Annotated in this window: 56 protein-coding genes and 3 tRNA genes; 5 read left to right on the top strand and 54 right to left on the bottom strand. The window is 37.3% G+C overall.

Going from position 1 to position 55,063, the window contains the following annotated elements; genetic code table 11:
- Positions 1 to 673: 673 nt before the first annotated feature.
- From C7B89_RS15600 to C7B89_RS15515, 18 genes are all read right to left on the bottom strand, one after another.
- Positions 674 to 955, bottom strand: a complete 282-nt coding sequence (locus C7B89_RS15600; protein ID WP_048395308.1) for a hypothetical protein — start codon at positions 953 to 955, stop codon at positions 674 to 676.
- A gap of 212 nt (positions 956 to 1,167) precedes the next feature.
- Positions 1,168 to 2,670, bottom strand: a complete 1,503-nt coding sequence (gene lysS, locus C7B89_RS15595) for a lysine--tRNA ligase (protein ID WP_175400778.1) — start codon at positions 2,668 to 2,670, stop codon at positions 1,168 to 1,170.
- Between the two features lie 179 nt (positions 2,671 to 2,849).
- Positions 2,850 to 3,890 carry a tRNA dihydrouridine synthase DusB gene (gene dusB, locus C7B89_RS15590; RefSeq protein WP_112116972.1) on the bottom strand — a complete coding sequence of 347 codons (1,041 nt, stop codon included), beginning with the start codon at positions 3,888 to 3,890 and terminating at the stop codon, positions 2,850 to 2,852.
- Positions 3,891 to 3,977: 87 nt separating this feature from the next.
- Complete coding sequence (gene folK / locus C7B89_RS15585) at positions 3,978 to 4,490, bottom strand: 2-amino-4-hydroxy-6-hydroxymethyldihydropteridine diphosphokinase (RefSeq protein ID WP_054548584.1); 513 nt, start codon at positions 4,488 to 4,490, stop codon at positions 3,978 to 3,980.
- Positions 4,490 to 4,855: a dihydroneopterin aldolase gene (folB, locus tag C7B89_RS15580; protein WP_004229125.1), complete on the bottom strand. Its 366-nt coding sequence runs from the start codon at positions 4,853 to 4,855 to the stop codon at positions 4,490 to 4,492. The genes folK and folB overlap by 1 nt, the downstream gene beginning before the upstream one ends.
- Positions 4,855 to 5,709 (bottom strand): dihydropteroate synthase, encoded by an 855-nt coding sequence (folP, locus tag C7B89_RS15575; RefSeq protein WP_004229126.1) that lies wholly within the window; start codon positions 5,707 to 5,709, stop codon positions 4,855 to 4,857. The genes folB and folP overlap by 1 nt, the downstream gene beginning before the upstream one ends.
- A 13-nt stretch (positions 5,710 to 5,722) precedes the next feature.
- Complete coding sequence (gene pabC / locus C7B89_RS15570; RefSeq protein WP_054548587.1) at positions 5,723 to 6,562, bottom strand: aminodeoxychorismate lyase; 840 nt, start codon at positions 6,560 to 6,562, stop codon at positions 5,723 to 5,725.
- A complete protein-coding gene (gene pabA, locus C7B89_RS15565; protein WP_048395320.1) occupies positions 6,563 to 7,144 on the bottom strand; it encodes an aminodeoxychorismate/anthranilate synthase component II in 582 nt (193 codons plus the stop codon).
- A complete protein-coding gene (gene pabB, locus C7B89_RS15560) occupies positions 7,141 to 8,550 on the bottom strand; it encodes an aminodeoxychorismate synthase, component I (RefSeq protein ID WP_066038167.1) in 1,410 nt (469 codons plus the stop codon). Before pabB ends, pabA begins: the two co-directional genes overlap by 4 nt.
- Positions 8,551 to 8,699: 149 nt before the next feature.
- Positions 8,700 to 9,629, bottom strand: coding sequence for a cysteine synthase A (gene cysK, locus C7B89_RS15555; RefSeq protein ID WP_004229133.1), 930 nt, complete (start codon positions 9,627 to 9,629; stop codon positions 8,700 to 8,702).
- A 248-nt stretch (positions 9,630 to 9,877) separates the two neighbouring features.
- Complete coding sequence (locus C7B89_RS15550; RefSeq protein ID WP_048395323.1) at positions 9,878 to 10,849, bottom strand: peptidyl-prolyl cis-trans isomerase; 972 nt, start codon at positions 10,847 to 10,849, stop codon at positions 9,878 to 9,880.
- Complete coding sequence (gene hslO / locus C7B89_RS15545) at positions 10,833 to 11,714, bottom strand: Hsp33 family molecular chaperone HslO (RefSeq protein ID WP_009373570.1); 882 nt, start codon at positions 11,712 to 11,714, stop codon at positions 10,833 to 10,835. The genes C7B89_RS15550 and hslO overlap by 17 nt, the downstream gene beginning before the upstream one ends.
- Before the next feature lie 21 nt (positions 11,715 to 11,735).
- Positions 11,736 to 12,503 (bottom strand): type III pantothenate kinase, encoded by a 768-nt coding sequence (locus tag C7B89_RS15540; RefSeq protein ID WP_054548590.1) that lies wholly within the window; start codon positions 12,501 to 12,503, stop codon positions 11,736 to 11,738.
- A 251-nt stretch (positions 12,504 to 12,754) separates the two neighbouring features.
- Positions 12,755 to 13,588: an aldo/keto reductase gene (locus C7B89_RS15535; RefSeq protein ID WP_115674073.1), complete on the bottom strand. Its 834-nt coding sequence runs from the start codon at positions 13,586 to 13,588 to the stop codon at positions 12,755 to 12,757.
- Between the two features lie 153 nt (positions 13,589 to 13,741).
- Positions 13,742 to 15,769, bottom strand: coding sequence for an ATP-dependent zinc metalloprotease FtsH (gene ftsH / locus C7B89_RS15530; RefSeq protein ID WP_048395325.1), 2,028 nt, complete (start codon positions 15,767 to 15,769; stop codon positions 13,742 to 13,744).
- A gap of 281 nt (positions 15,770 to 16,050) precedes the next feature.
- On the bottom strand, positions 16,051 to 16,593 hold the full coding sequence (gene hpt, locus C7B89_RS15525; protein ID WP_004229145.1) for a hypoxanthine phosphoribosyltransferase: 543 nt from the start codon (positions 16,591 to 16,593) through the stop codon (positions 16,051 to 16,053).
- A gap of 67 nt (positions 16,594 to 16,660) precedes the next feature.
- Positions 16,661 to 18,067, bottom strand: coding sequence for a tRNA lysidine(34) synthetase TilS (tilS, locus tag C7B89_RS15520; RefSeq protein ID WP_066038166.1), 1,407 nt, complete (start codon positions 18,065 to 18,067; stop codon positions 16,661 to 16,663).
- Positions 18,068 to 18,096: 29 nt separating this feature from the next.
- Positions 18,097 to 20,490 carry a SpoIIE family protein phosphatase gene (locus tag C7B89_RS15515; protein WP_048395327.1) on the bottom strand — a complete coding sequence of 798 codons (2,394 nt, stop codon included), beginning with the start codon at positions 20,488 to 20,490 and terminating at the stop codon, positions 18,097 to 18,099.
- A 418-nt stretch (positions 20,491 to 20,908) separates the two neighbouring features.
- Here C7B89_RS15515 and C7B89_RS15510 point away from each other — a divergent pair.
- The 4 genes from C7B89_RS15510 (at position 20,909) to C7B89_RS15495 (ending at position 21,564) form a co-directional block, all read left to right on the top strand.
- Positions 20,909 to 20,983 (top strand) — tRNA-Gly (locus C7B89_RS15510).
- A gap of 11 nt (positions 20,984 to 20,994) precedes the next feature.
- Positions 20,995 to 21,071, top strand: a tRNA-Met gene (locus C7B89_RS15505).
- 4 nt (positions 21,072 to 21,075) lie between these two features.
- Positions 21,076 to 21,147 (top strand) — tRNA-Glu (locus C7B89_RS15500).
- A gap of 165 nt (positions 21,148 to 21,312) precedes the next feature.
- Positions 21,313 to 21,564 carry a hypothetical protein gene (locus tag C7B89_RS15495; RefSeq protein ID WP_048395329.1) on the top strand — a complete coding sequence of 84 codons (252 nt, stop codon included), beginning with the start codon at positions 21,313 to 21,315 and terminating at the stop codon, positions 21,562 to 21,564.
- 86 nt (positions 21,565 to 21,650) lie between these two features.
- Here C7B89_RS15495 and C7B89_RS15490 read toward each other — a convergent pair whose 3' ends face one another.
- The 25 genes from C7B89_RS15490 to metG form a co-directional block, all read right to left on the bottom strand.
- Positions 21,651 to 22,088 (bottom strand): S1 domain-containing RNA-binding protein, encoded by a 438-nt coding sequence (locus C7B89_RS15490; RefSeq protein WP_048395331.1) that lies wholly within the window; start codon positions 22,086 to 22,088, stop codon positions 21,651 to 21,653.
- A gap of 134 nt (positions 22,089 to 22,222) precedes the next feature.
- On the bottom strand, positions 22,223 to 22,627 hold the full coding sequence (locus C7B89_RS15485) for an FtsB family cell division protein (protein WP_115674072.1): 405 nt from the start codon (positions 22,625 to 22,627) through the stop codon (positions 22,223 to 22,225).
- A 17-nt stretch (positions 22,628 to 22,644) separates the two neighbouring features.
- The gene (yabQ, locus tag C7B89_RS15480; RefSeq protein ID WP_048395335.1) at positions 22,645 to 23,136 is read right to left on the bottom strand and encodes a spore cortex biosynthesis protein YabQ; all 492 of its coding nucleotides are present in this window, start codon (positions 23,134 to 23,136) and stop codon (positions 22,645 to 22,647) included.
- Positions 23,133 to 23,432: a sporulation protein YabP gene (yabP, locus tag C7B89_RS15475; RefSeq protein WP_004229167.1), complete on the bottom strand. Its 300-nt coding sequence runs from the start codon at positions 23,430 to 23,432 to the stop codon at positions 23,133 to 23,135. Before yabP ends, yabQ begins: the two co-directional genes overlap by 4 nt.
- A 147-nt stretch (positions 23,433 to 23,579) precedes the next feature.
- On the bottom strand, positions 23,580 to 23,870 hold the full coding sequence (locus C7B89_RS15470) for an RNA-binding S4 domain-containing protein (RefSeq protein ID WP_048395337.1): 291 nt from the start codon (positions 23,868 to 23,870) through the stop codon (positions 23,580 to 23,582).
- 4 nt (positions 23,871 to 23,874) lie between these two features.
- The gene (gene yabN / locus C7B89_RS15465) at positions 23,875 to 25,335 is read right to left on the bottom strand and encodes a bifunctional methyltransferase/pyrophosphohydrolase YabN (protein ID WP_115674071.1); all 1,461 of its coding nucleotides are present in this window, start codon (positions 25,333 to 25,335) and stop codon (positions 23,875 to 23,877) included.
- Between the two features lie 8 nt (positions 25,336 to 25,343).
- Positions 25,344 to 26,966 carry a putative polysaccharide biosynthesis protein gene (locus C7B89_RS15460; RefSeq protein ID WP_115674070.1) on the bottom strand — a complete coding sequence of 541 codons (1,623 nt, stop codon included), beginning with the start codon at positions 26,964 to 26,966 and terminating at the stop codon, positions 25,344 to 25,346.
- Positions 26,967 to 27,124: 158 nt separating this feature from the next.
- Positions 27,125 to 27,661 (bottom strand): stage V sporulation protein T, encoded by a 537-nt coding sequence (gene spoVT / locus C7B89_RS15455; RefSeq protein WP_004229174.1) that lies wholly within the window; start codon positions 27,659 to 27,661, stop codon positions 27,125 to 27,127.
- A 315-nt stretch (positions 27,662 to 27,976) separates the two neighbouring features.
- A complete protein-coding gene (gene mfd / locus C7B89_RS15450) occupies positions 27,977 to 31,489 on the bottom strand; it encodes a transcription-repair coupling factor (protein ID WP_115674069.1) in 3,513 nt (1,170 codons plus the stop codon).
- A 140-nt stretch (positions 31,490 to 31,629) separates the two neighbouring features.
- Complete coding sequence (locus C7B89_RS15445) at positions 31,630 to 31,857, bottom strand: anti-sigma-F factor Fin (RefSeq protein WP_016993788.1); 228 nt, start codon at positions 31,855 to 31,857, stop codon at positions 31,630 to 31,632.
- Between the two features lie 241 nt (positions 31,858 to 32,098).
- Positions 32,099 to 32,665, bottom strand: coding sequence for an aminoacyl-tRNA hydrolase (gene pth, locus C7B89_RS15440; protein WP_016993791.1), 567 nt, complete (start codon positions 32,663 to 32,665; stop codon positions 32,099 to 32,101).
- Between the two features lie 146 nt (positions 32,666 to 32,811).
- Positions 32,812 to 33,408, bottom strand: a complete 597-nt coding sequence (locus tag C7B89_RS15435) for a 50S ribosomal protein L25/general stress protein Ctc (protein ID WP_115674068.1) — start codon at positions 33,406 to 33,408, stop codon at positions 32,812 to 32,814.
- 253 nt (positions 33,409 to 33,661) lie between these two features.
- Entirely contained in the window at positions 33,662 to 34,621 is a 960-nt protein-coding gene (locus tag C7B89_RS15430; protein ID WP_004229183.1) for a ribose-phosphate diphosphokinase, read from the bottom strand.
- Between the two features lie 24 nt (positions 34,622 to 34,645).
- Complete coding sequence (gene glmU / locus C7B89_RS15425) at positions 34,646 to 36,016, bottom strand: bifunctional UDP-N-acetylglucosamine diphosphorylase/glucosamine-1-phosphate N-acetyltransferase GlmU (RefSeq protein WP_103117249.1); 1,371 nt, start codon at positions 36,014 to 36,016, stop codon at positions 34,646 to 34,648.
- A 261-nt stretch (positions 36,017 to 36,277) separates the two neighbouring features.
- The gene (spoVG, locus tag C7B89_RS15420; protein ID WP_048395448.1) at positions 36,278 to 36,580 is read right to left on the bottom strand and encodes a septation regulator SpoVG; all 303 of its coding nucleotides are present in this window, start codon (positions 36,578 to 36,580) and stop codon (positions 36,278 to 36,280) included.
- 222 nt (positions 36,581 to 36,802) lie between these two features.
- The gene (locus C7B89_RS15415) at positions 36,803 to 37,177 is read right to left on the bottom strand and encodes a RidA family protein (protein ID WP_004229189.1); all 375 of its coding nucleotides are present in this window, start codon (positions 37,175 to 37,177) and stop codon (positions 36,803 to 36,805) included.
- A complete protein-coding gene (gene purR / locus C7B89_RS15410; RefSeq protein WP_004229190.1) occupies positions 37,174 to 38,007 on the bottom strand; it encodes a pur operon repressor in 834 nt (277 codons plus the stop codon). The genes C7B89_RS15415 and purR overlap by 4 nt, the downstream gene beginning before the upstream one ends.
- Before the next feature lie 56 nt (positions 38,008 to 38,063).
- A complete protein-coding gene (gene ispE, locus C7B89_RS15405) occupies positions 38,064 to 38,930 on the bottom strand; it encodes a 4-(cytidine 5'-diphospho)-2-C-methyl-D-erythritol kinase (protein WP_048395447.1) in 867 nt (288 codons plus the stop codon).
- Positions 38,931 to 39,150: 220 nt separating this feature from the next.
- Positions 39,151 to 39,330, bottom strand: a complete 180-nt coding sequence (locus C7B89_RS15400) for a small, acid-soluble spore protein, alpha/beta type (protein WP_004229193.1) — start codon at positions 39,328 to 39,330, stop codon at positions 39,151 to 39,153.
- Positions 39,331 to 39,443: 113 nt separating this feature from the next.
- A complete protein-coding gene (gene veg, locus C7B89_RS15395; protein ID WP_004229199.1) occupies positions 39,444 to 39,704 on the bottom strand; it encodes a biofilm formation stimulator Veg in 261 nt (86 codons plus the stop codon).
- 155 nt (positions 39,705 to 39,859) lie between these two features.
- The gene (rsmA, locus tag C7B89_RS15390; protein WP_048395444.1) at positions 39,860 to 40,741 is read right to left on the bottom strand and encodes a 16S rRNA (adenine(1518)-N(6)/adenine(1519)-N(6))-dimethyltransferase RsmA; all 882 of its coding nucleotides are present in this window, start codon (positions 40,739 to 40,741) and stop codon (positions 39,860 to 39,862) included.
- A complete protein-coding gene (gene rnmV, locus C7B89_RS15385) occupies positions 40,734 to 41,300 on the bottom strand; it encodes a ribonuclease M5 (protein WP_048395443.1) in 567 nt (188 codons plus the stop codon). Before rnmV ends, rsmA begins: the two co-directional genes overlap by 8 nt.
- 220 nt (positions 41,301 to 41,520) lie before the next feature.
- Positions 41,521 to 42,732, bottom strand: a complete 1,212-nt coding sequence (locus C7B89_RS15380; protein WP_048395441.1) for a G5 and 3D domain-containing protein — start codon at positions 42,730 to 42,732, stop codon at positions 41,521 to 41,523.
- A 135-nt stretch (positions 42,733 to 42,867) separates the two neighbouring features.
- The gene (locus tag C7B89_RS15375) at positions 42,868 to 43,638 is read right to left on the bottom strand and encodes a TatD family hydrolase (protein ID WP_048395439.1); all 771 of its coding nucleotides are present in this window, start codon (positions 43,636 to 43,638) and stop codon (positions 42,868 to 42,870) included.
- A 253-nt stretch (positions 43,639 to 43,891) separates the two neighbouring features.
- Positions 43,892 to 45,883 carry a methionine--tRNA ligase gene (gene metG / locus C7B89_RS15370; RefSeq protein ID WP_369700629.1) on the bottom strand — a complete coding sequence of 664 codons (1,992 nt, stop codon included), beginning with the start codon at positions 45,881 to 45,883 and terminating at the stop codon, positions 43,892 to 43,894.
- 334 nt (positions 45,884 to 46,217) lie between these two features.
- On the opposite strand from metG, the gene C7B89_RS15365 reads away from it, so the two are divergent.
- The gene (locus C7B89_RS15365) at positions 46,218 to 46,496 is read left to right on the top strand and encodes an AbrB/MazE/SpoVT family DNA-binding domain-containing protein (protein ID WP_004229214.1); all 279 of its coding nucleotides are present in this window, start codon (positions 46,218 to 46,220) and stop codon (positions 46,494 to 46,496) included.
- Between the two features lie 230 nt (positions 46,497 to 46,726).
- On the opposite strand, the gene rsmI is transcribed toward C7B89_RS15365, so the two are convergent.
- From rsmI to C7B89_RS15310, 11 genes are all read right to left on the bottom strand, one after another.
- Positions 46,727 to 47,602 carry a 16S rRNA (cytidine(1402)-2'-O)-methyltransferase gene (rsmI, locus tag C7B89_RS15360; RefSeq protein WP_054548596.1) on the bottom strand — a complete coding sequence of 292 codons (876 nt, stop codon included), beginning with the start codon at positions 47,600 to 47,602 and terminating at the stop codon, positions 46,727 to 46,729.
- Positions 47,599 to 47,862: a GIY-YIG nuclease family protein gene (locus C7B89_RS15355; RefSeq protein WP_004229219.1), complete on the bottom strand. Its 264-nt coding sequence runs from the start codon at positions 47,860 to 47,862 to the stop codon at positions 47,599 to 47,601. The genes rsmI and C7B89_RS15355 overlap by 4 nt, the downstream gene beginning before the upstream one ends.
- Positions 47,846 to 48,595 (bottom strand): tRNA1(Val) (adenine(37)-N6)-methyltransferase, encoded by a 750-nt coding sequence (locus tag C7B89_RS15350; RefSeq protein WP_054548597.1) that lies wholly within the window; start codon positions 48,593 to 48,595, stop codon positions 47,846 to 47,848. The genes C7B89_RS15355 and C7B89_RS15350 overlap by 17 nt, the downstream gene beginning before the upstream one ends.
- A 63-nt stretch (positions 48,596 to 48,658) precedes the next feature.
- On the bottom strand, positions 48,659 to 49,015 hold the full coding sequence (gene yabA / locus C7B89_RS15345) for a DNA replication initiation control protein YabA (protein WP_004229222.1): 357 nt from the start codon (positions 49,013 to 49,015) through the stop codon (positions 48,659 to 48,661).
- 27 nt (positions 49,016 to 49,042) lie between these two features.
- Positions 49,043 to 49,858, bottom strand: a complete 816-nt coding sequence (locus C7B89_RS15340; protein WP_048395431.1) for a PSP1 domain-containing protein — start codon at positions 49,856 to 49,858, stop codon at positions 49,043 to 49,045.
- A complete protein-coding gene (gene holB / locus C7B89_RS15335; RefSeq protein ID WP_054548598.1) occupies positions 49,851 to 50,855 on the bottom strand; it encodes a DNA polymerase III subunit delta' in 1,005 nt (334 codons plus the stop codon). The genes C7B89_RS15340 and holB overlap by 8 nt, the downstream gene beginning before the upstream one ends.
- A 143-nt stretch (positions 50,856 to 50,998) precedes the next feature.
- The gene (locus C7B89_RS15330) at positions 50,999 to 51,439 is read right to left on the bottom strand and encodes a YaaR family protein (RefSeq protein ID WP_004229228.1); all 441 of its coding nucleotides are present in this window, start codon (positions 51,437 to 51,439) and stop codon (positions 50,999 to 51,001) included.
- Positions 51,440 to 51,548: 109 nt separating this feature from the next.
- The gene (locus tag C7B89_RS15325) at positions 51,549 to 51,878 is read right to left on the bottom strand and encodes a cyclic-di-AMP receptor (protein ID WP_004229230.1); all 330 of its coding nucleotides are present in this window, start codon (positions 51,876 to 51,878) and stop codon (positions 51,549 to 51,551) included.
- 277 nt (positions 51,879 to 52,155) lie between these two features.
- Complete coding sequence (gene tmk, locus C7B89_RS15320; RefSeq protein ID WP_115674067.1) at positions 52,156 to 52,785, bottom strand: dTMP kinase; 630 nt, start codon at positions 52,783 to 52,785, stop codon at positions 52,156 to 52,158.
- Between the two features lie 17 nt (positions 52,786 to 52,802).
- The gene (locus C7B89_RS15315) at positions 52,803 to 54,227 is read right to left on the bottom strand and encodes an aminotransferase class I/II-fold pyridoxal phosphate-dependent enzyme (protein WP_463518852.1); all 1,425 of its coding nucleotides are present in this window, start codon (positions 54,225 to 54,227) and stop codon (positions 52,803 to 52,805) included.
- Between the two features lie 278 nt (positions 54,228 to 54,505).
- Positions 54,506 to 54,943 carry an SRPBCC domain-containing protein gene (locus tag C7B89_RS15310; protein WP_115674065.1) on the bottom strand — a complete coding sequence of 146 codons (438 nt, stop codon included), beginning with the start codon at positions 54,941 to 54,943 and terminating at the stop codon, positions 54,506 to 54,508.
- Between the last annotated feature and the right edge of the window lie 120 nt (positions 54,944 to 55,063).

Genomic DNA, 55,063 nt, shown 5'->3' with positions numbered 1-55,063 from the left:
TTTTGCTGGCATCATGTTTGATGTCCAAAATTGTGTTTCGTTCACTAGCAAAACTAGCTACTTAAAACTTTATTGATTACGTTTTGCTTGTTCAGTTTTCAAGGTTCATTTAGCAATCATCTCTCGACAGCAACTTTTAAATTATAACATTTCTTCACTTCGTTGTCAACACTTTTTTTAAAATGTTTTTTCAAATCAGCGGAGACAACTTTTAAATTATATTATAATCAATTATTCATGTCAACATCTTTTTTTCAAATTGTTTTTGAAGTTCAATGTTGTTGATTGCATCGTCTTAACGACAAGTAATAATTTATCACGTTAGAAAAAACTTCGCAAGTGTTTTTTATACAAAATCTAATTTAATTTAACAAACTTGCTTTAATAAGCAAATTTGTGTATTTACGAGAATCGTAAATCATAGTATCTTTCCTTATTTATTATTTGTTTTACTATACATCTCTTTCTATTAAATCTCAATATCTTAAATTAAAATACTACTTACTTTTCAAGTTAAACATAGCTCATAAAACTTAGTGTAAAATTACTTCCTAAATAAAACTACAAATCTAATTAGTTGTTTAGGTCAAAGAAGGTTTTTAAAAATTGCATTATGAAAATAAGCAGGCGCTAAAGTAGAAGTACTTTAGCGCCTGCTTATTTCTAATAGTCCCTATTTTATTTCATTACCTTGAGGGTCAACTATATTTAAGCACCACAAGAAGTTATCCCATGCAGAATACCAGCCACTAAAGATTTCAGAAGAATCGTCCCAACGAACATCAAATTTCTTATGGCCATCTATTTCTACTAAATATAAAGTAAGATTCTCGTCTTTTTTAGCAACGACTAATTTCATACCATGCTCGAGCTCTTCCTCCGTAAATGGAACATCAGAAACAGAACGTAATTGTGCCTGTTCAAATACTTGTTTGTTAATAATTTTGTAATTCATTATAAGCCCCCAATAAAATACTTCTTTTTATACTTATTGTATTTGATTTGAAAAACATAGAACTATAAAAGTATAACCTAAATATAATCTACGTTTAAACAACTTAATTTTTTTCATTGAGCAAAAAGAAAGAGAACTCACCTATCCTGTGAATTCTCCTCTTAATTCATTGAATGCTCTTTAGCAGCTCTATAAAGAGCCTACGCAGTAATTTATTTTGTAATATGACGCATTGTTGGGAACAATAATACATCACGAATTGATGGTGAATTTGTTAGTAGCATAATTAAACGGTCAATACCTATACCTAAACCACCTGTTGGAGGCATACCGTATTCTAATGCTTCAATGAAATCATTGTCCATTTCATGTGCCTCATCATTACCTGCTTCTTTTTCTGCTAATTGTGCTTCAAAGCGTTGGCGTTGGTCGATAGGGTCATTTAACTCTGTGAAGGCATTGGCGTGCTCACGACGAACGATAAATAACTCAAAGCGATCTGTAAAACGCTCGTCCTCTGGATTTTTCTTCGCAAGAGGTGAGATTTCTACAGGGTGACCATATACAAATGTAGGCTGTACAAGCGTCTCTTCTACTTTCTGTTCGAAGAATTCATTGATAATATGACCTACTTCGTGAACATCCTTCACTTCAACTCCATGCTCTTTAGCAAGTGCTTGTGCTTGTTCTTTTGTCATCGGCTGCCAGAAGTCTACACCTGTTGCCTCTTTTACAGCGTCAACCATATGAACTCGTTTCCAGCCTACAGCAAGGTTGATTTCATCTTCACCATATTGAACAGAAGTTGTACCGAGAACTTCTTGAGCAACATGTGCAATAAGGTTTTCAGTTAGAGACATGATATCTTGATAATCAGCATATGCTTCATATAGTTCAATCATTGTAAATTCAGGGTTGTGGCGTGTAGAAATCCCTTCATTACGGAACACACGTCCGATCTCGTAAACTTTCTCTAAACCACCAACTATTAAACGTTTTAAATGCAATTCGATGGCAATTCGCATATATAATTCCATATCAAGGGCATTGTGATGCGTAATAAATGGACGAGCTGCTGCGCCACCTGCAATTGTGTGAAGCATTGGTGTTTCTACTTCTAAGTATCCAGCATTATCTAAATAATTTCGGATTGCACGAATAATTTTCGAACGCGTGATAAATGTCTTTTTGCTATCTTCGTTTGTCATTAAATCTAGATAACGTTGACGATAACGTTGCTCAACATCCTGTAAGCCGTGGAATTTCTCTGGCATAGGACGTAGCGCTTTTGTAAGGAATGTGAATTCCTCAGCCTTTACAGAAAGTTCTCCCACTTGTGTACGGAACACGTTACCACGCACACCCACGATATCTCCTAAATCAGCTTGTTTAAATAATTCATACGCTTCTTCGCCTACATGATCTTGACGAACATAAATTTGAATTTGACCATTTAAATCTTGAATATGTGCAAAGCCAGCTTTTCCTTTACCACGTTTCGTCATAATACGGCCCGCAATAATTACCTCTTGAAGGTTTTCCTCAAGCTGTTCTTTTGTTTGATCTGCAAATTGATCACGTACTTCTGTTGATAAATGTGTACGCTCAAAACGGCTTCCAAATGGGTCTTGTCCATTTTCTAGTATCGTTGTCATCTTTTGGCGTCTCACCAATAGTTGATCATTTAATTCTTCTATATTTGACACTTGTTTCACTCCTTAAGTAAATTGTCCGCGTTTACGTCCATAATATTTCTATTGTACACAATTTTAGTGCTGTAATCATCTGTTTCAATTTATTTTCAATCCAACATAAAATAATTAATAATTCTAAAAATTAAAAGTGCTGCTGAAAAGGCGCCTCTATCAAATTATAGAGACGCCCATAATAAAAACTATATCATTAATTCTTTAACTTCTGGAACAATTAATTTAGATTCGCTTTCTTCATACTCCTGTACAAGACTATTTAATAGTACCCGAAGTTCTGCCGCAGTTTCTGTTTGGTTAATAGCGTTGCGGGCCTTACCATTACCTCGAATTCCTTTTAAATACCATGATGCATGCTTGCGCATTTCCCGTACTGCAATTCCTTCCCCTTTTAATTGAAGAAGTCGTTCAAAGTGCAGTAAACATACGTCCATTTTTTCTCGTACACTTGGCTCTTCTTTTAATTCACCAGTTGCTAGGTATTCAACCGTACGATAGATCATCCATGGATTACCTAAAGCAGCACGTCCAATCATTACTGCATCTACACCTGTAGTTTCCAGCATACGTTTAGCATCTTGGGGTGTTTCCACGTCACCGTTACCAAGCACAGGGATGCTGACATTTTCCTTTACTTGACGAATATAATCCCAGTTCGCTTTACCCTCATACATTTGTACACGTGTACGACCATGAACTGCTACTGCAGCTGCACCTGCACGCTCAACAGCTTGAGCGTTTTCAATCGCAAAGATATGTTCTTCATCCCAACCAATACGCATTTTTACGCTAACCGGCTTTTTAACAGCATCCACAACAGCCGCTACCATCTCATATACTTTATTAGGATCAAGTAGTAAACGTGCTCCCGCTTCACATTTTATAATTTTATTAACAGGACATCCCATGTTGATATCAATAATATCAGCAGTCGTATTTTCATCCACATATTTTGCTGCTTCCACTAAGGTTTCTTTATCTCCACCAAAGATTTGCAGTGAAAGAGGATTTTCACGTTCATCGATATAAAGCATACCTAATGTTTTTTCATTCTTTTGGACAATGCCCTTATCACTAATCATTTCAGCATATACGAGACCTGCCCCAAACTCCTTAACCGTTAATCGGAAAGCAGAGTTACAAATCCCAGCCATTGGCGCTAATACTACTCGGTTGTCCATGACAATATCGCCAATTTGAAATGGCTTCTCTGTTGACTGACTCAACGTTTTTCTTCCTCCTCTATAGGCTTTACCTATTTTCTCTATCTATCGTTAATGCTATACGCTGATAATTCATTCCTATACAAATACTTAATTCACCGCTGACGGCTCATTAAAGTGGTTCCAGAAGATTACGCCTTCCTTTTCACAATCCATTTGCTGTAACAGATCATGCGCTTGTTGTAGCTGTTCATCGAAAGGTGATGGCGTGATCTCTACAAGTGGTACTAGGACGAACGCTCGCTCGTACATTCTTGGATGAGGAACAATTAAGTTCTCCGTTTCAATATTCTCTTGATTGTAAAGTAAAATGTCAAGATCAATAACTCTTGGGCCCCAGCGGAATTCTCTTACACGCCCTAATTCCCGTTCGATTTCTTGGCAAATATTCAACATCTCAACAGACGATATAGCTGTTTTTAGATGAACAGCTATATTCAAAAAATCGGCCTGATCCGTATAACCTACAGCAGCTGTTTCAAAAACAGATGAAACACGAATCAACTCTAGTTCCTTCTTTTCTTTTAAAAGGTCTACTGCATGCTGAAGATTCTCATATCTCTCCCCCATATTTGTTCCGATAGATAAATAGACATCCTTCATTAGAAATCCCCCCTCGTAACCTCAACAGAGACTTCTTTATAATAACCATGAATAGGTGGGTCTGGTTTAATAAGCTCTACACGAACTCCTTTTACTTTATCAGGATAGGTTGCTAAAATCACATTAGCTATTTTCACAACAAGAGCCTCAATAAGCTTAAACGGTTCACCCTCTACAATATCCCGACATAACGCATATACCTCTGCATAATTTACGGTATAAGAAAGATCATCCGTTTCACCGGCTTTTGTCATGTCTACTGCAAGCGAAACATTTGCTCGAAAGCGTTGGCCTAGAGTGGTTTCAGCTGCTAATACACCATGATAACCATAAAACTGCATGTCCTTTAAATGAATATAATCCATCACGCTTCCTCCTTAAACAAACGTTTACCCACTAATACATCCGTCATATACGTTGCCCGCGCCATTTCCTTTACATCATGAACTCTTATCATATGACAACCCTTTTCAATTCCATAAACCACTGTGGCGCTTGTCCCTTCAAGACGCTCCTCAACAGGTAAGTTTAAGACATTACCAATCATTGATTTACGTGATGTTGCTAATAATACGGGATAGCCCATAGCCACTAAATCCGATAAGTGTTGCATCATAGCTATATTTTGTGCAGTATTTTTAGCAAAGCCGATACCTGGGTCTAAGATGATATGATGATCGGGAACTCCCGCTTGCTGTGCAATGGCAATACTTTTTTCTAAATCTGCCTTTGCAGTCGTCCAAAAATCAACACCATAATCCATATTTTCACGGTTATGCATTAAAATGATTGGAACATGTAAGTCTGCAGCAACCTGAGCAATTTCTGGTTCTGCCTTTGCTCCCCAAATATCATTGATGATATGTGCGCCGGCTTCAATTGCGGCACGCGCCACACTTGCTTTATACGTATCAACTGAAATAATGACCTTTACTTCTTGTGCTAACGCTCGAATAACAGGCACGATGCGTGCAATTTCATCTTCATCTGAAATTCGTTCGTACCCAGGACGTGTAGATTCTCCACCTACATCGATAATTTTTGCTCCTTCAGCCACCATTTTTTTTGCTTGAGTAACTGCAGCCTCCACATTGTTATACTTTCCTCCATCAGAGAAGGAGTCCGGTGTAACATTTAGAATCCCCATAACAAATGTTTCTTGTCTATAGTCTAATGTAATACCATTAATCGTTAATGGTTTCGTATATTTTTCTAGCATGTAAACGCTCCTTCTATCCTCGTTCCACTTCTTGAACAAATGCGCTATGCAAAATGGAATAAATAGGTCCTTTATTGCCTAAAAATCGCTGGTTCGCCAAGCTACTAATAGGCACAAGTTCTTGTACTGAATTGGTAATGAAGCATTCCGTACTTTGTAGTAAATCCTCTTTTGTATAAAAGCCTTCCTGTACGTCAAGGTTTAGCGCACTAGCCTTTTCTATAACCCATGCACGAATAATTCCTGGTAAAATACCTGTCTCCAAAGAAGGCGTATATAGTATATCATTTTTTATCCAAAATATATTTGATGTCACACCTTCAGCTACATAGCCTGATTCTGTTAAAAAGAAACCTTCTTGTTGAGCCAGTGATGGCATTTCAAAGCGACCAAGCACGTTATTGCCGTAATGGTGCGATTTAACACGAAATGCTTGTTCAGGTGTATTACGTGGTATGGTAAGCCATTGTGCAAACTTTTCAGTACCACGCGGCGTGTCTTGAAGTTCCTTGCGAAAAATGATGATATTAGGTTGTCTATATTCTGTTGGCTGTAATCCAATATTATGTTCACCCGCAGATACATTTAAACGGAAGTAACCATCCTGACCGCCAGCAAGTTGATTTAGTTGTTGCACAGCCTCAAGTAATACACTTTCAGGATAGTTTAAATGAATGTGATATTGTGATAAAGCATGCTGTAATCTTTCCATATGTGCTTCCCAGTAAAATACCTGACCACCATATGTTCGGAACGTTTCAAAAAATCCTAATCCATATAAAAATCCATGATCAAATGGCGAAATTCTCAGATCCTGGGCCGCCATATAGTTTCCGTTCATCCAGCACTGCATCTATTTCACTCCTTCTATATACATTTCTATAAATTGGCGAAGAAGTTGTTTCCCTTGCTCTGTCATAATGGATTCCGGATGATATTGTACACCCTCAATAGGATATTCCTTATGACGTAAACCCATAATTTCTCCTTCTTCTGTCCAAGCTGTTACTTCTAGACACGCTGGTAATGTCTCCTTTTCTACAATAAGAGAATGATAGCGAGTTGCTTGGAATGGATTTGGCATGCCTTTATGCAAACCCACTTCAGCATGCAGCACGGGTGATGTCTTCCCATGCATTAAACGTTCCGCTTGTATGACATGACCACCAAACACTTGTGCAAGCGCCTGATGTCCAAGACAAACTCCTAAAATCGGAATATTTCCCGCGAAATATTTAATAATGTTCAGGCTTTCCCCCGCCTCATTTGGACTACATGGCCCTGGAGAAATAACAATCATATCTGGCGAAAGTTGTTCTATTTCTTCTACTGTAATAACATCATTACGTTTTACTACTATGTCATGACCAAATTCACCCAAATATTGGACGATGTTATAAATAAATGAATCATAGTTATCGATCATCAAAATCATATTACTCGCTCCTCTGCCATTGCCTTTGCCTGCCACATTGCTTTCGCTTTATTTAAAGATTCCTGATACTCTCTTTCCGGAACAGAGTCAATGACAATGCCTGCTCCAGCTTGAATATGCGCAACCCCATCTTTTACAAATGCTGTACGGATTACAATATTAAACTCCATATCACCTGTAAAGCCTAGCCAGCCGATTGAGCCTGTATATAAACCACGTCGTACAGGCTCCAATTCTTCAATAATTTCCATAGTGCGGATTTTAGGCGCTCCTGTAATTGTCCCACCTGGGAACATCGCACGAATAACATCTGCATTCGTTTTACCTTCTGCTATTTCTCCACGCACATTCGAAACGATATGCATAACATGGGAATAGCGCTCAATGACCATAAACTCATCCACTTCCACTGTTCCATAGGTGGATACACGTCCTAAATCATTGCGCTCTAAATCCACTAACATCACATGCTCAGCACGCTCTTTATCATTATCAATTAATTCTTGAGCCAACGCTAAATCTTCCTCTTCAGACTTCCCTCTTGGTCGAGTGCCAGCGATTGGTCTCGTCGACAACTCATTGCCTTGACGCTTGACTAGTAACTCTGGCGATCCAGAAACAACAGAAAAATCAGGTGCTTCAATATAAGCCATATATGGCGACGGATTAAACGCTCGTAGTGCCTCATAGACATCTAGTGCATTTGCATTGAGTTTCTTAGACTGACGAACAGATAAATTCACCTGAAAGACATCGCCTTGTGCGATATACGTTTGGATTTTTTTAACTGCTGCCTCGAAATCGCCTCCTGCAAATGAAACAAGCAACTCATTTTCATCATTCTTAACTTCTATAGCAGTTGTTTTCTCAAATTTGCGCGCGTCTAATCCAGCCTGTGCAGCAACCTGCCAGATGTTAGCCCATTCTTCCAAGTTAACCTCATTCTCTTCTAACTTCATAAGTGTCACTGTATTCGTTTTCACATCATGTACGGCCCAGCAATCAAAGATATAATAATAGATATCAGGCACTTGTAAATCATCTGTTGCCGTATTAGGAAGCTCCTCGATTTTACGAGCATAATCATACGACACAAATCCAATAGCCCCTCCCTGAAAAACAGGTAGCTCTGCATTATAAGAAACCTGATATTCCGCCACAAGCTCTTCCAGTAAGTCGAGGGACTCCCCTTGTAAAACTTCCTGTCTGCCATTTCTCCAATTTACGAAAAGCCCACCCTCTACTGATCGTGCGGTAGCTAATGGATTCCACGCAGCTATTGAAAAATGTCCACCACGTCCACTTTCTAAAAACACATGTGCTTGCTGCGTCTCTGTCTGCCTTTTATAGCTATAAAAAAATGAATCTGCATCCATCGTTAATGTTTTTGTAAGTATTGTTTTCAAGTTATTTTTCCCCTTTAAACATATGATGTGATTCCATCTTAACTTGATTATTACATAGAAGCGAATGTTTTTATAATTTTCATAGTGCCCTAGTTTTCACACTAAAAAAGGGCCCCTTTATAAAGGAGCCCTTACATAAAAAAATTGAATTAGTCTTCAAATTGATATAAAGGTGTTGATAGATAACGCTCACCATTAGAAGGCACAATAGCAAGGACATTCGAACCCTTACCTAAACGTTTTGCCGCTTCAATTGCAGCATAGATTGCAGCACCAGATGAAATACCACATAGGATTCCTTCTTCACGTGCTACTTTACGTGCTACTTCAAAAGCAACCTCATTCTCAACAGGGAATACTGAAGAATAGACTTCTGTATCTAAAACTGCTGGTACAAATCCAGCGCCAATTCCTTGAATTTTATGAGGCCCTGGTTGACCACCAGAAAGAACTGGTGAATCCTTTGGTTCAACTGCAATGATTTCAATGTTTGGATACTTTTCTTTTAAGACCGCACCAGCACCAGTAATTGTACCACCAGTGCCGACACCAGCTACAAAAGCATCGAGTGTCAGGCCATCAAATGCTTCTACAATTTCTGGGCCTGTTGTTAAACGGTGAATTACCGCGTTCGCAGGATTTGTAAATTGTTGTGGTAGGAAGTAGCCATGTTCTTCAGATAGTTCTTCTGCTTTAGCAATTGCACCTTTCATACCTGCTGGACCAGGTGTTAATACAAGCTCTGCACCATAAGCACGTAATAAATTACGACGCTCTAAGCTCATAGTTTCTGGCATAACTAAAATGGCTTTATAACCTTTAGCAGCTGCAATCATTGCAAGACCAATACCTGTATTACCAGATGTCGGCTCAATAATCGTACCACCAGGTTTTAATGTCCCGTCTTTTTCCGCAGCTTCAATCATAGCTAAAGCTAGACGGTCTTTCACCGAGCTTCCCGGATTAAAATATTCTAATTTTACATACACAGTACCTTCATTTTCACTTGTTGCATGATTTAATTTTACAATTGGTGTTTTACCAACTAATTCAGCTACCGAGTTTGCTAATCTACTCATTTACTAATCCACTCCCAATCCCTACTATTTTTATAGGTTTTACTTATTTTGTATTTTATCAATTTTTCCATTCGATTGTCAATAAATAAAACTAATATTTTCAGAATATTTATCATTGCTATGAAAAGGAAAAATCTTATCCTCACTAAAGAAAAAGAACCTGCATTTATTGGGTAATTCACTACGAATGCCTGTAAGTTTGATCAGACTCATTTTACCCCGCAAAACCTGCAGACTCTTTTCATGTATTATTTTTCTTTTTTAGTCTCTCCATAATACCAAGTAGCATTAAATTCCGACCAAAATGCTTCCGGCGTAACAGATTGCGGTAATTGCTCTAAAGCTAATTCTCGCTCAATATGTTCTTTCACATCGTCATATGTAAAGGATTGTCCTTCTAATATCTCTTGTACTTGAACAATGCCATAATGACCATTATCTAACTTAAAGGCTTTACTTACCTCATCTGCCTTTAGTGATTTTACAGTATTAATAATTGCAGGGTCTACATTTTCCTGATTTTCTGTAAGGAAACCAATATCCCCTCCTAAACTCGCTGAAGCACTATCAACAGAAATTTCTCGTGCCAGCACTGTAAAATCAGAGCCATTTTTTAATTCACCCAGTGCCTCATCAGCAGCTTTTTTTGAATCGACCTCAATAAAATTCGTACGATAGCTTGTTTTTGTATTATATAAGCCTTGATTTTCCTCATAATACTTTTCAACGTTTTCTTCCTCTATCACTACATCTTTCGTGAGTACCTTATCCAATATAAGCTGTGATCGAATCTTTTGGCGTAGTTGCTCTGCCGAAAGATTTTGCATGGCTGTATCATACTTATCTTGAGCAGATCGCATTAACGCTAATTCCAGATCAATTTCTTTATCAGTAACTTTAATTTTATATGTTTTTGCGGCCTTTTCCATTACCGTTTCATTTACTAAATTTTGGAGTGTTTCTTTACCATATCGTTCTTCCATAGCAATCATCCACTCTTGGCGTGTGATAACATCCCCGTCAATGGCAGCGACTTGTTCGTCGCTACCAATTTCCTGACCTTTGTTCGGGATCAACCAACTAATGAACCATAATACATTTCCTAATAACAAAACTGCTATGACAGCTAAAGCAGGCTTTGTCTTTAAACGACGTTGCAATAAAGGAGTTTGGTTTGGTGTTACATTGGTTGAAGGTCGCCGATTACGCGTTGAGCTCATCGATAAACCCTTCTAGCTCATCTTTAGAAAAGCTATATGTCTCTAAGCAGAAGTGACATTGTGCCTCTGCACCGCCGTCCTCATCAATCATTTCTCTAATCTCTGCAGTTCCTAGACCTAAAATTGCCGCACCAAACCGCTCTTTTGAACATTGACATTTAAATTCAACTGGCATGGAATCTAAAATTTGTAGATGTCCATTTCCTAATACAGCTTCTAAAATTTGCTCTGGTGTAAAGCCTTTTTCAATCATTTTGGAAACAGGCTCTATTGTAGCAAGGTGTTGCTCAATTTCAGTTATCGTTTCTTCCTCACAACCTGGCATTAATTGAAGTATAAATCCGCCAGCTGCAAGAATAGTGTTGTCTGGATTAACTAATACGCCTAAACCTACAGATGATGGTACTTGCTCAGATGTAGCAAAATAATAAGTAAAATCTTCAGCAATTTCGCCTGAAACAATTGGTGTTTGTCCTGAAAACATATCTCTTAAACCAAGGTCTTTAACAATTGTAAGAGCACCTTCTGTTCCAACACCTGCTCGAACATCTAGCTTACCTTGCTCGTTTAAATCAAAGTGTACATGGGGGTTTGTCACAAATCCACGCACTTCTCCATGTGCATTACTATCAATTACCATTGGGCCAATTGGACCGTTGCCCTCAATTTTAATAGTAATTTTCTCTTCACCTTTTAGCATGGCTCCCATCATAACTGCCGCTGTCATTGAACGACCTAAAGCTGCTGATACAACTGGCCATGTATCGTGACGGCGTTGCACTTCTCCTACTGTGGCTGTTGTACGTGCTGCAAACACACGAACTTGTCCATTAAATCCTAAACCTCTTACTAAATAATCACTCATAAATGGAATGTCCCTCATTTCCTATTGGTTACGTTTATAGAGCTTATATAAACCCTTTAACGTTAAAAATGGATCTACAACATCTATAATTTGTGTCTCCCCTGCAATTAGATTTGCTAATCCACCTGTAGCAATAACTAATGGCTCCTCTTTACTTTGTGCTTTTATACGATTAACAATGCCCTCAACTTGCCCGACAAAGCCATAAAAAATTCCCGACTGCATGGCAGAAACGGTCGTTTTCCCCACGATATGTGTAGGTCGAACGATTTCAATACGCGGCAATCTTGCAGCCTGTGTATAAAGAGCCTCTGTAGAAATAGTGATGCCTGGCGCAATAGCTCCACCCATGTAATCGCCCTTTTCGTTCAAATAACAATAGGTTGTTGCTGTCCCAAAATCAACTATGATACAAGGGGCCTTATATAAATCTAGAGCTGCTATGGCATTCACTATGCGATCAGACCCAACCTCACGAGGATTTTCGTATTTAATATTTAAACCTGTTTTCACACCTGGTCCTACTATCAATGGCTTTTTTCGAAAATACTTCTGGCACATCGCCTCTAGTGAAAACATAATTGGTGGCACAACTGAGGATATAATAATGCCTGTTATTTGTTCAAATGAAATGCCTGCATGATTAAAAAATGAAAGAACTTGCATGGCATATTCATCTTCTGTTTTATGAAGATCCGTCACCATACGCCAATGGAAGGCTAATTGATCGTTGTCATCATAGACACCTAATACAATATTGGAATTCCCTGCATCTAAAACCAAAATCAAGAATGACACCTCCCATGTCGTCATTGTAACTTTCACATTCCCCGTATTACAATATTCTCTCTAACTGGAATGAGGATAAAACACTTTAGAAAATGATACCATACTTTTTATCTTGATTCAGCAGATGTTGTTTGTACTGGAGGGATAGTCTTAAGTACATCACCTTCTACTACAGGTGGAGATAAATACCTATACATGTTATCATCCTTCTTTAAAAAGAGGCCCCTTAAATATGGTAGCCTCTCTTACAATCATTTGAAATTAAATTTTTCTGGATCTGGACCACAACGTAGTCCATCGTTCATTGCATCTAACTGTGTCATTTCTTGCTCAGTTAACGTAAAATCAAAAACAGCTAGGTTTTCAGTCATACGTGCAGGTGTCATCGTTTTTGGAATCGTGACAACATCATGTTGCACATCATAGCGTAATACAATCTGTGCAGGCGTTTTGCCATATTTAGATGCTAGCTCTTGAATCAATGCCTCTTCCAGTAGAGAACCATTCATCAACGGAGACCATGCCTCTACCTGTATGCCCTTATCCTTACAGTAGGCACGTACTTCCTCCTGTATTAAATGCGGATGGAATTCAATTTGATTTATAACAGGGATGACAGTCGTTTCCTTCAAAAGGCTTTCCAAATGGTGTACATGGAAATTACTAACACCAATTGAACGTACTCGACCATCTTGATAAATCTTTTCTAGTGCTTTATAAACTTCAATATAATTTTGGTCTATTCCAGGCCAATGTACTAAATATAAATCTAAATAGTCTAATCCTATTTTTTCTAGACTGCTGTCATATGCCGCAAGTGTTTCTTCATAGGAAAGTCCATCGTTCCAAACTTTTGATGTGATAAATAATTCTTCACGAGTTACCAAGCCTTCTTCAATGGCTGCTCGTATTCCTCGTCCAACACTTTCTTCGTTTCGATATACTTGTGCTGTATCAATACTACGATAGCCTTTTGCTATAGCTGTTTTGACTGCTTCAGCTAGGTCATCTCCTTCGGGTACTCGAAAGACACCATATCCAACCAATGGCATTTTAAGACCATTATTCAATACAACATTTCCCACGCATATACACTCCTATCTTTTTTGGCTAACATCTCTCTAAATGGCAGAGTTGCATGCAGCTTGTCTTTTTTACTACTCTATCCTAATGCTTATTAGTAAGAAAAGGCAAAGAAAAAGACTGCTTACTGAACTAGTAAACAGTCTTCCCTATTTTTAATCACGTTTTTCATCGATACCCTTAGGTGCATCATTCGGTTCTTTACGTTCTTTTGCTAAATCCAAAGTTGTTGGATTTGACTCTTTACTTAGTAGCTCTTTTTCAACAACTGGTTCGCCAATAGTATCTAATGTAGGCTTTGCTTCAATCTTTGGAGTGTTCTCCTCAATTTTTTCTGCAGCCTCTGGTTCCGGTAACACACCGTGATCACGTAAATGCTCAATTTCTTGTGCATTTAATGTTTCTTTTTCCATTAGTGTATTGGCAATTAAATCAAGCAGGTGACGTTTTTCCGTAAGGATACGCTTAGTACGCTCATATTGTGTATCAATTATTTTTTGCATTTCTTTATCAATTTCATAGGCTATTGAATCAGAATAGTTCTGGTCAGAATTAAAGTCGCGGCCAAGGAATACATTACCACCTTGACTTGAACCAAATTGCATAGCTCCAAGATTCTCACTCATTCCGTATTCAGTAACCATAGCACGGGCAATGCTTGTAACCTTTTGGAAATCGTTATGTGCTCCAGTAGAAACTTCACCAAGAACAATTTCTTCAGCTACACGACCACCCAGAAGACCTGCAATACGATCTAAAAGCTCTTGCTTTGTCGTAAAGAAGCGCTCTTCCTTCGGTAACATAATCGCATATCCACCCGCTTGCCCACGAGGAACAATTGTTACTTTGTGTACTGTATCAGCCTCATCTAGCTCAAGACCAACGACTACGTGGCCGGCTTCATGGAAGGATACCAGTTTCTTCTCTTTCGCAGAATATACGCGACTGGCTTTTGCAGGACCAGCGATTACTCGGTCTGATGCTTCATCAATATCTGCCATATTTATAGTGCGCTTACTTTTTCGAGCCGCTACAAGCGCTGCTTCGTTTAGTAGATTTTCTAAATCCGCACCTGAGAAACCTGGCGTACGTTGAGCAACAGCTGCTAAATCAACTGTATCTGCTAAAGGCTTATTACGTGCATGTACTTTAAGAATTGCCTCACGTCCTTTTACATCAGGATGACCTACTGTAATTTGACGGTCAAAACGACCTGGACGTAATAATGCTTTATCTAAAATATCCGGGCGGTTTGTTGCGGCAATGATAATAATCCCTTCATTAGCACCAAAACCATCCATTTCAACTAATAACTGGTTTAATGTTTGTTCACGCTCATCATGGCCTCCACCGAGACCAGCACCACGTTGACGACCTACTGCATCAATCTCATCGATAAAGATGATACATGGAGCATTTTTCTTAGCATTTTCAAATAGATCTCGGACACGAGAAGCACCAACACCGACAAACATTTCTACGAAGTCAGAACCTGAGATAGAGAAGAATGGAACACCTGCTTCACCTGCTACTGCTCGTGCAAGTAATGTTTTACCTGTACCTGGAGGACCTACAAGTAAGATACCCTTTGGAATACGGGCACCAATTTCAGTGAATTTGCGGTGGTCTTTTAAGAATTCTACCACTTCAACAAGTTCTGCTTTCTCTTCATCAGCACCTGCTACATCTGTAAAACGCACTTTTTTCTTTTGATCATCATACAGTTTAGCTTTGCTTTTACCAAAGCTCATCACTTTATTACCGCCACCCTGAGATTGACTCATTAGGAAGAAGAATAAGAAAATGATGATAATGAAAGGAATAATTCCTGTAAAGAATTGAATCCATCCACTTGTTTCTGGTGCTGCTAAAAAACTAATATTACTATTTTTATCCTTAGCAGCCTCATCGATGCGGTCCATTAAAGATTGGTTTTCACGAGGGATGTTTGTAGTAAAACTTTCCCCTTTTTCATACCCCTTCAGTGTTCCTTCAACGACGTAAACTGATTTATCAGGTTGAATTGTAGCACTTGTTATTTCTTTCTTATCTAGAGCTTCTTGAAACTCATGATAAGTTAATTCTTTCGTTGGTGAATTTCCACCATTGAAAGTACCAAAAATACCGATAATCACTAGGAAAATCAGTAGATAGAATATGGTATATCGAAATATTCGATTCATCTCCAGCCTCCTCATTACAAACAGAAAAATTATAAGTAAAATCTTAACATATCATGATTTCATCATACAACGAAAAGCCCTACTTAAAAAATGTTTCGTTCACTTATTGCCGTTATCACAACAGTTTTTAGGCCATCTTTATATGTCCCAGCGTAATTGTACCTGTTCCTCGGGCTCGATATAGCTAAACATTGTGTCAAGATTTTGAATTATGTTAAACATAACTAAAAATACGTGACTTGCGCTGGAGACCTTTACTTTTTATAGCTGGTCTTTTGTTCTTAGAAAGAATATACCTCAGGCTTTAAAATACCAATATAAGGTAAGTTACGATATTTTTCAGCGTAATCTAAGCCATATCCTACAACAAAGCCATCTGGCACTTCGAAACCAACATAGTCAGCAGATAAATTTACTTTTCGACCTGATGGTTTATCAAGTAATGTAACAATTTTAATGGACTTTGCTTTGCGATATTTAAATAAATCTACTAGATAGCTTAAAGTTAAACCACTATCAATAATGTCCTCGATAATTAATACGTCACGTCCCTCAACGCTTGTATTCAAATCCTTTAAAATCTTCACTTCACCAGATGACACAGTAGCATTACCATAGCTAGACACATCCATAAAATCAAGTTCGATGAAAGAATCGAAACGTTTCATTAGGTCTGTCATAAATGGCATTGCCCCTTTAAGTACGCCAACAGCTAATGGAAATGCATCTTTGTATTCCTCTGTTAATTGCGCGCCTAAGTCTGCAATTCTTTCTTGCAATTGTTCTTCTGTAATCATAATTTTTTCGATGTCGTTTTGTAACATATCGATTCCTCCTCGTGATGTATCAAAAAATCTTCACCCTATTTCGGTGAAATATTTTACAAAGACCTTAGTCTACGATGAGCACTGTATCATCGTTTGGTTGCGGAGTGGTTGAAAAAAATATTCCCATACGCACACCAATTACCGCTACCACCTCATCAGATTGAGAAATCAGTAACGGCCAGCTATTTCGCTCATTTAAAGGAATCTTTTCATCTATAAAAAGGCGAGATAAGCGTTTTGGCTGATCCATTCCTTTTAACAGCATTCTATCTCCATCCCTGCGTGCCCGAACATAAAACGGTAGGTGGAGTTTGCTAGCGTTAAAATAAAAAAGTTGTGCAGTATCCGTCAGCAATTCAGACGATAAATCATGCAAATTGACTACGCGTAAGCGCTCACCATTTGTCAGTGTTGTCCAGCCATTAGCAGTCGAAATAACCTGTTTCTCAGGAGAAGCTAGGCCTTCTAACGGCTCCTTTTTCTGAATCGTTAAATTTCCATAACGGCGAACTGCTAGAAAATCTTCAGGTAAGTGAATTTCAGCATACCCTGCTGTTGTATCACAAAGCTTTAAAATTGAAGTCAATAAGGCATAACTTTGTATCGTATTTGAATCTTTGTAAAGATAGTTTAATAGTATTAAAATGAGCCTCCTTTGTAAAGCAAGTGGTACCAATTGAAATGCCTCAATTTCCATGCGATATGTATTTTCATTATTTCTTATGATGATTTGGGAAAATACATCTTGGGCCAATGTCATTAAAAAGGTATCGTCTTCTTGCAATTGCTTTGTGAAATGGGTCACCTGTTCAGTCACTCGCGGATTCTCTGCCTCCAATAAAGGCACCACATGATGTCTAAAACGATTACGTACATAGGTATCTTTAGAATTGCTAGCATCTTCTCGATAATCTAAACCTTTTCTAAGTAAATATTCCCCTATTTCAGACTTTGTAACCGTTAAAAACGGACGAATTAATGATTTTCCTCCAAAAATTCTTTGAGGACGTATGCCCTGCATGCTATTCATTGTTGCATTTTTTGTAAGGGCCATTAATACTGACTCCAGTTGGTCATCCGCATGATGTGCAGTTACAAGCTTATTAGCATTTGTTTTTTGCAGAACTTCTTTGAAAAATTGATACCTTTCCCTACGACATATTAACTGTGTATTACCATTTTCCTGTGCCAATATTGTAGGTATTGGAATTTCCTTGGCATGTAAGTAAACATCATTAGCGTCACAATATTTTTGAACAAAAGCCCTATCCTCAGCAGAAGCTTCTCCTCTCAACATATGATCAACATGTACGGCTTCCACCTGAATGTTCCAATGCTCCTGTGTTTGAATAAAGTAATGAAGTAAAGCCATAGAGTCTATCCCACCCGAAACGGCGATGAGAAGATGGTCGCCTTGCTGTAATAATTGCTCTTCTTCTATAAATGTTTTGACCTTTAATTCAAATGACAAACGCTTCTCCTCCCCTTTTCGTTGTTAGTTTAAGATGATTTACTCATTGAATACTGAGCTGGTCTAAAGACAGCCCATGTCGGTACAACATGTGTCACCTCTAACATTAATACTGTACAATCATCCTCTATTTCAAAATATCCTTGGAATGATTGCATAATGGTTGTTAGCTTTTCTTGAATCGTTTTATTTGTACTTGCTACCTGCTGTGCGAAAGCTAAAAATGTTTCCTCCTGTTCATCCCAATCAGCTACACTTGAGAACAGTCCATCTGAATGCATTAAAATAACATCACCTGCCTTCAGTTTTCTTTTTTCAGCTTCGACTGCTGAAATAGATAAAAATCCTACAGGTGCTGCATTACTTTCTACTTTCAGTACCTCTTTTCCACGCAAAATGTAGGTTGACATTCCACCCGCTTTCCACGACCACAAATCTCCGTGCTGTAAATCGACAAGTGCAAAATCAAGGGTTGCATACATATCATCTTGCTGTTTTAATGCCATGACATAATGGAGCGTATGCATCGCAGTTTCGGGATTCATATTGTAATTTAGACACTCTCTCATTAAATGAATCAATTTTCTACTTTCATGTTGTGCTTCTTTACTTTGCCCCATACCATCAGACAGCAATATCGCAAATAATCCTGGATGCAATTGGAAAAGGGCGTGAGAATCACCGGAATATAGTGTTGCATCTTTAGACATGCTATATATATCATACTCTACTTCAAAGCTAATAGCTGATCTAAAGCAAATTTGAACATGACGAAATGGTATTTCGCAGGCTACTACTTTTTCAATTTCAAAAGGTTCATCAAAAATTTCATAAAGAATCGGCAAAATCATGCGTTCAGCTAATGTCGTATCTTTCTCCCAGTTGACACGTGCTGGTGCTAAGGCACAAACAATCTTTCTTGCCCCAGGCTTATTACTTAAGACATCAAGTTGAAAACATTCAATATTGGCTTCCTTTAAGCGCTCAACAATATCCTTCTCAACACTTACAAAAGAAATTGTATCTTCCTTCATCTCAGCAATTAACTGATTTAAATGATTGCTCATATCTCGCAGTTGAAGGGCAATCATTTTTTTACCATGGAAATATTGCCCGTTAATTCGTTCTCTATAAAGTTCTGTATCTAATTCCTCAAAGATTTTCGTGGATTTCACACATTTATAGCGTATTTGTTCTTCAACACGATGAATAGCTGATTCCTTGCCTACTCCTTTCATATGAAACCAATCTGTCATCAGCTTGTCCATACCATTATTTTGCGCACCCCAGCAATGATCATAACGGAAACAACTTAAACAAGTATTCATTGGTGCTACTTCCTTTGCCGCTTCAACTGGTGCTGTCATAAAGCGATCAAACACAAGTTCCTTCATGAATTGCACAAAATGTTGAAAGTGCTCTAATTTATACGTTACATGTTCTGTTAACCAATTCTGTCGGGCTAGTAAAACCTCTTCTCGTTGTGGAAAGAGCTTGTCCCTTACCTTATCTGAATATTTCTTTGGAATGGTTAGAAATAAAATACTACCAATGGCAATTGAGGTGAAATAAACACTATCCAAGGGCAATGTGGCGTCATAAAATAAAAAAAATACACTAGGTAAAATACTACCAATAGCAACGCCAAATCTACCACCTTTCGCTCCCATACCCGCACATAATCCAGTTAAGGTAGCCACCGAAAGCATACCGGTAAACGAAAGCTTGGCCACACCTATAAGCGTTCCTAACACTGCTCCAATGACAGTTGCTAAAGGAACACTTCCAACCAATGCGCCAAAACAGATAAAGAGCTGCAGTAAAAAAATAGGGAGTGAAAAATAGCTTATTACAACCGTTTGCATTCCAGTAAGCATGGCTGCAAAGACGACTAATCCTGAACCTAGCTTTTCATATGTCCAATGCGTCGTAAACCATTCATACGAATTAACAAATAATACTTGCATAAACAATGTCATAATAAGAGCTAAAGCTGCTTCACAGCCCACATAAAATTGTACAAGCACTGGTGGTAAGCCTTGATACATCACCCCTTGCCACATTATTTGTACCAGTAATACAGCTAAAGACACAGCAATACTTTGGGGCAGTTGCCAGTAACGAAAACGCATAATACATTCATACAGGATAATTTGTAAAGCGAGAATTAGGACTTGTCCAAAGCCCAGGAAAAAGCAACCCGCTAAACTCCCAAATAATACGAATTTGGCATACTCCCTATATTTTGTTCGAATAATGGCCCAAAAAGGAACTGAGAACGGTACAGCCGCTTCAAATACAACAGATTGAGCCAAGAAAAAGGCGGTTAAAAAAAAGAGAGAGCCTATTAGGATCTGCTTCTTTTTCAAACCTATTTTTTGGTCATCTACATTCGTTGTATTATACCATTCAATACTTGTCATTTAACTATCCCCTTTCCGCACTTTTGGTTATTATAAAAAATTATGTGTGGAAAGATTGTCTGACGTTGACAGAAAAAAATATAAATATTTCGACTAATAGCTATTCATAAATACGAGAATTGGCAACAATTTCTATAGTAAAAGGCTTTTGATTAATAGAAATATCGGAAAATTCAATTATTGAATTAATATAATAATTATTTACTATTCATCTTAAAGCCTAATTTGAAGGGATTTCACGTACTATTAATGGTTTGATTCAACTCTTCTCTAGGATATATTTCTACGTAAGAACAAAAAATCCGCTAAAATATTCTTCTATAGTTAAATGTCCTGAAATATCTTTAAATATTTTTTCAAACCTACTTGACACTAGCACGATTGGCTTGTATTATTTAACTTGTTGCTTAAACGACATGCGGAAGTAGTTCAGTGGTAGAACACCACCTTGCCAAGGTGGGGGTCGCGAGTTCGAACCTCGTCTTCCGCTCCATTTCTAAATTTGGCGGCCTAGCTCAGCTGGCTAGAGCGTACGGTTCATACCCGTAAGGTCGGGGGTTCGATCCCCTCGGCCGCCACCATATAGGCCCGTTGGTCAAGTGGTTAAGACACCGCCCTTTCACGGCGGTAACACGGGTTCGAATCCCGTACGGGTCATCTCAAATAGGTATCTCAGAACTAGATTCTGAGATACCTATTTTTAATTTATCCATCTATCTACTTCTTTGCAAATTCTATCCGTCCGCTCAAGTAAAGCTATGTGACAGAATATAAAAGTATGGCATACTAGTAAAAACAACGTTTTTAGGAGGTTTAATTCCCTTGAGTGCATTAACGAAAGCTGCTTTAATTTGTGGAAGTGGCTCAATGATTATTCTTATTTCAATTCTAATAAACTTACCGTTTTTTGTTCAAATAATCTTATTGCTTGGTGGACTAGCTGTGAGTGTTTATGGTGTTGCTTTACTTGTCAAAATGGTTATCCATCCTGTGAAGAAAGAATCCATTGGTCTTACCGATGAAAAAACGATAACACCCACAAAAAAGAAAAAGAGACCTTCTTCTACTTTATAGGTATATTAAAAAAGGGAGTAGCTTTTTAAAAAGCCACTCCCAACTCTATTTCATACACTTTTTCTACGATTAAAACAGTCAGCAAACTACCCTCTTCTAGCTCCGCGACCTCCGCGTTTTGATTCTGTAGCACGTTTAAGTGTTGCTAGACGTTCATCACTATCTTTTAAGAAGCGTGCCATTTTTTGCTCAAAATTTTCTTTTGGCTGGTGGCGTTCGTTGCGATCATTGGAACGATTATCACGACGTGGACGTGCTGGACGCTCTGGTCGCTCTGGTCTTTCAGCTTGAGGCTTTGCTTTACGGATTGAAAGACCAATCTTTCCGTCCGCTTCAACATTCATCACTTTTACTTCAACTTCATCTCCAACTTTTAGATGCTCATTGATATCTTTTACATAATTGTCAGCAACTTCACTAATGTGAACTAAGCCTGTTTTGCCATCTGGCAGCTCAACGAATGCTCCAAAATTTGTGATTCCTGTTACTTTACCTTGTACCTTGCTGCCTACTTCAATTGACATAAAAAAAATGCTCCTCCTTAAAAATTAAGCGACTCTTTTGAGCCATGTAATCAATTTAATCAAACTTTTTACTGCAATAAGCTTCTCTTTTCATTATATATAACAATAAAAGAGTGTCAACAATACATAGCTTTTCAGTCGTCTTTTTTATCTTCCTTATCTGGAATGATGAAAATAATCTCACCTTTTTCCGATAAATAGTACTCTTTTCTTAATAGCTTCGCGATATATTCATCATCCTGCAATTGTTTGATTTTAAGATTTAATGTATCTTGTTCTTCTTTCAATTCAGTGAGATGCCGATTCGCTTCTTCTTTGGATTTCTCTTTTGCTGCTAATGTTTCATTCTGATGTGACAGCACATTTAAGAGAAGAGCAATAATAATGACTGGTACAATCGCAAAAAAGACAATACGACGCATCTTACGTTTTCGAGCCTGTAGTTTGCGATTTATAGCTCTATCCGTGTTACGGACATAGTCATTATCAAGCTTAGTGAAGTTTTGGGATTCATCATTTGATGAATGACGTCTAGTCATGTCCGCACCTCCGATAATTATTGTTGCTTTTTATTATACTTCAAATATCGTAATTTTTTAAAAAAAGTGTAGGACAAATACGAATAAATTTTGACAAAAGGTCTTATAACAAACATAACAATATTTATTAATAATTGCAAAATTTGTCGAATAACCGTAATTATGAAACGCACAATGAACCAAAAGGGTCTCCATGTTATATTCACCAAAATTCTAGCAACGAAACGTAAAAAGGTTTGAAAAAATGATTGATACAAAAAAATTCCGGCTATTTGCGCTAGCGGGTCGTAAGCCCGCCAAGCGCCATCTTTTAGCCAAAATAATAAATAGTATGTCAACCCTCCAAGTAGAATCCAAGTTATTAACTCAACAACCATCATCCACTTTCGAAGGCTTGACCTTTTTGGAGTTGAAAAAACAATAAGCCTTATACTATCAATTATGAAACCAACTGCTATACCGCTCAAAACCATGACAATTAATTGATAAAATTGTTCACTGACAATCATCCAAATAACTTATGAAGGAAACCTTTCGAGAAGCCACTTTCCTCCTCGTCGTACTGTAAGGTTTTTACAGTTCCTTCAAGTGTCAATAATCCTTTGTCAACATCTAAATGAACGATATGCAGTTCCTCTCCACGGATTAACAAGTGCCCTTGGGACGTCTTAATGAAAAACTCTTCCTGATCAAAGCGTTCAATTGATTTTACAGAAGTCATGTCCATTCTTTTACGATTACGAATCGTTAAAATATGCTCTCCAGATGGAATTGTGTAACGATTACTTTCTTGATGTAGCGTCATTTTTTTCCTCCTTTAGTCGTCCTAGCTTCTGTTCACTTTATGCGGACAACCTTCAAAGCATGACAACTTTATTTAAGTTGTATCATACTTTCACCTACAAAAAGAAAGGCGGGACAACAATAGGAGGGCTAGAAAATAAATTTAGCTTTAATCCTCATCATCAATAAATTCAGGCTCAATCTTTTCAAGTCGTTCTTCTTTCAAAATGGTAAACATTTTTGCTGCATCTTCTTTTTTCACAGTATCACGTATTTCTTCTACACGTGCCGTTACTATTTTTTGACCAAAACGGATAGCAAGCTCATCACCAGCTTTCACTGTACTACTTGCTTTTGCAATCTTTTCATTGATTGTAATACGTCCTTGATCGGCCACTTCTTTGGCTAAAGTACGGCGTTTTATTAAACGGGATACTTTTAAAAACTTATCTAATCTCATAATCTTACTCCTTTTCTAGTTGCTTTGCTTCATTCCAAAATGCATCTAATTGTTCTAATGTAAAATCGGAAAATGGTTTTCCACTTGCTTTTACCTGTTGCTCAACATAGCCGAAACGTCTTGCAAATTTCTCATTTGCATGTAGCATGGCTTCTTCTGGTGATAATTTATAGAAACGTGCTAAGTTTACTAATGTGAACAATACATCGCCAAATTCATCAAGACGGGACGCATTAGAGCCTTTCGTCACCTCATGGCGAAATTCCTGCCATTCCTCGGTAAATTTATCCCATGCTCCCTCCACATCTGGCCAATCAAAGCCCACTTTTGCAGCTCTTTTTTGATAATTGTAGGCTGTCTGTAATGCCGAAGATGCTCTATATTCTTCGTCTAATAAAGGTTTGTCGCTAGTTTCTTTTTCCTCAGCTTTAATAGCCTCCCAATTAGCCACGACATCATCTGCATCTTCTACTGCAACATCCCCAAAAACGTGCGGATGGCGGCGAATCATTTTTTTACTAATCGAAGCTAACACATCTTCAAGTGTAAAATAACCTTGATCTTCTCCAATTTGTGCATTCAAAAATACTTGTAACAACACATCACCAAGTTCCTCAATCATAGCAAAATCATCCTCAGCATCGACCGCAGCCAAGTATTCATGTGCTTCCTCAAGTAGATATTTTTTCAACGACTCATGTGTTTGCTTTTGATCCCAAGGACAGCCATTTGGACCTCTCAGCGTTGCAATGATTTGACGGAATGTTGTCCAATCTCTTAATGACTCCTCCTGTGATTTTACAGGTGGTACATAGACTGTTGTTAAATTATTTACTTCTACACTTTGATCGAGTTCATAGAGTGGCACTGTGACAATCTGTTCCTGTGAAGATCCAGCCGCTGTCACAACTGTCACAGGATACTCATCATCATATTTCTCCATCAACGTTAGCTTCACTTCTGATGCACTGAATGTATCGTATACTTGAGCGATCAAGATATGCTGACGCATGTTAATGTCATGCATTGAAAAACTAGTACCATCAAGTAATTGAAAGCCTTCAATTGGATCTATTTTTAACACACCAAAAATGGGATCTAAAAAACTCTGACCACCCTCAATGACTAGCTCAATTTTCCCTTCATTTGCGGCTGCAATAAGTAATTGCACTGTTTGCTCTGCAACTAGTGGATGCCCTGGCACAGCATACATAACATCCTCAACAGCGGTAGCTTCTATAAGAGAATCAGCTATTTCTGCATACACAGGTTGAAATGTATCGTGTTTTTCATAAACGTCGTCAAAACTTTCAAATCCCACACCCTCTGCTGCTAATTCCTCTAAAACCGGATGATCCACTGTTCGTACATATAATTTTTTAGCAGCCTTTAATTTTTTATAAACACCCATTTGCAGCTGATTAAAGTCACCTGCACCTAAACCAATAATTGTTAATGTATTCAATATTACACCTACTTCCTTGAATTTAGCCAAAGTTGGTAAACAGCCATTCTACGTCCAAACGGCAGTAAATACCATTCTTTTTCTATTAGTACTCTTTTCTTTGCAATAATTGTTAGCATAACAAACGCCCCAATAGATACTGCTGTCAAACCCGCCACCATAGCTATCATACGTGAAGACATCAAATGGTTTAACAAGGACGATACTAGCTGTAACCATATAAGAACGACGATTGTCATACTGAAGGAGGCTATACCTACTTTTTTATAAAATGCGCCTGAAGCTAATTGAATGCCAGTCAATGTTTTTAAATAAATAATTAGCAAGGTTGCTGTTAATAATAATCCTATATCATTTGCGATGGCAGCTCCTAGTACACCTAATCCACCAATTAAACGTACATTTAATATAATTTTTATTAGAAAACCAATTATGAGAAATAAAGCTGGTTTTTTTAATTTTCCATAGCCTTGTAAGATCGCTGTAAATGTAAGGATAATCGACAAAGGGACAATTTGAAATACATAGACAATCAATACTTCCGATAAGGAGTTGGTTTTAAAAAGCATTTCATTTAAATAAGGCATAACTAGCATTAAGCCTAGTGCAGCAGACCAGCCGAACAGGACGGATGCTTTGTATGTTAATTGTATGAATGGTACTGCACTACGTCCCGCTTGTTTTTTCGACAAATGGGCGACAAGTGGCACAATGGCCAACGACAATGAGGATGCAATGACAACACCTAGTTGAACTAACGGTTGTCCTCGATCATAAATACCCTTCGTTTCCTTTGCAATTGTAGGAGTCATCCCATTATCAATTAATGAAGAATAGATTGTAAATGAATCGACCAATTGATAGCCAAGTAGTAGTAGACCACTCATACTGACACTCAAGCTGAGCCAAGTGACCTCTTTAATGATAGGTAAACTTGGATTACGTTGTAGATGTTGTTTAACTTGCAGTAGACCAAATCGTTTATATGAGATATAAGCAAGTAATAGCAAGGCTGTAATTTCTCCAATTACTGTACCGATAACAGCCATTTTTCCTGCATCATAAAGAGATTTAGTCGTTGTCATAATAAGAAAGGTACCTGCTAATATGACAGTTACTCTCACTGTTTGTTCAAGTACTTGGGCATAAGCAATAGGCTCCATAATTGCTCTAGATTGAAAGCTACCTTTTAAAATAGCCAACGCCGGCATAACCAATACTACTAAGGAGCCTGTACGAATAAGTGGTGCTAATTGAATATCTCCCATTAAATGGGCAATCTTTTCAGCACCTCCAAATAAAATGGCAAAAAACAGTAGTGATAATACCGTTAAATACCTGAAAACTACCTGTGTTATAGTGCGACGTCTTTCATCACGTTCTATTGTATCAACAATACAATCATTGTCTGCAAGCATTTTAGAAATGGCTATAGCAAAGCCACTAGATGTCCAAACAACGAAGATTGAAATAACTGGATATACCTGTTGATAGATATAAAAGCCTTCATCACCTACTAGATTTTGAAAAGGCACACGGTAAATGGCACTAAGAACTTTTACAATAAGGGCTGCTATCGTCAATAAGGCGGCACCCTTCATGTAGCTTTTCATACCAAAACGTTGCGACATAAATTGCCCTCTTTCCTTCTTAACAATGCCAATAGTATAGCATATCTCAAAAGTTTGACGTGCAAGGTGGCACTACTGTTCCTATAATGATTCATCCTTATGTACGCAAAAAAGTTATTGTTCAGCCTTAAAGGTCATCGCAATAACTTTTCCATGCATTAACTATTCATTTGTTTTGCTAAGAAGTTTGCAGCTGTTTCCACTACTTTGACTTCTACCTCACCAACAAAGTGTACTTTAGACAAGACGATAATACAGCCTATTGGGTCACCATTCACCATAATAGGTGTCGCACAATATGATTTTACCTGCTCATATTGTCCAGGGACAATTTCAATCGTTGTCTCCATTTTTTCTATTTTTGTGGAGCGTTCGTCCATAAAGCTTTCCGCAAAGGACGTAATGCGACGATTTATATATTCCTTTTTCCCTATCCCTGCAACAGCGATTACTTCATCACGGTCAGTGACAAATGCTGGTGTGCCCATCGTTTCATAAAGTGTTTCAACATATTCTCTTGCAAATTCCCCCAAATCATTGATGGGAGAATATTTCTTTAAAATGACTTCGCCTTCACGGTCCGTATAAATTTCAAGCGGGTCGCCTTCACGAATACGTAGCGTCCTACGAATTTCTTTTGGAATAACTACACGCCCTAAATCATCAATACGACGAACAATTCCTGTTGCCTTCATTCTAATGCCTCGCTTTCGCTACAATGAAATTTTAATTCAATAATAGTATGGTTTTTATTTGAGCAATCTATGCAAAAACTGAAGAAAAAGGATTTCACAACCATCAATCAATTTTTTTCAAAAAACGGTATTACATCAATCAACTCTTTATTAGATTACCCAAGGAATAAGTTTCTATAATTAATTCATAAAAAATATTGGAAAAAAATCAATTATTCCTGTGAGCAAATATGTTAGAGATGATGATTACTGAAGCAACATGAAAAAGGCTAATCTTATCTTTTATGGTAAAAGATAAGATTAGCCTTTTAACTATTATGGCTGCTTTTTTGCTTTATCAATAATTTGCATTAGCTCTTCCAACATATCAAAGGGTTGATATTTCCCACTCTTGCGTTCATCTATTGTTAATTTTAACTGCATGCCATCCATACCAAAACCAACAGCACGCTCGAATTTCATCGATTCTTCAATAATCTTACTGCCATCGACACTTGCCGTCCCTTGTTCTGACAATAGTATTGTAATAAGTTTTTGCTTCTCCTTTACAGATACTACTCCCGCACCTAAGCCCCAAACTTTCATTCGTGCTATTCGAAGTAAACGCTCTGTTTCAATTGGAAGATCGCCAAATCGATCCTCTAATTCCTCCATGATTTCGTCATACTCCTCCACCTGATCCATGGCTTTAATTCGTTTATACATTTGGATCTTTTGATAACCATCTGGAATGTAAGCGTCTGGAATATAAGCATCAATACTCAGCAAAATCTCTATATCTGGCTTTTCTTCTTTTTTCACGCCTGTTTGACGTTCCGCGATGGCATCCTGAAGCATTTGTGAATATAAATCAAAGCCAACTGAATCAATAAAGCCATGTTGCTGCGCTCCAAGTAAGTTTCCTGCGCCCCGAATAGATAAATCTCGCATCGCAATTTTAAAGCCTGAGCCAAGCTCTGTAAATTCTTTAATTGCTTGTAAACGTTGCTCCGCTACATCTGTCAGAACTTTGTCGCGTTGGTACATAAAATATGCATAAGCTACTCTGTTAGAACGTCCAACGCGCCCGCGTAATTGGTAGAGCTGTGCTAAGCCCATGCGATCAGCATCATGGACTATTAATGTATTTACATTCGGTATATCGACACCAGTCTCGATAATTGTTGTCGTAACAAGCACATCATAATCGCCCTCTAAAAAGGCTAAAATCACTGATTCTAGCTCTGACTCAGTCATTTTTCCATGAGCAAAGCCTATACGTGCTTCAGGGACGAGTACTTGAATCTCCTCAACCCTTCGAGCCATATCCTCAACCCGATTATATAAATAAAATACTTGTCCGCCACGTGCCATTTCCCTCTCAATAGCTTCTCGTACTAATGCACCACTGTGCTCCATCACATATGTTTGAACTGGGAAGCGATTAGCAGGAGGCGTTTCAATAACAGATAAATCTCGGACCCCTACCATGGACATATGAAGAGTCCTTGGGATTGGTGTAGCAGTTAAAGTTAAGACATCGACATTTGTCTTTAACTGTTTAATTTTTTCCTTATGTGTCACACCAAAACGTTGCTCTTCATCCACAATTAACAGGCCAAGGTCTTGGAAAATTAAATCTTTAGATAAAATACGGTGTGTTCCAATAACTATATCGACTCGGCCTTCTTTTAAGCCTTTTAATGTGGCTGTTTGCTCTTTTTTCGAACGGAAGCGAGATAACAATCCAACATTAATGGCGAAATCCTGAAAGCGCTCACGAATTGTCTCATAGTGTTGCTGAGCCAAGATAGTAGTAGGGACAAGGAATGCCACTTGCTTTCCATCTTGAATAGCCTTAAATGCGGCACGAATGGCTACCTCTGTCTTACCATAGCCTACATCGCCACAGACTAAACGATCCATAGGGCGTTCACGTTCCATATCTCGTTTTACTTCAACAATTGAACGTAGCTGATCCTCTGTTTCCTCATAAGGGAACATCGCTTCAAAATTACGTTGGTCGTCGTTATCAGGTGTAAAAGCATGACCTTTCTCTGCTTCACGCTTTGCATACAGCTTTATTAAATCATCTGCAATATCCTGTACAGCAGAGGATACCTTCGCTTTAGCCTTTTTCCACTCTGCTCCACCTAATTTATGTAGCTTTGGTTCACGATCCTCTGACGCCACATATTTTTGGATTAAGTCTATTTGCTCTACAGGGACATATAATTTATCGTCTGCACGATATCGAATATGCAGGTAATCCTTATGTGTACCATTAACCTCTAATGTCTCTACACCAATATATTTACCAATCCCATGATGAACATGTACAACATAATCACCTGGCTTAATTTCCGTATAACTTTTAATACGTTCAGCATTGGTCATTTTTTGTGTGCGTGCTTTTTTCTTTGCCTGCTGTTTAAAGAGCTCGTCTTCTGTTACAATCGCTAAACGCTGCAGGGGCAATTCAAAGCCACTCGACAAGCCACCATCTACAATATAAATACCAGGTTCTGTTGGCTCACCTATCGCTGTATGAATATCGTATTCTTCAAGCATTTGCTGAACTCTTTTCACTCGTTCTTTATCTCTTGCTATGATGAGAACTGTAAATTTGCCAAGTAACCAGCGTTCAACCTCACTTTGAAGCAAGGACATTTGTCCATGAAATTGCTGCATAGGCTTGCAAGAAAAGTTGGTTGTTTTAGTAAACGTAATCCCTGCAAATGTTCGCGAAAATAATGAAAATGAAAGCTTTTGTTGTGACAACATCGCCAATATTTCTTTTAATGAGAAGGCAGGTTTGACATCATGAACCATTTTTCCCTCTTCGATTAAAGATAAAAACCATTCATCCTCTTCACGTTCCCATGCATCCATTACCTCTTGAATACGTCCAAGTTCGTCAAAAAGCACAATACCATCATGTTCAAAGTAATCTCCCAAAAAGGCTGTTTTATCGTATAATAATGAGCCATATTTGTTTACATAATCAGGTAAATTTCCTTGCTGTAGCAACTCAATATCATATTGAATATGCTGATACAGAAGTTCTTTCGTCTCCTGCTTTTTCACCTTCTTTAGGCTGGCTGCTAATGCCACTTCTAAACGGTCTGCTAATGCCTGTCTTTCTGATTTCGTAAGAATGACCTCAGAAGCAGGAAGAATACGAATTTTTTGTAATTTATCAATAGAACGTTGGTCATCTGCTGAAAATGTTCGTATGGAATCAACCTCTGTATCAAATAATTCAATACGAATTGGTGATTCTAAATAAGGTGGATAAATATCTAAAATTCCCCCACGTAATGCGAACTCTCCAGGTGATGTCACCATTGAATTCCGTACATAGCCCATCTCAACTAACGTTTGCAACCATTTATCAATTTCAACATCTTCGCCTAATGCGGTTTGTAAAAAATAATGTAGCCAGTGTTCTTTTGGTTGCATTATTTTACGTAGACCAGCCACAGGTATTACATATACGGCTTTCTCCCCTCTAGCTAAGCAATCGAGCGTCGCGATTCGCTCCGCGCGAAGTTCTGGTGAAGCCACAGAAAGATCAGCTGCAATAAATTCATCCGCAGGGTAATAGTGAACATGTTCCTCGCCTAATAGTCCAGCAAGCTCATCCACCATTTTTTGTGCCTGCAATAGATTAGGAGAGATAATGTAGATTGGCTTCTTTACATATTCAAATAACACATCAACCATTACTGGGCGTGCGCTTCCTGTTAAACCTGTTATAAGCTGTGATGCAGTTTGACCGCTCTGAATTTCCTTTAAAAATGATGTAATATGTTTATCTTGCGACACAAGCTGTCGTAAAACCTCCACAGTCAAAAGCTCCTTTCAGCATAAATTCTATATTTTTATTTCTATTATTCTAGTGTTATTTTACATATCTCTATTAATGGCTGTTTTATGAAATGGAAAAAGCCTTGAACACACATAAGTGTGTCAAAGCATCCTTCCAATTATTGAATCCATTTATTGAGTGCGTGATAATCTGGATATTGTCTCAGCGAATCCTCACATTGCTCACAAATGCAGTGCACAGTCGTTTGACCATGTTGATCTTTCTCAACATAATCATCCGCTTCTCCCAATTCGAAAATATGCAACTTTCGAATTGTATCATCTGCATCAAATGGTAGTGTCCCTATTTCTACTTCACAATGCCGACATCGATAGCGAACTGACATCTCCAAATCATCCTCCTTTAAGCAACTTTCTACTTAAAGTATAGACATTTATAAAAAGGATTATGCACTTTTCACTGTCATCCTCATTGCAATAACTTGAAAATTAGAGAATTAATTTTTACCTGTAGCTAAGACTATTCACTACAAATATTAGCTGTAATAATAGTGTAAGGCAGTTCATTACTCACCTTACACCATGCCAATTATCCAAAAACTTTAACAGAAATTTTATTACTTCCATCTATTTGCTTGCGTTAAAGTGATTCATCACATCAAGAAACGGCTTTGAAAGAGATGCTTCAACAGCGTTTACAGAATTTACAATGGCGTCTTGCATAAGAACTTGGTCTTCCTTCGAAAATTTAGCTAAGACATAGTCTGCTACCTTCATGCCCGCTGGCGGGCGATTAATGCCCACTCGAATACGATTAAATTCCTGAGTGCCTAAATGTTGAATTAATGATTTAATGCCGTTATGACCACCTGCACTCCCTTTTTGTCGCAGACGTAATTTACCTGTCTCTAAATCCAAGTCATCATAAATGACAATTAAATCTTCTACCTCTATGTCAAAATAGTCCATTAGAGGACCAACACATTCCCCTGATAAATTCATATATGTTAATGGTTTAACAAGTAGAACCTTTCCTTCTGGTCGATGTACAGTTGTGTACATCCCGTTAAATTTTGAATTTGTTAAAGGTGTTCCCCATTTTTCTGCTAACGCATCAATAACATCAAAGCCAATATTATGTCTTGTATGCTCATAAGGTTTACCTGGGTTTCCTAAACCAACGATAATTTTCATAAGTACCTCTCTTCTTTCAAATCTAATAGTCATTATTTTACCATATAGCACGCCTAGAAAGCATTTTGTACAATTGTTAAAAGGCATAAAAAATAAGGCTAACAAGAAAGCTATAGCTTTCTTATTAGCCTTAAGCGTATTTACTTTTATACTGACTCTTGCCCTTCTTCATTTTCTATAGTCTCTTCCTCTACAGAAACAGGCGCCACAATGGTTACTAACATATAATCATCTTCACTAATAATTTCAACAGGTGTAGCATCGCGAATATCTGCTACTGTTAGGGATTCCCCAATTTTCAACGATGAAATGTCCACATCAATTGATTCGGGTAACTCTGTTGGCTTTACTTTAACTTTTAATTCTAAGTTAGGCTGCATTAAAATACCGCCCTCACTCACACCAACTGACTGTCCAAGTAATTTAATCGGGACATCAGCTTCTAGCTCTTCTGCCATATTAATGGCTAAAAAGTCAATATGATTTACTTCATCTTTCAATGAACATTGCTGAATCTCCGACACAACAGCATTCACCTTTTTCCCCTCTAACTCTAGCGAAAACACACTATTTTGCCCATTTTTTTGAATGGACTTTTTAAAATCTTTTGCAGCAATAGAAATTGGGGTTGAATCTACTTTGTAGCCGTAAATAACTGCAGGAATGGCTCCCCCTTTTCTAAGTTGGGTTAATGTTGAACGATGCCCAGTTTCGCGCTTTGTAACACTTAATACTGTACTCATACTTCTTTATTCCCCTTCCAAGAAAATTATTTACGCCTCAACAATAATTCGTTGTAGGCTATGATAATACTTAGCTCTATTTGTTTAAGGTAGAGTAAATATTATTAAGACACATTATTATTATACCCCTTTGTGAGAAGGCTCACACATAAAACACTCATCTATTTCTTCGTCTTGATGAAATAGTGTCCAATTTATATAGAAAAGACCAATCTACTCAAAGAGTAGATTGGTCTTATACTTACAATATTTATTAATCAAATAGAGTACTTACAGATTTATTTTCATAAACGCGAGAGATAGCATCCGCCATTAATTTAGCTACAGAAAGCTCTGTAATTTTTGGAGATTTTTTCTCGTCTGAAAGCTGAATTGTATTTGTCACCACTAATTCTTTAATAGCAGAGTTTTCAATACGTTCAATTGCTGGACCAGATAATACAGGGTGTGAACAGCAAGCGTAAACTTCTTTTGCACCAGCAGCACGTAACGCATCTGCCCCAATTGTAATTGTACCTGCTGTATCAATAATATCATCAATCAAGATTGCCACTTTACCATCAACATTACCAACAATGTTCATCACTTCCGCAACGTTTGGTTTCGGACGACGTTTGTCAATAATTGCAATCGGTGCTTTTAATCGTTCAGCCATTTTACGAGCACGTGTTACCCCACCATGATCTGGTGAAACAATAACGATCTCATCTCCTGGAATACCTTTAGATTTGAAGTAATCAGATAGTAATGGTACTGCCATTAAGTGGTCGATTAGGATATCGAAGAAACCTTGGATTTGAGGTGCGTGTAAATCTAATACGATAACACGTGTTGCACCAGCAGTTTCAAGTAGGTTTGCCACTAATTTAGCTGTAATTGGCTCGCGCGCTTTTGCTTTACGATCTTGGCGTGCATAACCATAATAAGGCATTACAACGTTTACTGTACGAGCAGATGCACGTTTAACTGCATCTACCATAATTAAAAGCTCCATTAAATGTTCGTTTACAGGTGCAGAAGTAGACTGCACGATAAACACATCACAACCTCGAATACTTTCTTCAATGCTAATTTGAATCTCTCCATCACTGAAGTGCTTAACAGAAGATTTACCTAATTCTACGCCCATTTCCTGCGCAATTTCTTGAGCTAATGGATTATTAGAGTTAAGTGAAAATATTTTTAATTGTGAGTTTGCATAATGATACGGCATGATGGCCTCCTGTTTAGTTGATAATTATTTTGAATTTAATTTGCTTACATAATTCGGTTTGTTTTCTTGTCTTGCACGAGCTATGGCAAGTGCATCTTCAGGAACTTCTTTTGTAATTGTAGAACCTGCTGCAATAAATGAACCTTTTCCAACTTTCACTGGCGCTACTAAGTTAGTATTACATCCTACAAATACATCATCTTCAATAATTGTTTTGAACTTGTTTTTTCCATCATAGTTTACTGTAATGGAACCACAACCAATATTGACGTTACTACCGATCTCAGCATCGCCAATATAACTTAAATGTGAAACTTTCGAGCCGTTATCTAGCTTGCTTTTCTTCACTTCTACAAAGTTACCAATTTTGACATGACTACCGATGTCTGAAAGTGGTCGAATATGAGCAAATGGCCCAATAGCAGTATCCTCTGCAATAGCGCTTTCACGGACAACTGAAGAATGTATAGTTGTACGATCACCAACGCGGCTATCTATGATTTGAGTGTTTGGCCCGATAATGCAATCTTCACCGATCACAGTAGCACCTTCAATCATTGAGCCAGGTTGAATCACCGTATCACGCCCAATAACTGCATCTGCACTAATATGCGTTGTTTCAGGATGGATAATTGTTACACCATTCCGCATATGCTTCTCGTTGATTCTTGTACGCATTAATGTCTCGGCTTGTGATAAAGCCACGCGATCGTTAACACCTAGTGTTTCTTCAAAATCATCAGTGACATATGCTTCAACAATATCACCTTGCTTTTGTAAAATTTCAATGACATCTGGTAAATAGTATTCACCTTGAGCATTATCATTTTTCACAAGCTTCAATGTTTCAAATAATAATTTGTTATCAAAGCAATATGTGCCTGTGTTTATTTCTTTTACTAATTGCTGCTCTGCTGAAGCATCCTTTTGTTCAACAATTTGCTCCACCTGTCCGTTACTGCCACGTAATATACGGCCATAGCCAGTTGGATTTTCAGCAATTGCAGTTAAAATAGTTGCTTTAGCATTCTTTGCTTGATGATGTTCGAATAGAGCTTGCATCGTTTCAGGACGAATTAGTGGTGTATCTCCACATACAACTAATGTTGTACCTTCTTCATTACCTAAAATGGCCTCTGCTTGTTGCACAGCGTGCGCTGTACCTAGTTGTTCAGCCTGCAGCACATACTCACTTTTATCACCAAGCTGTTGTTGCACTTTTTCAGCACCATGTCCGACAACCGTTACAATGCGATTCACATCTAACGTCTGAATATGATCCACCACATGTTGTACCATTGGTTTCCCACATACTGGATGGAGCACTTTATATAATTTGGACTTCATACGTGTACCTTGACCTGCAGCCAAAATGACAGCAAAAATATTGCTCATCTGTAAGTCCTCCAATACGCTCATTTTCTCTTATGACTATATAGCAAAATTCATCTATTTTCAAGGCATGTAGAGTTGACAAAAACATGAATTCCTAAATCCAATGCACCTTATGCTCGAATGTCATGAAGTATATCCTGAAATTGCTCATATTATCTTTTTATCAAAATAAAAAGAACCCTTCCAACTAGAAGAGTTCTTCCTATCTTTTTTACCGTAAGTTTGTAACATATCCTTAAAAAGTAAGTTATTTACTATTTATTACACACCGATTCCCTCTAATTCTTCTTCTTTACCAGCTTCCTCTATTTCACTAGAGTTATGATACTCGTTTAAAATGATCTCCTGAATTTTATTTCGAGTATCAGAATTAATTGGATGAGCAATATCTCTAAATTCCCCATCTGGTGTTCGTTTACTAGGCATAGCTACAAATAAACCAGTATTTCCATCAATGACACGAATATCGTGAACAACAAACTCATTATCAAGTGTAATGGAAGCAATCGCACGCATGCGACCATCCGTCTGTACCCGACGTAATCTCACATCAGTAACTTCCATTTTCTCACCACCTCTCTTCTTGGATGCCTAAATGAAAATATTATATTCTCAATTACCGAATATTTTCCTTTTCATAGTCTATCAAATTTTCTAAAAAATTTGAATACTTATTAGAATAATATTTTTTCTTATATACGTAATTTTTGACAATTGTTTGTCGGCGTAAAAAAACCCACTAAAAAGAATAAAGATTCTCTTTAGTGAGCTTAATAAGTTTTTTATTTATTTTACGATTGCGATTACTTCGATTTCTACTTTTACATCTTTCGGAAGACGGGCTACCTCTACAGCTGAACGAGCTGGTTTATGATCACCGAAATGATTTGCATAAACTTCATTCATCGCTACAAAGTCATTCATATCTTTCATAAAGACCGTTGTTTTCACAACATTATCTAAAGAAGTTCCAGCTTCCGCTAAAACAGCTTTTAAATTAGCAAATACTTGATTTGTTTGTACAGTTATATCGCCTTCCACTAAATCACCTGTAGCTGTTAATGGAATTTGACCAGAGCTATAAAACATACCGTTAACAATAATACCTTGTGAATATGGTCCGATTGCTGCTGGTGCATTTGTTGTTGCTACTACTTTCATTTGTCATGTCCCCTTTTAGAAAAATAGTTACCTTCACTTAATGCAATTGTTCGATCTTTTTCATTAACTTCATGAAGCTTTACAAGTGAATAATAATCATCTACTAATGTTTCGTCCGCATGCTCAGCCTCCACAAGCACTGCAATGCCTGCTAGCTGACAGTCAAACTCTTCTAAGAGATTTTTCATGCCATTCATAGTACCGCCGACCTTCATAAAGTCGTCAGTAATTAATACACGTTGTCCACTCTTCATGCTTCTTTTTGATAATACCATTGTCTGAATTCTTCTGGAAGAACCAGATACATAGTTAATGCTTACTGTAGAACCTTCTGTTACTTTACTATCTCTTCTCACAACAACCACTGGTACATTTAAATGTCTTGCAATGGCATGAGCGATGGATATCCCTTTAGTTGCTACTGTCATTATGACATCGATTTGTTGATCTGCAAAGGCCGAAGCAAAGACCTTTCCTACACGATTAATTAAATCTGGGTTTCCAAGCAAGTCTGTCATAAATAAGTAACCACCTGGTAACAATCGATCTGAATGTTCTAGCTCTGCTTTTAAATCTTGAATCACTAAACGTACTTCAGCCTCGGACATTTTCGGAATATACTTTACTCCTCCTGCAGCACCCGGCACTGTCATCAATAACCCGATTCCTTTTTCTTCGAATGTTTCTTTTACAATCGTTAAATCTTCACTAATGGATGACTTAGCAGATTGATATAGTTCTGAAAAATAAGTTAGCGGGATCAGCTGATGTGGATGTTCTAGTAAGTAGTACGTCATATCAACTAGTCGTTCACTACGCTTCCATTTCATGCGACCCTCTCCTAAACACGAATATTTATAGGTAAAATTAACACAAATTTGCGTTTCTAAGCAAGCGTATTTCGCTCACCCAAAATTCGTACTGCATAAACTTCCTCACAAAAACCACGTAAACCATTATAAATGCGACTTACACGAGCTTCACTATCCACTAGCCCAAATACAGTTGGACCGCTTCCACTCATTAGCGTGGCATCTGCCCCAAAGCGCTTCATTTGTTCCTTTAACATCACAACTTCTGGGTGTAGCTTAAATGTTACAGTTTCCAAAACATTTCCTAATGAAGAACATAATAGCTCATAATCTTTTGTCTCTATAGCTTGTATCATCTGCTGTGTATTGGGGTGTTGCAGTCCTTCAACCTTAAGACCCCCATAAACTTCTGCTGTCGACACACCAATTTTAGGCTTAGCTAGTACAACCCAACAATTAGGTGGAGCTGGTAATTCCTTTATTTTTTCGCCTCGTCCTGTAGCGAGTGCCGTGCCTCCGTAAACACAAAACGAAACATCCGAACCAATTTTAGCACCAAGTTCCGCTAATTCATCTATTGATAAACCTAAATCCCACAGTTCATTTAGCCCTTTTAATGTTGCAGCTGCATCACTACTACCTCCTGCGAGTCCTGCTGCTATGGGGATTTCCTTTTCAATCGTAATGGATACACCTTGTCTAATGCCATATGTATCTTTAATGAGACGCGCTGCCTGATAAGCAAAATTACGATGGTCATTTGGTACAAAATTATCTGTTGAAATTATTTGAATAACACCATCTTCTCGAGATTCAAGACTGATACGATCAGCTAAATCGACTGTTGTCATAACCATCTCCACTTCGTGAAAATTATCCGGTCTTTTATAAAGTACATCTAATGTTAAATTAATTTTTGCAGGCGCCTTTACATAAAGCATCTTTCTTCCTCCTTATAGCTACACGTATAAACAGTTCTTTTTTTCGCGCAAGATTATTCATTTTATTTTACCATATTGAGAATACGAAAATGGAAAAAAAGAACCGTTTACCCTATTCGGAGTAACGGCTCTCTCTCGTCAGTTGTATTTGTTGTGTCAGTAAGGATTTTCATCCCTGCTGAATGAAACTTTATAAGATGACTATTTTAGCAAAAACAGTCTACTTACGCTCTTGCTCACTACTTGCCCGTTCTGCCATTTCTATGGCACGTTTGACCATATTACCAGCATCACGAGCTTTTATGCCGCCCCAGCCTTCCTTTTGCACAACATCATAAAATCCAAGTTCTTTTGCGATCTCTTCTTTTAAACGAGGTGACATGATACCTTTTCTAGGCATATAAACTCCTCCTTTAACAACTGACGAATTTAGTATGCCCGTGAAAACGCAAAACACTCATGTATTTTTAATATACATGAGTGTTTCTAAAATATAGAAATAAGTACTAGAAACTATTTTGCGACAGCAGCCTTTGCTTCGTCTAAAAATGTAATCTCTACTGCTTCAGTTAAAATATCTGTGTAGCTATACGATACGCGCTTGCACGTATTGTCTTCTTGATCGAGCTCTACTACAAAGATGGCGCGATATGTCTCACGTAGTATCCCTGCACACTCAACCGTTTTCTTGCGACCACCGTTTGCTTTTAATTGCAAACGTTTACCCAAATGACAATCCAACGACTTTTTAATGTCCGCTAAAGTTTTTGGCATTTTCGCTTACACCTCACTAATAACAAGTATAAGCTAATGGCCCAAAAATGTCAACAAAATATAATATTTTATCAGCCTCTTATAAATCTTGTCAACTTATTTTTTATAAAAAAATATATTTTTTTACATATCCGAAAAATTGTTAACAAAAATTTTTACTTTGCAAATACAGGATGCAGTGCATCAGCTAATTTCCCAAACTCTTGAATTGAAAGTGTTTCTCCACGGCGAGTTGGCTCAATATTTGCTAACTCTAATGCCTGTAAAATTTGATCCTTTTGTGCCTTTCCATTAGGTAAACCAGATTGCAGGTTATTATAGATTGTTTTTCTTCGCTGTACGAATGAAGCACGCGTTACAACAAATAAAAAATCCTCATCTATTACTTTTACTGGTGGTTCCTCATGCTTAATAAGGCGAATTACTGCAGAGTCGACGTTAGGTTGCGGCATGAAAACGGTTTTTGGCACTGTCATCGCAATATCTGCTTTCACGTAATATTGTATTGCAATTGATAAAGAACCATATTCTTTCGTCCCTGGCTTAGCTGTTATACGGTCTGCTACCTCTTTCTGCATCATCACAACAAAACCACGGATCGGTAATCGGTCATTGAGTAACTTCAGTAAAATTGGGGTCGTTACATAATACGGTAAATTTGCTACAACCATAATATCATCAATACCTGGCATCTCATCTGCAATTACTTTCTCCACATCTGCCTTAAGTATGTCAGAGTGAATAATAGACACATTATTATATGGACTAAGCGTATCTTCTAGTACAGGTAATAAACGTTGGTCAATTTCAAAGGAAACTACCTTTTTAGCGCTTCTCGCCAAATGCTCAGTTAATGCCCCAATCCCAGGACCAACTTCAATTGCGCCACTATTCTCAGTTAAATTGGCGTGACTCACTATATTTCTTAAAATGTTCGGGTCAATTAAGAAGTTTTGACCTAAACTTTTTTTAAATGAAAAACCATACTTTTTTAATATTTCTTGTGTTCGAATTGGTGTAGCAATATCCTTATGCATCATTTTCCTCCTGATCTAACTGTGCGATAGCCGCACCAAATTGCTCCTCTGTAATCTGAAACATTTTCAATCTTTTATGAAGTTGTTTACCATTTGTAGCACCTATATTTAAAATTTCCCCTAGTCTATCACGACGCTGCTTTGATTGTGGATGTCCAATTAAACGAGCAGTCATTAAATCTTCCAGTGTAATTACCGCTTCGTTTAGCAACTCATGTGTAGGGGTATAGACATGTTGTAGTGCTTCACGTATATCCTCATCAGCAGCATGCTCAATCCCTAACCCTTTACCGTTTTTAGCGATCGTTTTCGCTTTTGGTAAAAAGGCATGCTTCACCCCTTTTACACGCTCCTCGATAATGGCGCGTATTCGACGTCCTGGATAGTCTGGATCAGTAAATACGATAACTCCACGTTTTTCTTGGGCGTGCTGAATTCGCTTTAACGTTTCTTCAGAAATTGCAGATCCATTCGTTTCTATAGTATCTGCTTGTACAGCACGTTTAATAGCTGTCGTATCATCTTTTCCTTCAACAACAATAATTTCTTTAATTTGCAAAAAGGCTCCTCTTTTCTATCTACCTTATCTTCTGACCATTTTACAACTGCTCTATACGATTTGTACAGGAATACAAGGTTCAGATGAGCTTATCTTATTCAACTTTCTCTCTACATACCTACAACATCATTTGCTAAAAAAATAATAAAGAAGCCTTCCCGCCAGTCAAAACAGGAAAGCTCCATTTGTGAAAAACATTTTGATTAATTTTACAATTTTTTTAATTTAATACTTTAACGCGCACTTTCTTACGTCCCCAGTTACGTGCTTGGGCATCTGTTTGTACAAGTATGTCAATCTTATTACCCTTAATTGACCCACCAGTATCCCCAGCTATAGCAGTTCCATAGCCTTCTACCCAAACCTTTGATCCTAACTTAATAACAGAAGGGTCAACTGCGATCACCTTCAAGCCAGAATTTGAACGTAGGTTTATACCAGTTGCTGATGTACCAGTACAACCGTTGCAATATGGTGTATATGCTGTTGCCGTTACATAAAATTCTTTTCCGTTAGTAGGCTCTGCTGAACCACGTGACACAGTTGCTGCACTTGCAACAATTGTTTTTGTGCCTACAGCAACCACTTGTTTCTTCGGCTCTTTTAAAACTTTCTCAGATTGTAGGTTTTTTGCCACAACCTTACCGTTTTCTTTGACAACCTCATACGTACGAGAAATCGAACCCTTCTCGCCCGTTGCTACTACTTTTTGTTTCCCCTTTTGCAATGAAGCATCCTGCTTCTTTTCAACTGCGAAATCTAAAGAGTCTTCCACTACATCGATAACCTTTTCTACGCGAACTACTGTGATTTTACTCTCCGGAGTAATAACGTTCTCCAGGTTATTTTCGACACGATCGAATTCATTTAGCTGAATTCCTTGTTGTTTTAAAAAGTTAGCGACCGTAGTCGAAGTGGACCATACTTGTCTTTTATTTACGCCATCGACAAGCGCTACTTGAAACGCTTTTTGAATATCGATTTTGTTTTCTGCTCCTAGTTCAGTATCTAGACCTTGCGCTAAAGAGTCATGTTCAGATACTTTAATATTTGCTTCCTTCAAAATGTCCTTCACAAGTGTTTCAGTTGTCCAAACTTTTGACTGATTTCCATCAACTGAAATAGTTACTTCTTTTGCCTGTTCCCATGTAATTGCTAATCCATTAACAATTTTGGTGTTCAGAGAGGGTGAAATTTTGTCATGCTCTGCTATATCTATATTTTGATTTTGTAATAATTGTTCTACAGTTTTGGCATGTGTTGATACTTCGATTGTTTCTCCATTTGCTTCAAGCTTAACGGATTTTTTCGTACCTTGATAAAGCACGAAAGAGATTACAGACACAAACAGGACAAGTGAGATAATTCTTATCACTGTTTGCTTACTCCTCAATGATCCTAAGAACAAGTTTTTCATGGAATTATTTGACATGAAAAAACGCCTCCTTAATACAAGGTTGGATTATACGGACTAGTTTTGGCACTGTCAACCCGAAAGTATTTCTCTGAAAATTGACTTCTTGTTTTTTGCCAACCACAAACCCTGTATTGGAGGCATCTAAGCTAGTTAATTGTCAATCCCAAAAAAATTTTTCGCATTGGCTGTAGTTGCTTGTGCAATTTCCTCAATTGTCAACCCTTTCAAACGTGCGATTTCCTCAGCAACTAAAGGCACGAAAGCGGGTTCATTGCGCTTACCTCGATGTGGATGTGGAGCTAAATAAGGAGCGTCTGTTTCAATCATCAAATGCTCAAGAGCTATTTCTGTAGCTACTTCCTTTGGTAGACGTGCATTTTTAAATGTCACTGGTCCCCCAAGACTAATCATAAAATTCATTGCTATACATTCACGCGCTGTTTCTACACTTCCACTAAAGCAGTGCATAACACCCCCTACGGATGCAGCATTTTCTTCACGTAAAATTTGTACAACATCACCTGTTGCATCCCTATTATGAATAACGATTGGTAAATTGATCTTTTGAGCTAATTGAATTTGCTTGCGAAAAAGTTCCTGTTGAACGTCTTTTGGAGACTTATCCCAATAGTAGTCCAATCCCGTTTCACCAATGCCAACTATTTTTGGATGTGAAGCTAATTGCTCAATCCACTCTAAATCTTGTTGAGTACAATCAATAGCGTCTACTGGATGCCAGCCAATGACACCGTAAACAAAATCATATTGCTCTATTAATTGCATTGTTCTCTCAATGGTTTTACGGTCGAAACCAATAACTACCATTCGTTCTACTTTAGCTTCAAGAGCTCTATCAATCACTTCTTGAAGATCTTCCTCATACTGATCTGCGTTTAAATGTACGTGTGTATCTATAAACATCTTCATTCTCCTAACATTGATTTTATTAAAATTTATTATTTCATATTTTTCGTGATCATTACAATTTCATTACAAACTATTCGACATTGTGACATTCCACTTAATCGACATTACCACAAGTAGTTCTTCGGGCCCATAAAACCAAGTTTTTCACGCATCGTAAATTATATCAAAATAATTTAATCCCGATTTCTCTAACAGATTTGAAAAGCCTGCTGAATAATTCATATTCAGCAGGCCTTCCTTAAGTTCATTACTTTACTTTTGCACCATTTTCAAGTTTAGGATCAACTGATGCTAATTTTAAAATTCCATCTTTCTCACCAGCTAAAATCATTCCTTGTGATATTTCACCACGTAATTTTACTGGTTTTAAATTTGCTACGACAATCACTTTTTGACCTATTAAATCATCTGGTGTATAAAATTTCGCAATACCTGAAACTACTTGACGTTGCTCATATCCTAGATCAACTTGTAGCTTTAATAATTTATCTGCTTTCGGAACAGTTTCACATGCAGTCACAGTAGCTACACGCAAATCAACTTTCATAAAATCATCAATAGTAATTTCAGGAATTTCTGGATTTTCTTCAGTTTTTGCTACCTTTTTAATTTCTTCATCCTGTGGTGTTTTCACAGACCCACGCATTTCCTCACGAATATAAGTAATCTCAACCTCATTTTCTAAGCGTGGGAAAATCGGTATCCCTTTTTCTACCACTTTAATGTTTGCTGGAATAGTATTGCCGAATGTTGCAATTGTATCCCATGCTAAGAATTTGTCATCTAATCCTAACTGATCGATCATACGTTTAGGAGTTGTTGTCATAAATGGTTGCAACATGACAGCGATTTGGTGTAAGCTTTCTGCCAAATTTCGCATAACTGCACCTAATTTTGGCTTGTCTGACTCTTCCTTTGCTAACACCCATGGTTGTGTCTCATCTATATACTTATTTGTGCGTGAAACAAGCGTCCATAAGTCAGCAAGAACGACACTAAATTGCATTTTTTCCATACTTTCTTCATATTTAATACGTACCGACTCAGCTTGCTCTTTTAAAGCTGCATCAAATTCTGTCGGTTGAAGATTTTCTGTCGGAATAATACCTTCAAAATATTTATTAATCATTGAAATTGTACGATTTAATAAGTTCCCTAAATCATTAGCCAGATCAAAGTTTGTACGTTCAATAAATGATTCTGGTGAAAATACCCCATCAGAGCCAAATGGTAATTCTCGTAATAGGAAATAACGTGTCGCATCTAGACCATAACGCTCGATTAACATTTCAGGATAAATTACATTGCCTTTTGATTTAGACATTTTACCGTCTTTCATCATAATAAAACCATGAGCAAATACCTTTTTCGGTAATGGCAAATCTAATGCCATTAAGAAGATTGGCCAATAAATCGTGTGGAAACGAACAATATCCTTGCCAACTACATGTACATCTGCTGGCCAATATTTATTGAATAATGATTCATCTTCTGATAGATAACCTAAGGCTGTAATATAATTCGTTAATGCATCAACCCATACATAAATAACATGCTTTGGATCTCCTGGTACTTTAATTCCCCAGTCGAAGGATGTTCTTGATACCGATAAATCCTCTAGCCCTGGTTTAATGAAGTTGTTAATCATTTCATTTTTTCGTGATTCTGGCTCAATGAATTCAAGGTTCTCTTCATAATAAGCTAATAAACGATCTGCATATTTCTTCATATTAAAGAAGTACGATTCTTCTTTAACCTTATGCACCGGACGACCACAATCAGGACAGTTCCCGTCAACTAGTTGAGTCTCAGTAAAGAATGATTCACACGGTGTACAGTACCAGCCTTCATATTCACCTTTATAGATATCACCATTATCTAAAAACTTTTGGAAAATCTTTTCGACAGCTTTCGTATGTCGATCCTGCGTTGTTTGAATAAAGTCATCATAAGAAATATCCATTAAACCCCAAAGTTTTTTCGCAGCATCGGCAATTTCATTTACATAATCTTGAGGATGTTTACCCGCTTCAGCTGCTTTTTCTTGAATTTTTTGGCCATGTTCGTCCATTCCTGTTAAAAAGCGTACATCATAACCTTTTAAACGTTTATAGCGTGCAATAGTATCAGATGCTACTGTTGTATATGCCGTACCAATATGAAATTTCCCACTTGGATAGTAAATGGGTGTTGTTATATAGAATGTTTTTTGTTGTTCACTCACAAGAACTGCCTCCATTGTTTTACAATATACTTTCTATTCTAACGAAGTACGAAATTCGTTTCAATGAAAGTTTATTAAACGCGAAAATTGTCGAATAATATATTTAATCCATTAAATGACTTAAATAAGAACCTTTTTTACTATTAACAAAAATATTTATTAAAAACCTTTTAAAAAAATTAAAATACCTGCATTCTTCTCAAAAATTTTTTTTAAAAACCATAATATTAGTGCATTAATTAATTGACGTTTATGGCATTACTTGGTATGATAACTATCAGACAAAGAAATAATGTCGAAATTTGACGAAATACCAATATAACTTTTATAAATTAGGAGGAAATCTATTATGAAATCAACAGGGATTGTTCGTAAAGTCGATGAGTTAGGTCGTGTAGTAATTCCTATCGAGTTACGCCGTACGCTAGGTATTGCTGAAAAGGACGCTTTAGAAATCTATGTGGATGATGATAAAATCATCTTAAAAAAATATATGCCTAATATGACATGTGCTGTTACTGGTGAAGTTTCAGATGATAACTTCCGTCTAGTTGGAGGCAAATTAATTTTAAGTCCAGAAGGCGCAGAAATGTTAGTTAAAGAAATTCAATCTAACTTAAAAAAATAATTAGTTTCTCACCTAAATCAAAACAGTGATTTAGGTGTTTCTGTTTATTAATATAACCAATTTCTTAACCCCTTATAATGTCCATGTCAGACCTTTCTATTTAAGGTTACTATTATTTACAATTATTATCAATTTAAAATTGTGTCTCAAAATTATTACTTTTCAACTTATAAGTTTCGGCGTCATTTACTAAATAAAAAAGAGCTACCTAATAAGGTAACTCTTTACTATTATTCACTATGATATTCATTATAAACATCTCGCTTTGCCACTTGCCTTAACTTAGCTACTTCTTTAATGGCTTCTTTTGAAGATACATTCGATTGATTGATAATGAAATCAACATGTTCAACAATGGACATGTTTTGCCAATAGGCTTCTTCATGATCTTCCTCTTCTACACAGCTATTACCTTCAAGAACAATACAAAACTCTCCTCGTATTTCTTCAGTTTGTGACCATTCTACAGCTTCAGACAAAGTACCTCGTAAAAACTCTTCAAACTTCTTTGTCAGCTCTCGAGCTAAAACAATACGACGTTCCCCGAGTATAGCTTCCATATCTTTTAATGTATCCTTTAAGCGATGTGGTGCCTCATATAGTAAAATCGTTTCTTGGCGTTTTTTTAATTGTTCTAATTGCTGGCGACGTTCCTTTTTTCCGCGATTCAAAAATCCATAAAAGAAAAATGGCTGTGGCGATAACCCAGATGCAATTAATGCTGAAATTGCTGCATTAGGCCCTGGCACTGGTACAACAGTAAAGTTTTGGGCAATTGCTTTTTCCACTATATCTGCACCTGGATCAGAAATACAAGGTAAACCTGCATCACTTACTAATGCAATTGTTTTTCCTTCTTGTAGTAATGTTAATAATTTTTCTCCACCTACGGCTATATTATGCTCATGGTAGCTGATTAGTGGTGTGTCAATCTCAAAGTAGTTACACAGCTTTTTGGTGTTTCTAGTATCTTCTGCAGCGATAATATCTGCTTCTTTTAAAATGCGAAGTGCACGCACACTCATATCCTCTAAATTACCAATAGGTGTTCCTACCAGATATAAACAACCTGTCTGATCGTGTATTGTACTTTTTTGTGATTTCACGATTCACCCCTCCTTATATAATTAATTTTCTGTGTTCTTGTTAATTGCTTAAAGGCATATTCAGCACGCATTGCTTCTTGCTTTGTCTCGAATATTTCTTTGTAAATACATTTCACTGGACCTCTAGCTCTTGTATATTTTGCTCCTTTACCAGCGTTATGTACAGCAACACGTTTTTCTATATTATTTGTATACCCTGCATAAAGAGTTTGATCAGCACACTCTAACACATAAAAGTAGTGATTATTGCTCTTTTCCATAAAGAATTTCTCTCACTTCTGTCGTGTATTCATTATTGGCATCATAAACATACAACGGCGGCAGAATTTTTAAATCAGGCTTTCCATCTTTTATTCCTTCTATTAATAATGTATTAGCCTCTTTCCCTTCTTTCGGATAAATGAGCTGCATCCGTTTAGGCTCTAAGCGATTTGCTCGCATAGCTGTCACAATATCTAATAATCGCCCAGGTCGGTGAACAAATGCGGCCTTGCCCCCTTGCTTTAATAATTTACTTGCGGATTGAATCGCTTCTTCCAATGTTAAATACAATTCATGGCGTGCAATGGCATGATGCTCACTAAGATTTTTATCACTCGCTTCATGTGCTAAAAAATAGGGTGGATTACAGGTAACCACATCATACTTTTCAATGCCAAGTTGTTTTGGTATTTCTTTAACATCTCCAAGAATCATTTGAATTTGCTGTTCTAGCTGATTGTAACGGATACTTCTCTCTGCCATCTCAAATAAACGTGGCTGAATTTCTACGCCTGTTATCTGTCCCTTTGTACGTGCACTTAAAAAAAGTGGAATCACACCATTTCCTGAGCATAAATCAACGATTTTTCCCTTATGATAAGGAATACTGACAAATTTCGAAAGCAATACTGCATCTAATGAGAACGAAAAGACAGAGGGACTTTGAATAATACGTAAATTCTCAGCCAACAAATAATCTAACCGCTCGTCACCTTTTAGCCATTTTTCCATGCTTACTCCTCCTACGCTACAAAACAAAAGACTGACACCACCGTAGCGGGAATCAGCCTTTTATTACACATTTTGTTTATTTAAAAATGATAGACAGAACAGACAATCCTCACCCTTACGTGAACTTCCAAAATGAACATGGCAAACATGGAAGCCCTCTTGGTAGAGGCGAGCTAAGTTATCATATCCCTCACCAATATCTAGCGGACTCTCTTTCTTTACTTCAGCAGCTTGTACGGAGTTTGTATTAGAAAGTAGTTCTTCTAGACGTGTACGTAGGTGATGATTTTCTGTTTCAAGCGCCTTATGCTCTTCCATCATTAACGCTACAAATTGTTTCAATGCACCAAATTGCTCCTGCATTGCTTCGAGCTGTTGTTCGAACTCCATAACGGTATCTAAGAAATTACGGTCCTTCACCCAAGCCACCTCGTTAAATTCTCTATCTTAAATAAGATTTTTTTCGCATGCTAGCAGTTCTTCTAGTGTATACTCAACTGTGCGTTCCTGCTCATGTAAATATACTTGAATAAGTCTTTCCAGCACATTTAGCCCTACTACTTTCCCACGGCCATCTGGTGTCATTGTTATCTCACCAACATCTGGCATGCCCTCTTTTGCTTCTTCATATTCATCATTTTCATACTTTAAGCAACACATTAAACGTCCACAAAGGCCAGATATTTTTGAAGGATTTAATGATAGGTTTTGATCTTTAGCCATTTTAATCGAAACGGGCTCAAAATCACCCAAAAATGTGGAACAACAAAGCATTCTACCACATGGACCGATACCACCTAAAAGCTTGGCTTCATCACGCACACCAATTTGACGAAGTTCAATACGTGTTCTAAAAACCGAGGCTAAATCTTTTACTAGATCCCTAAAATCAACTCGTCCTTCAGCTGTAAAGTAAAAAATAATTTTATTACGATCAAATGTATATTCAACATCTACAAGTTTCATTTCTAAATTATGCTCTATAATTTTAGTACTAGCGAGCTCAAATGCACGCTTTGATTCCGCTGCATTTTCCTCTACTTGTATACGATCACGATCATCTGCTGGTCTAAGTACTTGTTTTAGTGGTAATACAACATCATTATCACCCACAACTTTTTGAGGGACAACTACTTTTCCATACTCTACACCGCGGGCTGTCTCTACAATAACATATTGACTATCCTCTAGTAGAAATGATGCCGGATCAAAATAATATATTTTACCCGCCTTTTTAAAGCGGACTCCTACTACATTATACAAATGTATATCCCTCCTGCAGATTTAGCATTAACTGCTCCATCAATAACGTCCTATTCATGTTACGCTGTAAAGAGGCGCGTGCTTGTAAAATAGATTCCATCTGATTTGATAATCTTTCATAAGTGGAATATAACGCAACTTCTTTAAATAGTGGTAACATGTCTGGATAAGTACAAGCTGCCTCGGGATTAGCTTTTATTGACACTATATCACGGTAAGCAAATAGTAGTAAATCCAATGCTTGCTCCATCTCGCTTTTTTCTTTAAAGTGAGGCAACCACTCTTCATGCACAATAAGCAATGCTTCGTGTACATTTTGCCGAATAGCCTCTACTAATTTTAACACTGTTTTTCGAGCGAGTGCAAACTGCTCATCATTTGCTAAAAAAATCGCTGTTTCGAGCTCATTTGTCATCATGCTTACTGTTGAGGCCATTGAATATGAAATATTATTTTCCTGTAAATGCTTCAACAAAACATGACGTGGCATTTTTTGAAATTTGATATGTTGACAACGAGAACGGATAGTTGGAAGAATTGACTGCATTTGCTCAGTTAGTAATATGGCAGTTACTTCTCCTTCTGGCTCCTCTAAAAATTTAAGTATCATATTTGCAGAGGCTGTATTAAGACGGTCTGCATGATGAAGCACATAAATCTTACGTCCTTCTTCTACACCCACCATTTTCATTTCTCCGATTAGTTCTCGCATCTGATCAATTTTTATGAATTGACCATCTGGATAAATTTGATGAATATTTGGATGATTTCCCGAATCTACACGTTTGCAATTTCGACATGTTTCACATGGAACATTTCCACTTGGTTGCTCACATAACATTAATTTGACAAAAAAGTGCATAATATCTGCCTTGCCTGTCCCTTTTTCGCCATCAAAAATATATGCATGTGCTAATCTATTCTTGTCAAATATTGTTTGAAGCTGCTTCATTACGACTGGTTGCAGTGTGAGTAGCTCTTCAACATTCTTGGCCATACATTTAAATTCCTTCCTGTCTCTACAACAAAAGGTGATACTTTCTTGCACTCTTGTAAAGATTACAGTTGTTTACTTTATGGCGAGTAGCCACATCAACATTTGAAAAAAGCCCGCGCCTAAATGAGAACGAGACACGGGTTTTACATATATAAATTAATTAGTAAGCCTTTAATTTCACCGATTTTATCAAGAAGATCTATTGCTTCTTTTTCTTCGTCTAAGAGATCCTGTGCAAGCTCGACAAGACGTGTATCAATGGTTTCAATGATTTTCAAACGTCTTCCTTCACCAAAACGATTCCAGGTATGTGATTGTTTTAACTCCATACCATGTTCTACTGTCTCTTGTAGAAATCGTTTAACAAGCATTTTAAACCTAGCAAGTTCTCGTAAATTACGTGATCTAGCTACTCGGTCCCCTGCAGTAGATATATCTCCTAACAAACGCGTGAGTTGTTCTGTTTGCAGCTTATTACCTTGCTTGACGACCATATCTCCAAATCGGTTATTTTGATTATTATTTTGTAGTGGCTCTTTGCGATTTGTATTTAACCCGACACGTATATCTTGATTAATCTTCAAGCTGGTTTCGCCCCCACAATTTTCATCTATTTCTCCTACGCATAATCAATTTTAAATAAAATGTTTAATAGTAACAAATAATCAATGATTTAGCTTCGGAGGCTACTTTTTAAAAATGATGGAATTGTTCAATCGGTAAAACAAATACGGTAGCTCCTCCCACCTCTACCTCCACAGGGTAAGGTATATAGGAATCAGCATTTCCTCCTAACGGAGAAACGGGTGCAACCATTTGCTCTCTTGCCCGACAATTATCCCGAATAATATCTAAAAGTTTGGGTATGAGAGAGTCTTCAGTTCCTATAAGAAATGTCGTATTTCCTGAACGTAAAAATCCTCCTGTGCTCGCTAATTTAGTTGCGCGAAACTGATTTTTCGTTAAAGCATTTGATAAGCGGCTGCTATCCTGATCTTGCACTACAGCTACGACTAACTTCATTCGCACTCACCCCTTTTATAAAATTCACCTAGATAGATTTCAATTCTATTCTTAATCTTAGTTCATCTGTTGAACTTGAGGAACATCATCATATTGATACAAAAACTCTATAAGAAAGTTTTAAAAGAGACATCTACAAGGTTCCCTAAACACATAATGTATCTTACACGAAGGTGTGTCTGACCTAATAGGTACTTCGACAAATGTTGCCCTCCTAGTGAAGATAAATTAATGGATAGTATCATTATATCACATTGTTGTAGACAACTTCATGCATTTACTGCATTGCTTCCAATAATAATAACCATACATCTTCCACAACATTTTCAATATCTTGATCTGCATTGACTACACGTATTCGCTCTGGATACTGCTCTACTAATTGTAAATATCCTTCACGTACCTTCTGATGAAACGGTAAGCTTTCAACATCTAAGCGGTTTACTTCCCGATTGCCAGATGCATGAATACGCGCTAAGCCAACCTCTGGAGCAAGATCAAATAGTATGGTCACGTCAGGTAATTTCTTCCCAATAGCAAATTCATTAATAGAAAGTACCTCATTGACACCTATACCTCTTGCATATCCTTGATAAGCTAAAGAGGAATCAATAAAACGGTCACATATCACTAACTTCCCTGCATCTAAGGCAGGACGTACTTTCTCAAAATAATGCTGGCTTCTTGCTGCAGCATATAACAATGCTTCTGTTCGTTCATCCATAGCAGTATGTGCAGGATTCAAAATAATCGTTCTTATTTTTTCTGCAATCTCAATTCCACCTGGTTCTCTTGTTGCTAGAACTTCAATATTATTTTTTGTTAATCGCTCTGCTATCATTTGAATGACCGTTGTTTTTCCTGCTCCCTCTGGTCCTTCAAATGTAATAAATAAATTGCTATTCATGCTGTTATTGCCTCCAACTATTTAATAACCTGAATCATTTTTTCTGCTAAACGATGATTCCCCTGGAATGTTGCACCTGCTGCTAGTAGCTCTTCCAATTGACTTAACTTAGCTACTGTTATTCTTTCTCCTGGTACTAATAATGGTATACCAGGTGGATAAGGAATGATCATATTCGCTGAAATTCGCCCCATTGTACGCATATATGGTAACCATTCTTTCTCTAATGATGCAACCTCATTAAAGGTATATATAGGCTCAGTAATCGGTACAAAATGATAGGCTGTTTGAGAAGCCGTCATGCTATCTGTTTTAGCTGTATTTAATAGCGTTGTTATGGCCTCTTTTATACGAACCCTGATTTCAGCAAATGGGTAGGTATGTCCCTGCTTCAGCAAAGGTAACACAAATAAAACCTGATTGGCATCTGCAAGTTCCCCATATACATGCTTTGCCTCTAATGCCTCCTGTAATTGAAAGCCACTATAACCATTAACACGTAGCAATACTTTAAGTGGATCATCTACTTCAATTACTTCTAATGATCCAATTGCTCGTAATGCATCTACCCATTGATTCTTTTTTTCTATTATATATGCCCCATCACTCTCCATATATGTCTGTACATAATAGCGAGCATCATCCAATGATGCTAATAATAAGTAAGATGGACTACTAGATTGTAACATGCGTAAGTAATGATGTATTTTGTCAGCCTCTATCAATGCCGACTTAACATGCATAAAAGAGGCCATCGTCATAGCAGGTAAAGTTTTATGAGCTGATTGAACAACAACGTCTGCACCAAGTGTCAATGCGGATGGCTGAAATAGCGTACATGCATTAAAATGAGCGCCATGTGCTTCATCCACCAATACAGGTATTCCCTTCTCATGACAATAAACAATTTGTTGCTGTATTTCATTCGAAGTCATCCCATAATAAGTAGGATATGTTAAAACTACTGCTTTCGCCTCTGAATAATTTTCTACGGCTTCTTTTAAATCTCTATAAGTTACATGTGTCGCCGACATTGTCCGCTCATCCCATAGCGGCGACACAAAAATTGGCTTAGCCCCAACAAGTTCAATAGCATGGAAAATTGATTTATGTGCATTACGCTGAACAATAATGGTATCTCCTTTGTTACAAGTAGCATAAATCATTGCTAAATTTCCAACAGTAGACCCTCCTACTAAAAAGAAACTCTTCGTTGCTCCATATGTATCTGCCAATAAATTCTCGGCTTCTAATATCATTTCCTCAGGGTAATGTAGATCATCTAATCCAGATAATTCAGTTACATCATAACGCATAACATCTTTAAATGCTTGCGGAAGGTGAGACAGTTCACCATGCTTATGACCTGGGACATGAAAAGAAATATTTTGTTGCTGTCGAAAACGTTCTAACCCTTCTATAATTGGTTTTTTCTTATGCAAAACATACACCCATTTTCGTTAGATTCTCCTTTAATTATACGAAATTATAAGGACAGAAAAAAGCTATCCCTCCGCATGGAAATCCACTTTTTATTTAGTAACAAACCTTTTCATCAAAGTTAATCACAGCTTGATGTCATTATCGTTGACGCCTCACTCAAAAAAAGAGTCATCTATACCTAAACCATCATTTTTGTAGCAATAAGAGTTGCTTATTAAAATAAAACCGATTATTGCTGTTATCTGTAATAATCGGTTCACCACTTATTTTCATATAACTAGTCTTGTAATGTTTGAATGGCCATTGCTTCCACTAATTGCTCAATCAACCCAGGTACAAAATTATCTAATACTGGATTCATCATTCCTGCTAAAAATCCACTTGCTTTCATTGTTAAATTACCAGTCAGTTGTGGTGATTCATTTTGATTTTGTAAGATTTCAAAAGAACCATTACCATTTATAGGATCAGATAAACCCTCTAATTCAAACTGTATTTGATGAGCATCTGATTTGTTTACTTTAAGTTTTACTTTAACAGCTTTCTGAATTATACCAAAGTCTCCTTGGAAGACCCAGATCATATCGTCTTCATTTAGTAATTCGTGATGTAAGTAACCTGGTATTAAAACAGCCCATTGTTCTTTATTATGAATAAAACCCTCTAATTTATTTTTCTGTACATTGATTACCTTACTATATTGTCCTGTTGCCATTCCATTGCACCCCTTTGAATATTTTGATCACTCTATTAAACTTTAACATTTTCTAGATTTCAAAACATACAAAAAAACCACTGATTTCTCAGTGGTTACTTTTTGCCTAGCGACGTCCTA

It is taken from the genome of Lysinibacillus capsici, from assembly GCF_003367505.1.
GTDB classification, from domain to species: domain Bacteria; phylum Bacillota; class Bacilli; order Bacillales_A; family Planococcaceae; genus Lysinibacillus; species Lysinibacillus capsici.
This window is presented reverse-complemented; position numbering and strand designations above follow the sequence as displayed.

Bases quoted from the DNA above. Each gene is read 5' to 3' on its own strand.
- C7B89_RS15600 (WP_048395308.1), bottom strand. From the start codon at position 955: ATGAATTACAAAATTATTAACAAACAAGTATTTGAACAGGCACAATTA.
- folK (WP_054548584.1), bottom strand. From the start codon at position 4,490: ATGAAGGATGTCTATTTATCTATCGGAACAAATATGGGGGAGAGATAT.
- folB (WP_004229125.1), bottom strand. From the start codon at position 4,855: ATGGATTATATTCATTTAAAGGACATGCAGTTTTATGGTTATCATGGT.
- folP (WP_004229126.1), bottom strand. From the start codon at position 5,709: ATGCTAGAAAAATATACGAAACCATTAACGATTAATGGTATTACATTA.
- pabC (WP_054548587.1), bottom strand. From the start codon at position 6,562: ATGCAGTGCTGGATGAACGGAAACTATATGGCGGCCCAGGATCTGAGA.
- pabA (WP_048395320.1), bottom strand. From the start codon at position 7,144: ATGATTTTGATGATCGATAACTATGATTCATTTATTTATAACATCGTC.
- cysK (WP_004229133.1), bottom strand. From the start codon at position 9,629: ATGAGTAGATTAGCAAACTCGGTAGCTGAATTAGTTGGTAAAACACCA.
- C7B89_RS15550 (WP_048395323.1), bottom strand. From the start codon at position 10,849: ATGAGCTCAACGCGTAATCGGCGACCTTCAACCAATGTAACACCAAAC.
- hslO (WP_009373570.1), bottom strand. From the start codon at position 11,714: ATGAGTGATTATTTAGTAAGAGGTTTAGGATTTAATGGACAAGTTCGT.
- ftsH (WP_048395325.1), bottom strand. From the start codon at position 15,769: ATGAATCGAATATTTCGATATACCATATTCTATCTACTGATTTTCCTA.
- hpt (WP_004229145.1), bottom strand. From the start codon at position 16,593: ATGTTACAAAACGACATCGAAAAAATTATGATTACAGAAGAACAATTG.
- C7B89_RS15515 (WP_048395327.1), bottom strand. From the start codon at position 20,490: ATGACAAGTATTGAATGGTATAATACAACGAATGTAGATGACCAAAAA.
- C7B89_RS15490 (WP_048395331.1), bottom strand. From the start codon at position 22,088: ATGTCAATTGAAGTAGGCAGCAAGGTACAAGGTAAAGTAACAGGAATC.
- C7B89_RS15485 (WP_115674072.1), bottom strand. From the start codon at position 22,627: ATGACTAGACGTCATTCATCAAATGATGAATCCCAAAACTTCACTAAG.
- yabQ (WP_048395335.1), bottom strand. From the start codon at position 23,136: ATGATTGTCAGTGAACAATTTTATCAATTAATTGTCATGGTTTTGAGC.
- yabP (WP_004229167.1), bottom strand. From the start codon at position 23,432: ATGACGCTACATCAAGAAAGTAATCGTTACACAATTCCATCTGGAGAG.
- C7B89_RS15470 (WP_048395337.1), bottom strand. From the start codon at position 23,870: ATGAGATTAGATAAGTTTTTAAAAGTATCCCGTTTAATAAAACGCCGT.
- C7B89_RS15460 (WP_115674070.1), bottom strand. From the start codon at position 26,966: ATGTCGCAACGTTTTGGTATGAAAAGCTACATGAAGGGTGCCGCCTTA.
- spoVT (WP_004229174.1), bottom strand. From the start codon at position 27,661: ATGAAGGCAACAGGAATTGTTCGTCGTATTGATGATTTAGGGCGTGTA.
- C7B89_RS15445 (WP_016993788.1), bottom strand. From the start codon at position 31,857: ATGTCAGTTCGCTATCGATGTCGGCATTGTGAAGTAGAAATAGGGACA.
- pth (WP_016993791.1), bottom strand. From the start codon at position 32,665: ATGAAAATTATCGTTGGTTTAGGAAACCCAGGTAAACCTTATGAGCAT.
- C7B89_RS15435 (WP_115674068.1), bottom strand. From the start codon at position 33,408: ATGAGTACAGTATTAAGTGTTACAAAGCGCGAAACTGGGCATCGTTCA.
- C7B89_RS15430 (WP_004229183.1), bottom strand. From the start codon at position 34,621: ATGCCGTATCATTATGCAAACTCACAATTAAAAATATTTTCACTTAAC.
- glmU (WP_103117249.1), bottom strand. From the start codon at position 36,016: ATGAGCAATATTTTTGCTGTCATTTTGGCTGCAGGTCAAGGTACACGT.
- spoVG (WP_048395448.1), bottom strand. From the start codon at position 36,580: ATGGAAGTTACTGATGTGAGATTACGTCGGGTACAGACGGATGGTCGC.
- C7B89_RS15415 (WP_004229189.1), bottom strand. From the start codon at position 37,177: ATGAAAGTAGTAGCAACAACAAATGCACCAGCAGCAATCGGACCATAT.
- purR (WP_004229190.1), bottom strand. From the start codon at position 38,007: ATGAAATGGAAGCGTAGTGAACGACTAGTTGATATGACGTACTACTTA.
- ispE (WP_048395447.1), bottom strand. From the start codon at position 38,930: ATGCTTTATGTAAAGGCGCCTGCAAAAATTAATTTAACATTAGATGTA.
- C7B89_RS15400 (WP_004229193.1), bottom strand. From the start codon at position 39,330: ATGCCTAGAAAAGGTATCATGTCACCTCGTTTAAAAGAAGAGATCGCA.
- veg (WP_004229199.1), bottom strand. From the start codon at position 39,704: ATGCCAAAAACTTTAGCGGACATTAAAAAGTCGTTGGATTGTCATTTG.
- rsmA (WP_048395444.1), bottom strand. From the start codon at position 40,741: ATGCATAAGGATATTGCTACACCAATTCGAACACAAGAAATATTAAAA.
- C7B89_RS15380 (WP_048395441.1), bottom strand. From the start codon at position 42,732: ATGTCAAATAATTCCATGAAAAACTTGTTCTTAGGATCATTGAGGAGT.
- C7B89_RS15375 (WP_048395439.1), bottom strand. From the start codon at position 43,638: ATGTTTATAGATACACACGTACATTTAAACGCAGATCAGTATGAGGAA.
- metG (WP_369700629.1), bottom strand. From the start codon at position 45,883: ATGGAGGCAGTTCTTGTGAGTGAACAACAAAAAACATTCTATATAACA.
- C7B89_RS15365 (WP_004229214.1), top strand. From the start codon at position 46,218: ATGAAATCAACAGGGATTGTTCGTAAAGTCGATGAGTTAGGTCGTGTA.
- C7B89_RS15355 (WP_004229219.1), bottom strand. From the start codon at position 47,862: ATGGAAAAGAGCAATAATCACTACTTTTATGTGTTAGAGTGTGCTGAT.
- C7B89_RS15350 (WP_054548597.1), bottom strand. From the start codon at position 48,595: ATGGAAAAATGGCTAAAAGGTGACGAGCGGTTAGATTATTTGTTGGCT.
- holB (WP_054548598.1), bottom strand. From the start codon at position 50,855: ATGGCCAAGAATGTTGAAGAGCTACTCACACTGCAACCAGTCGTAATG.
- C7B89_RS15325 (WP_004229230.1), bottom strand. From the start codon at position 51,878: ATGAAGTTAGTCGTAGCTGTAGTGCAAGATCAGGATAGCAGCCGCTTA.
- tmk (WP_115674067.1), bottom strand. From the start codon at position 52,785: ATGAATAGCAATTTATTTATTACATTTGAAGGACCAGAGGGAGCAGGA.
- C7B89_RS15310 (WP_115674065.1), bottom strand. From the start codon at position 54,943: ATGGCAACAGGACAATATAGTAAGGTAATCAATGTACAGAAAAATAAA.